59 protein-coding genes and 1 rRNA gene (1 of these 60 running past the window's edge) are annotated in these 55,739 nt (G+C 72.0%); 40 read left to right on the plus strand and 20 right to left on the minus strand.

Going from position 1 to position 55,739, the window contains the following annotated elements:
• The first annotated feature begins 188 nt into the window (after positions 1–188).
• The 14 genes from rrf (at position 189) to GCG21_RS07375 (ending at position 15,982) form a co-directional block, all read left to right on the plus strand.
• Positions 189–305 (plus strand): 5S ribosomal RNA (gene rrf, locus GCG21_RS07310).
• 115 nt (positions 306–420) lie between these two features.
• Positions 421–2,796 (plus strand): hypothetical protein, encoded by a 2,376-nt coding sequence (locus GCG21_RS07315; protein WP_194164986.1) that lies wholly within the window; start codon positions 421–423, stop codon positions 2,794–2,796.
• Complete coding sequence (locus GCG21_RS07320) at positions 2,789–3,874, plus strand: HAD-IIA family hydrolase (protein WP_152818695.1); 1,086 nt, start codon at positions 2,789–2,791, stop codon at positions 3,872–3,874. The genes GCG21_RS07315 and GCG21_RS07320 overlap by 8 nt, the downstream gene beginning before the upstream one ends.
• Positions 3,875–3,986: 112 nt before the next feature.
• Positions 3,987–4,184 carry a hypothetical protein gene (locus GCG21_RS07325; RefSeq protein ID WP_152818697.1) on the plus strand — a complete coding sequence of 66 codons (198 nt, stop codon included), beginning with the start codon at positions 3,987–3,989 and terminating at the stop codon, positions 4,182–4,184.
• Positions 4,184–5,044, plus strand: coding sequence for a TlyA family RNA methyltransferase (locus GCG21_RS07330; protein ID WP_152818699.1), 861 nt, complete (start codon positions 4,184–4,186; stop codon positions 5,042–5,044). Before GCG21_RS07325 ends, GCG21_RS07330 begins: the two co-directional genes overlap by 1 nt.
• A complete protein-coding gene (locus GCG21_RS07335; protein WP_152818701.1) occupies positions 5,041–5,892 on the plus strand; it encodes an NAD kinase in 852 nt (283 codons plus the stop codon). The genes GCG21_RS07330 and GCG21_RS07335 overlap by 4 nt, the downstream gene beginning before the upstream one ends.
• Positions 5,889–7,694 (plus strand): DNA repair protein RecN, encoded by a 1,806-nt coding sequence (locus GCG21_RS07340; RefSeq protein WP_370517375.1) that lies wholly within the window; start codon positions 5,889–5,891, stop codon positions 7,692–7,694. The genes GCG21_RS07335 and GCG21_RS07340 overlap by 4 nt, the downstream gene beginning before the upstream one ends.
• Before the next feature lie 27 nt (positions 7,695–7,721).
• The gene (gene steA, locus GCG21_RS07345; RefSeq protein ID WP_152818703.1) at positions 7,722–8,903 is read left to right on the plus strand and encodes a putative cytokinetic ring protein SteA; all 1,182 of its coding nucleotides are present in this window, start codon (positions 7,722–7,724) and stop codon (positions 8,901–8,903) included.
• Between the two features lie 15 nt (positions 8,904–8,918).
• Positions 8,919–9,965: a copper transporter gene (locus tag GCG21_RS07350; protein ID WP_152818705.1), complete on the plus strand. Its 1,047-nt coding sequence runs from the start codon at positions 8,919–8,921 to the stop codon at positions 9,963–9,965.
• Positions 9,965–10,903: a hypothetical protein gene (locus tag GCG21_RS07355; protein WP_152818707.1), complete on the plus strand. Its 939-nt coding sequence runs from the start codon at positions 9,965–9,967 to the stop codon at positions 10,901–10,903. Before GCG21_RS07350 ends, GCG21_RS07355 begins: the two co-directional genes overlap by 1 nt.
• Complete coding sequence (gene murJ, locus GCG21_RS07360) at positions 10,900–12,606, plus strand: murein biosynthesis integral membrane protein MurJ (protein ID WP_370517376.1); 1,707 nt, start codon at positions 10,900–10,902, stop codon at positions 12,604–12,606. The genes GCG21_RS07355 and murJ overlap by 4 nt, the downstream gene beginning before the upstream one ends.
• Positions 12,581–13,678, plus strand: a complete 1,098-nt coding sequence (locus GCG21_RS07365; protein WP_370517377.1) for a glycosyltransferase family 4 protein — start codon at positions 12,581–12,583, stop codon at positions 13,676–13,678. Before murJ ends, GCG21_RS07365 begins: the two co-directional genes overlap by 26 nt.
• Before the next feature lie 6 nt (positions 13,679–13,684).
• A complete protein-coding gene (locus GCG21_RS07370; RefSeq protein WP_370517378.1) occupies positions 13,685–15,370 on the plus strand; it encodes a CTP synthase in 1,686 nt (561 codons plus the stop codon).
• Positions 15,371–15,982, plus strand: coding sequence for an NUDIX domain-containing protein (locus GCG21_RS07375; RefSeq protein ID WP_370517379.1), 612 nt, complete (start codon positions 15,371–15,373; stop codon positions 15,980–15,982). It begins immediately after the preceding gene.
• Positions 15,983–16,505: 523 nt separating this feature from the next.
• On the opposite strand, the gene GCG21_RS07380 is transcribed toward GCG21_RS07375, so the two are convergent.
• Positions 16,506–17,528, minus strand: coding sequence for a heme A synthase (locus GCG21_RS07380; RefSeq protein ID WP_370517380.1), 1,023 nt, complete (start codon positions 17,526–17,528; stop codon positions 16,506–16,508).
• A gap of 49 nt (positions 17,529–17,577) precedes the next feature.
• On the minus strand, positions 17,578–18,228 hold the full coding sequence (locus tag GCG21_RS07385; protein ID WP_153877735.1) for a response regulator transcription factor: 651 nt from the start codon (positions 18,226–18,228) through the stop codon (positions 17,578–17,580).
• Positions 18,229–18,620: 392 nt separating this feature from the next.
• On the opposite strand from GCG21_RS07385, the gene GCG21_RS07390 reads away from it, so the two are divergent.
• The gene (locus tag GCG21_RS07390; RefSeq protein WP_152818709.1) at positions 18,621–19,679 is read left to right on the plus strand and encodes a histidine kinase; all 1,059 of its coding nucleotides are present in this window, start codon (positions 18,621–18,623) and stop codon (positions 19,677–19,679) included.
• A 36-nt stretch (positions 19,680–19,715) separates the two neighbouring features.
• On the opposite strand, the gene GCG21_RS07395 is transcribed toward GCG21_RS07390, so the two are convergent.
• Positions 19,716–20,495, minus strand: a complete 780-nt coding sequence (locus GCG21_RS07395) for an ABC transporter permease (protein WP_152818711.1) — start codon at positions 20,493–20,495, stop codon at positions 19,716–19,718.
• On the minus strand, positions 20,492–21,334 hold the full coding sequence (locus tag GCG21_RS07400; RefSeq protein WP_370517381.1) for an ABC transporter ATP-binding protein: 843 nt from the start codon (positions 21,332–21,334) through the stop codon (positions 20,492–20,494). Before GCG21_RS07400 ends, GCG21_RS07395 begins: the two co-directional genes overlap by 4 nt.
• Before the next feature lie 168 nt (positions 21,335–21,502).
• On the opposite strand from GCG21_RS07400, the gene GCG21_RS07405 reads away from it, so the two are divergent.
• Genes GCG21_RS07405 through GCG21_RS07455 form a run of 11 tightly spaced genes read left to right on the plus strand, consistent with a single transcriptional unit; the run spans position 21,503 to position 31,305 of the window.
• Positions 21,503–22,228, plus strand: a complete 726-nt coding sequence (locus GCG21_RS07405; RefSeq protein ID WP_152818713.1) for a metalloregulator ArsR/SmtB family transcription factor — start codon at positions 21,503–21,505, stop codon at positions 22,226–22,228.
• Positions 22,225–23,652 (plus strand): Fe-S cluster assembly protein SufB, encoded by a 1,428-nt coding sequence (sufB, locus tag GCG21_RS07410; RefSeq protein ID WP_152818715.1) that lies wholly within the window; start codon positions 22,225–22,227, stop codon positions 23,650–23,652. Before GCG21_RS07405 ends, sufB begins: the two co-directional genes overlap by 4 nt.
• The gene (gene sufD / locus GCG21_RS07415; RefSeq protein WP_152818716.1) at positions 23,652–24,923 is read left to right on the plus strand and encodes a Fe-S cluster assembly protein SufD; all 1,272 of its coding nucleotides are present in this window, start codon (positions 23,652–23,654) and stop codon (positions 24,921–24,923) included. The genes sufB and sufD overlap by 1 nt, the downstream gene beginning before the upstream one ends.
• Positions 24,920–25,273, plus strand: coding sequence for a non-heme iron oxygenase ferredoxin subunit (locus GCG21_RS07420; protein ID WP_152818718.1), 354 nt, complete (start codon positions 24,920–24,922; stop codon positions 25,271–25,273). The genes sufD and GCG21_RS07420 overlap by 4 nt, the downstream gene beginning before the upstream one ends.
• An 18-nt stretch (positions 25,274–25,291) precedes the next feature.
• The gene (gene sufC, locus GCG21_RS07425) at positions 25,292–26,047 is read left to right on the plus strand and encodes a Fe-S cluster assembly ATPase SufC (RefSeq protein WP_152818720.1); all 756 of its coding nucleotides are present in this window, start codon (positions 25,292–25,294) and stop codon (positions 26,045–26,047) included.
• Between the two features lie 2 nt (positions 26,048–26,049).
• The gene (locus GCG21_RS07430) at positions 26,050–27,378 is read left to right on the plus strand and encodes a SufS family cysteine desulfurase (protein WP_370517382.1); all 1,329 of its coding nucleotides are present in this window, start codon (positions 26,050–26,052) and stop codon (positions 27,376–27,378) included.
• The gene (sufU, locus tag GCG21_RS07435) at positions 27,375–27,878 is read left to right on the plus strand and encodes a Fe-S cluster assembly sulfur transfer protein SufU (RefSeq protein ID WP_152818722.1); all 504 of its coding nucleotides are present in this window, start codon (positions 27,375–27,377) and stop codon (positions 27,876–27,878) included. Before GCG21_RS07430 ends, sufU begins: the two co-directional genes overlap by 4 nt.
• On the plus strand, positions 27,871–28,197 hold the full coding sequence (locus tag GCG21_RS07440) for a metal-sulfur cluster assembly factor (RefSeq protein ID WP_194164987.1): 327 nt from the start codon (positions 27,871–27,873) through the stop codon (positions 28,195–28,197). The genes sufU and GCG21_RS07440 overlap by 8 nt, the downstream gene beginning before the upstream one ends.
• A 4-nt stretch (positions 28,198–28,201) precedes the next feature.
• Positions 28,202–28,729, plus strand: coding sequence for a gluconokinase (locus tag GCG21_RS07445; protein WP_370517383.1), 528 nt, complete (start codon positions 28,202–28,204; stop codon positions 28,727–28,729).
• Between the two features lie 43 nt (positions 28,730–28,772).
• On the plus strand, positions 28,773–30,371 hold the full coding sequence (locus GCG21_RS07450; protein WP_370517384.1) for an ABC-F family ATP-binding cassette domain-containing protein: 1,599 nt from the start codon (positions 28,773–28,775) through the stop codon (positions 30,369–30,371).
• A gap of 22 nt (positions 30,372–30,393) precedes the next feature.
• Positions 30,394–31,305: a hypothetical protein gene (locus GCG21_RS07455; protein WP_152818726.1), complete on the plus strand. Its 912-nt coding sequence runs from the start codon at positions 30,394–30,396 to the stop codon at positions 31,303–31,305.
• A 124-nt stretch (positions 31,306–31,429) separates the two neighbouring features.
• On the opposite strand, the gene GCG21_RS07460 is transcribed toward GCG21_RS07455, so the two are convergent.
• The 3 genes from GCG21_RS07460 to GCG21_RS07470 are packed head-to-tail and all read right to left on the minus strand — an operon-like array spanning position 31,430 to position 32,824.
• Positions 31,430–32,317: an SURF1 family protein gene (locus tag GCG21_RS07460; RefSeq protein WP_152818728.1), complete on the minus strand. Its 888-nt coding sequence runs from the start codon at positions 32,315–32,317 to the stop codon at positions 31,430–31,432.
• Positions 32,314–32,517, minus strand: coding sequence for a hypothetical protein (locus GCG21_RS07465; protein WP_152818730.1), 204 nt, complete (start codon positions 32,515–32,517; stop codon positions 32,314–32,316). Before GCG21_RS07465 ends, GCG21_RS07460 begins: the two co-directional genes overlap by 4 nt.
• Positions 32,498–32,824 (minus strand): DUF3099 domain-containing protein, encoded by a 327-nt coding sequence (locus GCG21_RS07470; RefSeq protein ID WP_152818732.1) that lies wholly within the window; start codon positions 32,822–32,824, stop codon positions 32,498–32,500. Before GCG21_RS07470 ends, GCG21_RS07465 begins: the two co-directional genes overlap by 20 nt.
• A 72-nt stretch (positions 32,825–32,896) precedes the next feature.
• Between GCG21_RS07470 and fabG the strand changes: the two genes are divergently transcribed.
• From fabG to GCG21_RS07485, 3 genes are read left to right on the plus strand one after another with little or no spacing between them, the layout of a single operon-like run.
• The gene (fabG, locus tag GCG21_RS07475; RefSeq protein WP_152818734.1) at positions 32,897–33,607 is read left to right on the plus strand and encodes a 3-oxoacyl-ACP reductase FabG; all 711 of its coding nucleotides are present in this window, start codon (positions 32,897–32,899) and stop codon (positions 33,605–33,607) included.
• A 50-nt stretch (positions 33,608–33,657) separates the two neighbouring features.
• Entirely contained in the window at positions 33,658–34,425 is a 768-nt protein-coding gene (fabI, locus tag GCG21_RS07480; RefSeq protein ID WP_152818736.1) for an enoyl-ACP reductase FabI, read from the plus strand.
• A 10-nt stretch (positions 34,426–34,435) separates the two neighbouring features.
• Positions 34,436–34,951: a histidine phosphatase family protein gene (locus GCG21_RS07485; RefSeq protein ID WP_152818737.1), complete on the plus strand. Its 516-nt coding sequence runs from the start codon at positions 34,436–34,438 to the stop codon at positions 34,949–34,951.
• Between the two features lie 24 nt (positions 34,952–34,975).
• On the opposite strand, the gene GCG21_RS07490 is transcribed toward GCG21_RS07485, so the two are convergent.
• The 7 genes from GCG21_RS07490 to glgC all read right to left on the minus strand — a co-directional run bounded on the left by GCG21_RS07490 (position 34,976) and on the right by glgC (position 39,559).
• Positions 34,976–35,653 carry a hypothetical protein gene (locus GCG21_RS07490; protein ID WP_152818739.1) on the minus strand — a complete coding sequence of 226 codons (678 nt, stop codon included), beginning with the start codon at positions 35,651–35,653 and terminating at the stop codon, positions 34,976–34,978.
• Positions 35,650–36,045 carry a YbaB/EbfC family nucleoid-associated protein gene (locus GCG21_RS16210; RefSeq protein ID WP_194164988.1) on the minus strand — a complete coding sequence of 132 codons (396 nt, stop codon included), beginning with the start codon at positions 36,043–36,045 and terminating at the stop codon, positions 35,650–35,652. The genes GCG21_RS07490 and GCG21_RS16210 overlap by 4 nt, the downstream gene beginning before the upstream one ends.
• Positions 36,045–36,863, minus strand: coding sequence for a WXG100 family type VII secretion target (locus GCG21_RS16215; RefSeq protein ID WP_194164989.1), 819 nt, complete (start codon positions 36,861–36,863; stop codon positions 36,045–36,047). Before GCG21_RS16215 ends, GCG21_RS16210 begins: the two co-directional genes overlap by 1 nt.
• Entirely contained in the window at positions 36,860–37,213 is a 354-nt protein-coding gene (locus GCG21_RS07500; RefSeq protein ID WP_152818741.1) for a hypothetical protein, read from the minus strand. The genes GCG21_RS16215 and GCG21_RS07500 overlap by 4 nt, the downstream gene beginning before the upstream one ends.
• Positions 37,210–37,506, minus strand: coding sequence for a YbaB/EbfC family nucleoid-associated protein (locus GCG21_RS07505; RefSeq protein WP_194164990.1), 297 nt, complete (start codon positions 37,504–37,506; stop codon positions 37,210–37,212). Before GCG21_RS07505 ends, GCG21_RS07500 begins: the two co-directional genes overlap by 4 nt.
• A gap of 109 nt (positions 37,507–37,615) precedes the next feature.
• On the minus strand, positions 37,616–38,278 hold the full coding sequence (gene serB, locus GCG21_RS07510; RefSeq protein ID WP_152818745.1) for a phosphoserine phosphatase SerB: 663 nt from the start codon (positions 38,276–38,278) through the stop codon (positions 37,616–37,618).
• 36 nt (positions 38,279–38,314) lie between these two features.
• Complete coding sequence (glgC, locus tag GCG21_RS07515; RefSeq protein ID WP_152818747.1) at positions 38,315–39,559, minus strand: glucose-1-phosphate adenylyltransferase; 1,245 nt, start codon at positions 39,557–39,559, stop codon at positions 38,315–38,317.
• Between the two features lie 151 nt (positions 39,560–39,710).
• On the opposite strand from glgC, the gene glgA reads away from it, so the two are divergent.
• The gene (glgA, locus tag GCG21_RS07520; RefSeq protein ID WP_152818749.1) at positions 39,711–40,931 is read left to right on the plus strand and encodes a glycogen synthase; all 1,221 of its coding nucleotides are present in this window, start codon (positions 39,711–39,713) and stop codon (positions 40,929–40,931) included.
• 114 nt (positions 40,932–41,045) lie between these two features.
• Here glgA and GCG21_RS07525 read toward each other — a convergent pair whose 3' ends face one another.
• Entirely contained in the window at positions 41,046–41,795 is a 750-nt protein-coding gene (locus tag GCG21_RS07525) for a hypothetical protein (protein WP_152818751.1), read from the minus strand.
• A 63-nt stretch (positions 41,796–41,858) separates the two neighbouring features.
• On the opposite strand from GCG21_RS07525, the gene GCG21_RS07530 reads away from it, so the two are divergent.
• From GCG21_RS07530 to GCG21_RS07545, 4 genes are all read left to right on the plus strand, one after another.
• On the plus strand, positions 41,859–42,647 hold the full coding sequence (locus tag GCG21_RS07530; RefSeq protein WP_152818753.1) for an ABC transporter ATP-binding protein: 789 nt from the start codon (positions 41,859–41,861) through the stop codon (positions 42,645–42,647).
• Between the two features lie 120 nt (positions 42,648–42,767).
• Positions 42,768–43,235 (plus strand): NfeD family protein, encoded by a 468-nt coding sequence (locus tag GCG21_RS07535; protein WP_152818755.1) that lies wholly within the window; start codon positions 42,768–42,770, stop codon positions 43,233–43,235.
• A 54-nt stretch (positions 43,236–43,289) separates the two neighbouring features.
• A complete protein-coding gene (locus GCG21_RS07540; RefSeq protein ID WP_152818757.1) occupies positions 43,290–44,444 on the plus strand; it encodes an SPFH domain-containing protein in 1,155 nt (384 codons plus the stop codon).
• 306 nt (positions 44,445–44,750) lie between these two features.
• Positions 44,751–45,182, plus strand: coding sequence for a DUF4234 domain-containing protein (locus tag GCG21_RS07545; RefSeq protein WP_152818759.1), 432 nt, complete (start codon positions 44,751–44,753; stop codon positions 45,180–45,182).
• A 95-nt stretch (positions 45,183–45,277) separates the two neighbouring features.
• On the opposite strand, the gene GCG21_RS07550 is transcribed toward GCG21_RS07545, so the two are convergent.
• Positions 45,278–46,108, minus strand: a complete 831-nt coding sequence (locus GCG21_RS07550) for a TrmH family RNA methyltransferase (RefSeq protein WP_370517385.1) — start codon at positions 46,106–46,108, stop codon at positions 45,278–45,280.
• A 75-nt stretch (positions 46,109–46,183) separates the two neighbouring features.
• Here GCG21_RS07550 and GCG21_RS07555 point away from each other — a divergent pair, with 75 nt between their 5' ends.
• Together GCG21_RS07555 and GCG21_RS07560 are read left to right on the plus strand one after the other, a co-directional pair.
• The gene (locus GCG21_RS07555; RefSeq protein WP_152818761.1) at positions 46,184–47,176 is read left to right on the plus strand and encodes a zinc-binding dehydrogenase; all 993 of its coding nucleotides are present in this window, start codon (positions 46,184–46,186) and stop codon (positions 47,174–47,176) included.
• A 243-nt stretch (positions 47,177–47,419) separates the two neighbouring features.
• Positions 47,420–48,337, plus strand: coding sequence for a formylglycine-generating enzyme family protein (locus GCG21_RS07560; RefSeq protein ID WP_370517386.1), 918 nt, complete (start codon positions 47,420–47,422; stop codon positions 48,335–48,337).
• 26 nt (positions 48,338–48,363) lie between these two features.
• Here GCG21_RS07560 and GCG21_RS07565 read toward each other — a convergent pair whose 3' ends face one another.
• On the minus strand, positions 48,364–48,744 hold the full coding sequence (locus GCG21_RS07565; RefSeq protein ID WP_152818764.1) for a hypothetical protein: 381 nt from the start codon (positions 48,742–48,744) through the stop codon (positions 48,364–48,366).
• 92 nt (positions 48,745–48,836) lie between these two features.
• Between GCG21_RS07565 and GCG21_RS07570 the strand changes: the two genes are divergently transcribed.
• A complete protein-coding gene (locus GCG21_RS07570; protein ID WP_152818947.1) occupies positions 48,837–49,760 on the plus strand; it encodes a 5'-3' exonuclease in 924 nt (307 codons plus the stop codon).
• A 118-nt stretch (positions 49,761–49,878) separates the two neighbouring features.
• Here the strand turns inward: GCG21_RS07570 and GCG21_RS16695 are convergent, their stop codons facing one another.
• The 3 genes from GCG21_RS16695 to GCG21_RS07580 all read right to left on the minus strand — a co-directional run bounded on the left by GCG21_RS16695 (position 49,879) and on the right by GCG21_RS07580 (position 52,494).
• Complete coding sequence (locus tag GCG21_RS16695) at positions 49,879–50,010, minus strand: putative transporter small subunit (RefSeq protein WP_228760137.1); 132 nt, start codon at positions 50,008–50,010, stop codon at positions 49,879–49,881.
• Positions 50,007–51,668: a sodium:solute symporter family protein gene (locus GCG21_RS07575; protein ID WP_228760138.1), complete on the minus strand. Its 1,662-nt coding sequence runs from the start codon at positions 51,666–51,668 to the stop codon at positions 50,007–50,009. Before GCG21_RS07575 ends, GCG21_RS16695 begins: the two co-directional genes overlap by 4 nt.
• A 298-nt stretch (positions 51,669–51,966) precedes the next feature.
• A complete protein-coding gene (locus GCG21_RS07580) occupies positions 51,967–52,494 on the minus strand; it encodes a YbhB/YbcL family Raf kinase inhibitor-like protein (RefSeq protein WP_152818766.1) in 528 nt (175 codons plus the stop codon).
• 170 nt (positions 52,495–52,664) lie between these two features.
• Here GCG21_RS07580 and GCG21_RS07585 point away from each other — a divergent pair, with 170 nt between their 5' ends.
• From GCG21_RS07585 to GCG21_RS07595, 3 genes are all read left to right on the plus strand, one after another.
• Positions 52,665–53,525: a hypothetical protein gene (locus GCG21_RS07585; RefSeq protein WP_152818768.1), complete on the plus strand. Its 861-nt coding sequence runs from the start codon at positions 52,665–52,667 to the stop codon at positions 53,523–53,525.
• Positions 53,525–55,144 (plus strand): DNA polymerase Y family protein, encoded by a 1,620-nt coding sequence (locus GCG21_RS07590; RefSeq protein WP_194164991.1) that lies wholly within the window; start codon positions 53,525–53,527, stop codon positions 55,142–55,144. Before GCG21_RS07585 ends, GCG21_RS07590 begins: the two co-directional genes overlap by 1 nt.
• A gap of 239 nt (positions 55,145–55,383) precedes the next feature.
• Positions 55,384–55,739: the 5' end (the start) of a DHA2 family efflux MFS transporter permease subunit gene (locus GCG21_RS07595; RefSeq protein WP_228760139.1), read on the plus strand. Its footprint extends 1,111 nt past the window's final position; the window shows 356 of its 1,467 coding nt (coding positions 1–356); it begins with the start codon at positions 55,384–55,386; its stop codon lies beyond the right edge, outside the window.

Consider the following 55,739-nt stretch of genomic DNA (forward strand, 5'->3'; position numbering starts at 1 on the left):
ACCACTGGGTTGATAGGCCGGATGTGTAAGCGAGGACTAACGACTCGTTCAGCTGACCGGTACTAATATGCCGATAACTTCACCACACTCGAACCTTGTAGGGTTCGGAAGAATCACAAGTTTAGCGTGCGTCCACTGTATGGTTCCCGAGATACGACCGGGAAACCGAAGCAATATCTCAATAGAGTTACGGCGGTCATAGCGAGGGGGAAACGCCCGGTCCCATTCCGAACCCGGAAGCTAAGCCCCTCTGCGCCGATGGTACTGCGTGGGAGACCACGTGGGAGAGTAGGACACCGCCGGACACAACTTCAAGAAGAGGCCACCCACACGGGTGGCCTCTTCTTCTTTCTCTGGCCACGGCGATCCCGTGCCAAGATGAGGTCTGTCCGATGCCGCTACGTACGAACGAGGAGAATCATGGCTGACGAGAACGATCGGCCCGAACGTCGCAGCGGCAACGAGGAGCACCGGCGCCGCCCCGACCGTAGCGGCTACCAAGGCCGCCGTGACGACCGTGGCGGCTACCAGGGCAAACGCGACGACCGTGGCGGGTACCAGGGCAAGCGCGATGACAGGGGCGGCTACCAGGGCAAGCGTGACGATCGCGGTGGTTACCATGCGCGTCGTCCCGAGGGCGACCGGGGCGGCTACCAGGGGCGTCGCGAGGATCACGGCGGTTTCCAGGGCAAGCGTGACGATCGGGGTGGTTCCCAGGGGCTTCGTCCCGAGGGTGACCGGGGCGGCTACCAGGGGCGTCGCGAGGATCGCGGTGGCTATCAGGGCAATCGTGATGACCGTGGCGGGTACCAGGGCAAGCGTGACGACCGGGGCGGATACCAGGGGCGTCGCGAGGATCGCGGCGGCTACCAGGGCAAGCGCGACGACCGTGGCGGCTACCAGGGCAAGCGCGACGACCGTGGCGGGTACCAGGGGCGTCGTCCCGAGGGCGACCGGGGCGGATACCAGGGGCGTCGCGAGGATCGCGGCGGCTATCAGGGCCGGCGCGACGATCGCGGTGGTTACCAGGGGCGTCGTCCTGAGGGTGACCGGGGCGGCTACCAGGGGCGTCGCGAGGATCGCGGTGGCTATCAGGGCAATCGTGACGACCGTGGCGGTTACCAGGGGCGTCGTCCCGAGGGCGACCGCGGCGGCTACCAGGGGCGTCGCGAGGATCGCGGTAGCTATCAGGGCAATCGTGACGACCGCGGTGGCTATCAGGGCAAGCGCGAAGACCGTGGCGGTTTCCAGGGCCGGCGTGACGATCGCGGTGGTTTCCAGGGCCGGCGTGACGATCGCGGTGGTTACCAGGGCCGTCGTCCTGAGGGTGATCGCAGCGGCTATCAGGGGAACCGTGATGACCGTGGTGGTTACCAAGGCCGGCGCGACGACCGTGGCGGATACCAGGGGCGTCGCGTGGATCGCGGCGGTATCCAGGGCAATCCTGACGGCCGTGGTGGTTACCAGGGCAAGCGTGACGACCGTGGTGGCTACCAGGGCCGGCGCGAGGACCGTGGTGGTTTCCAGGGCGGACGTGACGAGCGCGGTGGTTACCGGGGCGATCGTGACGGCCATGGCGGTTACCAGGGCAAGCGTGACGACCGTGGTGGCTACCAGGGCCGGCGCGAGGACCGTGGCGGTTACCAGGGCAAGCGCGAGGACCGTGGCGGTTACCAAGGCCGACGCGATGATCGCGGTGGTTACCAAGGTCGGCGCGAGGACCGTGGTGGTTACCAGGGCAACCGTGAGGACCGTGGTGGTTACCAGGGCAGGCGTCCTGAGGGTGACCGAGGCGGTTACCAGGGGCGTCGCGACGACCGTGGCGGCCACCAGGGCAGTCATTCCGAGAGCGACCGCGGCTATCAGGGCAGCCGCGAGGATCGCCCACGCGCCCCGTGGATCCCGGAGGAGATCACCTTCCAGCAGCTCGACCGGGAGGCCCGGTCGCGGCTCCGCTCGCTCTCGAAGGAGAACGCGGAACGGGTGGGCCGACACCTCGTCATGGCGGGGACGCTCCTCGAGAGCGATCCCGAGCTCGCCTACGAGCACGCCCAGGCCGCCGTGCAGCGCGCGGGCCGGATCGACGTCGTGCGGGAGGCCGGGGCCCTCACCGCCTATGCCACCGGGCGGTACGCGGAGGCACTCCGGGAACTGCGCACGGTTCGGCGCCTGTCCGGAATCGATGCGCACCGGGCGATCGAGGCCGACTGCGAACGCGGGCTCGGGCGGCCGGAACGCGCCCTCAACGTCATCGCGGAGGCACCCGCGAATCAGTCGGTGAATCAGCGTGCCGAACTGGCGATCGTCGAGGCCGGCGCGCGCCTCGACCTCGACCAGGCCGACGCCGCGCTCGTCGTGATCGAGGACGCCCCGCGCACGCCGGCGACCGAGACCCGCGTCCGGTCGATGCAGGCGGACGTGCTCAGGGCGCTCGGGCGCGAGGCCGAGGCGGATGCACTCGCGGCCACGCTTCCCGAGCCCGAGGCCCTCCTCGACTACGAGGACCTCGCCCCTGACGCCGACGACGAGGACACGTCGTCCGTGCAGGACGATGAGCCGACGGAGCCGACGGAGCCGACGGAGCCGACGGAGCCGACGGAGCCGACGGAGCCGGCTGGGTCCGGTGACGCCGGGGAGGCCGATCATCCCGCAGCGTCCGAAGAGGCCGATGATCCCGCAGGGCGCGACGAGGTCGACGAACCCGCAGCACACGAAGAGGCCGACGAACCCGCAGGGCGCGACGAGGTCGACGGCTCCGACGGGGCCGGCGCGGAGGACGAGGAGTCGAATGACTGAGATCCACCGCTCGAGCCTGACGGGGGAGAGCCCCCTCGATTCGTGTGAGCAGCCGCTCATCGCGTGCACGGATCTGGTGCTCCTCGATCTCGACGGGGTCGTGTACCGCGGCCCCCACGCCGTCGCCCACGCGGCGGAGTCGCTCGCCACGGCACGCGAGCGCGGGGTGAGCCTGCACTACGTGACGAACAACGCCGGGCGCCCGCCTCAGGACGTCGCCGACCACCTGCGCGACCTCGGCATCCCCACGCTCGAGAACGAGGTCACCACCGCGGCCCAGGCCGCCGCCGTGCTCATCGCGGCCGACTATCCGGCGGGCACTAAGGTGCTCGTCGTCGGCGGTCCGGGCCTGTTCCTCGCGCTCGAGGAGGCCGGCATGGTTCCCGTCACGAGCGCCGAGGACGACCCCGCCGTCGTGGTGCAGGGGCTCTCGCGCACCCTCGCGTGGCCCGAGCTGGCCGAGGCCGCGTACGCGATCGGCAACGGTGCGGAGTTCATCGCCTCCAACCTCGACTCCACGCTCCCGACCGAACGCGGCATGGCACCGGGGAACGGCTCTCTCGTGGCCGCGGTCGCGCACGCGACCGGCGTCCGGCCGCGGGCGACGGGCAAGCCCGAGCCCGAGATCTTCCACCAGGCCGCCGAGCGTGCGGGCGGTCGGCGGCCGGTCATGATCGGCGACCGGCTCGACACCGACATCGCCGGCGCCCGCGCCGCGGGGTACCCCTCGATGCACGTGCTCACCGGCGTCGACGGCCCCCGCGAGCTCCTGCGCGCCGGGGCACACGAGCGCCCGACGCTCCTCGCCCACGACCTGCGGGGGCTGCTCGAACCGCACCCGGCCGTCGCCCCGGAGGGGGACTCCTGGCGTTGCCGGGATGCCCGGGCACAGGTGAGGGACTCCCGACTCGAACTCACCGAGAACGGGCTCACCACGGTGATCTCGGGTGCGGACGCGGCCGCCGAGGCGACGATCTCGCTCGACGGCCTGCGGGCGCTCCTGGCCGCCGGCTGGACCGCCGACGGGCTCGACCTCGCCCGGCTCACCGACCTGCACGTCGCCCCCGAGCGGGCCTGACGGTCCGGACGGCGCCGGGTGCGCTGCCCCCGGCCAACCACAGCCGCCCACGGCCGCCCACAGCACCGGCGGCGGTGGGCCCTCACCGGCGGGTGGCGCTAACGTGGAGACCGTGACAGAACGACCGATGCCCGTGCCACGGGATCCCCGGGCCTCGCACGAGGCCGGCGACACCGATCTCGGGCCCGAGCTCGAGGCCGCGCTGGCCGCCGTCGAGGATCTCGGCCAGGCACCCCTGGCCGAGCACGTCTCGGCGTTCGACGCGGTGCACCGGTTGCTGCAGACCCGGCTGGCGGAGGCCGATCGCTGATGGCGCGGGTTCGCCTCGACGCCGAGCTCGTGCGCCGTCACCTCGCCCGCTCGCGCGCGCACGCCGCCGAGCTCATCGCCGCGGGCCGGGTCCGGCTCGACGGCGCCACGGCCACGAAGCCGGCCACGCAACTGCTGCCCTCGCAGGCGGTCCACGTCGTACCGGACGAAGAGGACCCGGGCTATGCGAGCCGCGGCGCCTATAAGCTCGCGGGCGCACTCGACGCGCTCGGGGACGGCGCCCCGCCCCTGACCGGACGGCGGGCCCTCGACGCCGGGGCCTCGACCGGAGGGTTCACCGACGTGCTGCTTCGCCGGGGCGTCGCCGGTGTCGTGGCCGTCGACGTCGGCTACGGCCAGTTGATCTGGCGGCTGCAGAACGATCCGCGCGTCACCGTGCTCGACCGCACGAACGTGCGCACCCTCGACCCGGCCGCGGTCGCCCCGGCGCCCGACCTCGTGGTCTCCGACCTGTCGTTCATCTCCCTGACCCTCGTGCTCGGCGCCCTCGTCGCCGCGGTCACCCCGGACGCCGACTTCCTCCTCATGGTCAAGCCCCAGTTCGAGGTGGGCAAGGGCCGCCTCGGTTCCGGGGGCGTCGTCCGTGATCCCGCGCTCCACGCCGAAGCGGTCCGCGACGTCCTCGCGCACGCGGCCACGCTCGGCCTGCATACTCGTGCTGTGATCGCCTCACCGCTACCCGGCCCGAGCGGCAACGTCGAGTACTTCGTGCACCTGCGCGCCGCCGGCCCCGACGTGCCCGACCCCACCTCCCCGGCGGCCGCCGCCGACCGGGACGACCTCATCGCGACCGCGATCGCCGCCGGCCCCGCGGGCGCAGCAACAGGGAGGAGCTCATGAGCCGCCGCGTCCTGGTCTTCACCCACCCCACCCGGCCGCAGGCGAGCGTGCTCGCCCGCACGGTCGCCCAGGACCTGGCCACCGTGGGCATGGAGCCCGTGCCGGCCGAGGAGATCGACGACGGCGACTACGAACTCGCCATCGTCCTCGGTGGTGACGGCAGTATCCTGCGGGCCGCCGAGGTGACCCGCGGTCGCGGCATCCCGATCATCGGGGTCAATCTCGGCCACGTCGGCTTCCTCGCCGAGAGCGAGGTGGACCATGCGAGCGAGGTCGTCCGCCGGGCCGCCGAACGCGACTACCACGTGGACGAGCGCATGACCCTCGAGGTCACCGTGCAGCGCCCGGGCGAACGGGTCCCCGAGCGCGGCTGGGCGATCAACGAGGCCACCGTGGAGAAGACCGAACGGGACCGCATGATCGAGGTCGCCATCGGAATCGACGGCCGGGGCGTCTCCACGTTCGGATGCGACGCGGTCGTGCTGGCGACCCCGACCGGGTCCACCGCCTACGCCTTCTCCGGAGGCGGCCCGATCGTCTGGCCGAACGTCGAGGCCCTCCTGCTCGTGCCGATCAGCGCCCACGCCCTGTTCACCCGCCCGATCGTGGTCGGACCCGCCTCCGTCATGGCCGTGGAGATCCTCGGCCGCAGCTACACGGACGGCGTGGTCTGGTGCGACGGCCGCCGGGCGATCGCCGCGCCGGCCGGCTCCCACGTCGAGGTCGTCCGCGGCACGGAGCCCGTGCGCCTCGCCCGGTTCGGAACGGGCCCGTTCACCGACCGGCTCGTGAAGAAGTTCGACCTGCCGGTGACCGGCTGGCGAGGGAGCCGGGAGGAGGGGGAGTGATCGAGGACCTCCGGCTTCGCGACCTCGGGGTCATCGTCGAGGCACAGATCGACCTGGCGCCGGGCCTGACCGTGATCACGGGCGAGACCGGGGCGGGCAAGACGATGCTGCTCACCGGCCTGGGCCTCCTCCTCGGCGGCCGGGCCGACCCCGGCACCGTGCGCACCGGCGCCGAGCGCGCGAGCGTCGAGGGGCGCCTCGTGCCGGGGCCGGGTCACCCCGCGCTCACCATCGCCGAGGACGCCGGGGCGGAACTGGACGACGGCGCGCTGCTCGTCCTGCGCACCGTCGCCGCCGCGGGGCGCTCCCGGGCACACCTGGGCGGACGATCCGTGCCGCAGGCGATCCTCGCCGAGGTCGCCTCGCAACTCGTGACCGTGCACGGGCAGTCCGACCAGCTCCGGCTGCGCGCCGGCGCCCAGCAGCGCGCCGCCCTCGACGCCTATGCCGGCCCCGAGCACGCCCGCCTGCTCGCCGAGTTCGAACGGGCCCACGCGCTCCGGGCCGAGCTCGCCGACCGGCTCGACCGCTGGGACGCCGAGTCCGAGGAGCGCCGGGTGGAGGTCGACCGGCTCGAGGCGGCCCTGGCCCGGATCGACGAGGCCGCCCCCGAACCGGGGGAGCAGCGGCTCCTGCGGGAGGAGTCGGAACGCCTCGGCAACGTCGAGGACCTGCGCCGGGCCACCGCCATCGCCCACGCCGCCCTGACCGGCGGGGAGGAGGAGGCCGGCGCCAACGCCCTGATCGAGGCCGCCCGCGCCGCGATCGCCGAGGCCCACTCCCATGACAGCTCACTGGCCGAATGGGATCGCCGGATCGCCGACATCGCTTATCAGCTCGGCGACCTGGCCGTGGAGCTCTCCGCCTACGCGGAGGGACTCGAGGCCGACCCGGCCCGGCTCGACTACGTTCACCAGCGGCGCGCGCAGCTCGCCGACCTCGCCCGCGACCTCCTCGGACGGTCCCCGCTCGTGCGCACGCCGGACGCCGGCACCCCCGGCGAGGAGGACCCCGAGCAGGAGGAGGACGCCGACGCCGCCCTCCTGAGTTTCGCGGAGCGGGCCCGGACCCGCCACGGCGACCTCACCGCCCCGGGGGCCGGGCGGGAGAAGCTCCTCGCCGACCTGGCCGAGGCCGCAGAACAGGAGAACCGGCTGGCCGCGGCGGTGACGGCCGCCCGGAACGCCGCCGCGCTCCAGCTCGAAGAGGCGGTCGCCGCCGAACTCGCCGAGTTGGCGATGCCCGGCGCCCGGCTGCACGTGCGCCTCACCCCCCGCGCCCATCTCGCCGCGCACGGCGCGGAGGACGTCGAATTCGACCTGACCGCCCACCGCGGCGGGCCGCGCCGGCCCCTGGCCAAGGGAGCCTCCGGCGGCGAGCTCTCCCGGGTCATGCTCGCCCTCGAGGTCGCGCTCGCGAGCGACCGGGACGAGGAACTGCCCACGTTCGTCTTCGACGAGGTCGACGCCGGCGTCGGCGGCCGCGCGGCGGTGGCCGTCGGCGCCCGGCTGGCCGAACTCGCCCGGCACACGCAGGTGATCGTGGTCACCCACCTCGCCCAGGTCGCCGCCTTCGCCGACTCCCACGTCGTCGTGCGCAAACACACCCGGGACGGCGCGGACGCCGTGACCAACAGCGACATCCTCCTCGTCGCGGGCGAGGATCGCACGGCCGAACTGGCCCGGATGCTCTCCGGGGACCCCGGCTCGGCGACGGCGCTGGCCCACGCGGCCGAGTTGCTCGAGCGGCCCGTGCGCGCCGGGGCGGCGGCTCCCCGCGACGGGGGTCGCTCCGGGGCGTAGCCCCGTGGATGTGGCACGATGATCCCGATGAGAATGCCCTTCCGTCGCCTCGCGACGACCGCTGAACCCGCCTTCGTCACGCGGGTCGATCCCTCGACCAAGACGCTGACCAAGCGGTTGCGTGCCGGCGAGGTCGCGATCATCGATCACGTCGACCTCGACCGAGTCAGCGCCGAGGCGCTCGTGACCAAGCGGCCCGCCGCCGTGCTCAACGCCGCCAAGTCCACCTCCGGGCGGTACCCGAACCTCGGGCCCGGGATCCTCGTCGACGCGGGCGTCCCGCTGATCGACGACCTGGGTCCCGACATCATGACCGTGACCGAGGGCGCCCGAGTCGCCTTCGACGGCGCGACCGTGACCGACGCCGCGGGCGGCGTCATAGCCGAGGGCGTTCGCCAGAGCGCCGAGAGCGTGGCCGAGAACATGGACGAGGCCCGCGCGGGCCTGTCCGTGCAGCTCGAGGCGTTCGCCGCGAACACGATGGAGTACATGAAGCGGGAGCGCGATCTCCTGCTCGACGGCGTGGGCGTGCCGGACGTGCGCACGAAGATCGCCGGGCGGCACGTGCTCATCGTGGTGCGCGGGTACCACTACAAGGAGGACCTGGCGATGCTGCGGTCCTATATCCGCGAGTACCGGCCCGTGCTCGTCGGAGTGGACGGCGGCGCCGACGCGATCCTCGAGGCCGGGCTGCACCTCGACATGATCGTCGGCGACATGGACTCCGTCTCCGACCGGGCGCTCCGGTGCGGCGCGGAGATCATCGTGCACGCCTACCGCGACGGCCGCGCCCCGGGCCGGGAGCGGGTCGAGCGGCTCGGGGTCGAGCACACGGTCTTCCCCGCCACCGGCACGAGCGAGGACGTGGCGATGCTCCTCGCCGACGACAAGGACGCCGAGCTCATCGTGGCCGTCGGCACTCACGAGACCCTCGTGGAGTTCCTCGACAAGGGCCGCGCCGGCATGGCCTCCACCTTCCTCACCCGCCTGCGGGTGGGCGGCAAGCTCATCGACGCCAAGGGCGTGTCCACCCTGTACCGGCACCGCATCTCCAACTGGTCGATGACCTTCCTCGTCCTGGCGGGCCTCGCCGCACTCCTCGCGGCGATGGCCGCCACCCCCGCCGGGCAGGCGTTCATGCGGATCGTGCTCGCGCGCCTGGACGACGTCACGGACTGGTTCTCGAACCTGTTCTCCGGCCTGTTCTAACGGTAAGGACCCTTCGTGATCGATTTTCGGTATCACATCGTCTCGCTCATCTCCGTCTTCCTCGCGCTCGCCGTGGGGATCGTGCTCGGAGCGGGCCCCCTGCGCGACTACATCGCCGACTCGCTCACCGGCCAGGTGGATCAGCTGCGCCAGGAGAAGGACGACCTGCGTGCGAGCCTCGACGACGCCCAGGCACGCAACGAGGACAGCCAGGCCTTCATCGCCGCGGCCACCGAGCCGCTGCTCGCCGGGATCCTGCCCGAGTACTCCGTGGCCCTGCTCACGCTGCCCGGAGCGAACGAGGACACGGTCGAGGCCGTGAGCGAGGCGCTGAGCCAGGCCGGTGCCACGATCGACGGCCGCCTCGGCGTGACCGGCACGTTCACCTCCCCGGGCGAGCGCTCCTTCCGTTCCGGGATCGCGGGCAACATCACCGCGTACATGAGCCCGGAGCCCGCCGCGGACGCGAGCGTGGAATCCGTGCTCGGCTCCGCGATCGGCCAGGCGCTCACCGGCTACGACCCCTACGACCCGGCCGAGTTCTCGCCGGAGGCCACCTCGATGTACGAGCTGCTGCTCAGCAGCGAACTGGTGGCCGAGGAGACCGCCCCGTCGGCACCGGTCGACGCGATCGTGCTCGTCGCTCCGGCCGAACCCGGCGGCGAGGAGGTGCTCACGGCCTCCCTCGCGCTCACCCGCTCGCTGGCGCAGGTGCCCGGCGGCTTCACCCTGCTCGGACCCGACACCGCCGACGGCGACCTCGTGCGCGTCGTCCGCGGCGACAACGAGGCGGCCGACTCGGTCACCACCGTCGACTCCCCGGGGCAGCAGACGGCCCTGATCATCACCCCCCGCGCGCTCGCCGTCGACCTGTCCGGAACCGTGGCCTCCTACGGCTTCGCCGACGGCGTGGACGCCGTGCTCCCCGCCGACCCGGGGCTGGAGCCGCCGGTGCTGCCCGAGGCCGAGGATCGGCCCGAGGCGACCGACACGTCCGACACGGCCGATCCAGCCGACACAGCGGATCCAGCCACGGCCGACGCCGACGCGGACGCGGCCTGATGCGTCCCGTGCCGGCCCGGCTCCTCGCCGCGGCCGCCGGCGCCGGCGCGACCCTCGCGGCGGGGGCGGTCCTGCGGGCCCGGCCGCCGCGGGGCGCCGACACCTGGCGGCGCACGAACTTCCGCGGCCGGTCGGTCAGCCTGCTCGGGGGCGTGGCCGCCGGGGCCGGCGCCGTGGCCGTTGCGGCCGGCGTGCCGAGGTCGACCCCGAGCCCGGCCCACTCCGGCCCGAGCGCCGCCCGGATCCGCACCGGGGCGCTGCTGGCCACGGTCACCGCCGCCGCGATCGGCGCGGCCGACGACCTCGCCCCGGACGCGGGCGCCTCGAAGGGGCTGCGCGGCCACCTCGGCGCGCTGGCCCGGGGCGAGGTGACCACCGGCGCCGTCAAGCTGCTCGGGATCTCCGGCGCGGCGCTGCTCGCGGCCGCGATCACGGCGGGGGGCGGGCGCCCGCCCGGCCCCACGCCGCCGCTGCCGGCCCGGCTCGCCGACGTGCTCGTCTCCGGCGGCCTCATCGCCGGCAGCGCCAACCTGGTCAACCTGTTCGACCTGCGCCCCGGCCGGGGCCTCAAGGCGGTCGCCGTGCTCGCCGCGCCGCTCGCGTGCGCCGGTGGGCGGTGGCGGATCGGCGCGCCGCTGGCGGCCGGCGCGCTCGGTGTGGTCGCGGCCGCGGCGCCGGGGGACCTCGCCGAGGAGACGATGCTCGGCGACGTGGGTGCCAACGCGCTCGGCGCCCTCGTCGGCACGGCCCTCGCGCTCCAGCCGAGCACGCGGCTGCGGGTCGCGGCCCTCGCCGGCATCGCCGCGCTCACCGTCGCGAGCGAGAAGGTGAGCTTCTCCGCCGTCATCGCGGCCACGCCCGCGCTGCGCCGGATCGACGACTGGGGCCGGGAACCGGCCGACCCGGGCCCGGAGGATCCCCCGGTGAGCGGGGAGTGAGCAGGGCGCGGCTCCTCGGGGGGGTCGCGGGCGCGGCCACGCTCATCGCGGCCCTGACGATCGTCTCCCGGATACTCGGATTCGGCCGCTGGTTCACCCAGGCCGGCGTGCTCGGGGCGAGCGCCGTCGGGAACGCCTACGCCTCGGCGAACACGATCCCCAACGTCCTCTACGAGGTGGTCGCCGGGGGAGCGCTCGCCGGGGCCGTCATCCCGCTGCTCGCCGGGCCGCTCGCCAAGCGGCTCACCGGTGACGTCCAGGCGATCGCCTCGGCCCTGCTCACGTGGGCCCTCGCCGGACTCGTGCCCGTGGGGATCGCGCTCGCCGTGTTCGCGCGGCCGATCGCCGAACTCATGCCGATGTCGAAGGGGTCGGATCCGGCCGCCGACCTCGCCCAGGTCGAGCTGGCCACGACCTTCCTCATCGTGTTCTCCCCACAGGTCGTGCTCTACGGCATCGGGGTCGTGCTCACCGGGCTGCTGCAGGCGCACAAGCGCTTCCTGGCCCCCGTGCTCGCCCCGATCGCCTCGACCGCGGTCGTGGTCACGAGCTACCTCGTGTTCGGCGCGCTGGCGGACGGCCTCCAGGACGAGCCGGGCCGGCTCTCCGACGCCTCCCTCGCCTGGCTCGCCTGGGGCACGACCGCCGGGGTCGCGGCGATGAGCCTGCCGCTGCTCGTGCCCGTGTTCCGGCTCGGGATCCGGTTCCGCCCCACCCTCCGGTTCCCGCCCGGGGTGGCGCGCCGCGCCCGCTCCCTGGCCTTCGCCGGGATCGGCTCCCTCATCGCGCAGCAGGCGAGCGTGCTCGCCGTGGTCTGGCTCGCCCGCGGATACGGGCTCGTGGGCACGATCAACGTGTTCCAGTACTCCCAGGCCGTCTACTTCCTGCCCTACGCGGTGCTCGCGGTGCCGTTCGCGACCGCCGTGTTCCCCCGTATCGCCGAGCTCGCCGAACTGTCCGGCCGCACCGACCGCACCGCCCGCTCCACCGCCATCGATGGGGGCGGCTCCGGCCCGGACGAGGGCGACCACGACCGGGACTTCGCCGCCGCCATCGCCTCCTCCACCCGGACCGTCGTCGTGGCGGCCCTCATCGGGGTCGCCGCCCTCATCGCCGTGGCGCCGGCCGTGCAGTCGGTCTTCGAACTCATGGATCCGATGCCCGGGATGAGTGCGGGGCTTGCCTGGATGGCGCCGGGCCTCGTGGGCTACAGCCTCATCTTCCATATCTCCCGCGTGCTCTACTCGGCCGACCGGAACCGCCTGGCGGTCGGAGCCACCGCGCTCGGCTGGGCCGCCGTCGTGGCCGGCTGCATCGTGTTCGTGCGCCTGATCGCCGGCGATCGCGGGGATCAGGAGGGCACGCTCATCGCCCTGGGCCTCGGCCACAGCGTGGGCATGTCCGTCGCGGCCGCCGCGCTGCTGTGGGCGCTCACGCGGATCGGGGACGGCGTCCGGCTCGCAGGCATCCTGCGCACCCTGGTCACGGGGCTGGCCGCCGCCGCGGCGGCGGCCGTGGCCGGCCGCTGGATCGTCGACGCCCTGCTCGCGGCCCTCGGCACGAGCGTCGCCCCGGCGCTGCTGAGCGGGCTGCTCGGGGGTACGGTGTGCATCATCGTCGTCGTGGGGGTCGTCTTTCTCACCGACCGAGAACTCCTCAACGTGATCCGGAGGCCCCGTGGCTCAGCCCGCCCGCAGCAGTGACCGGCCCGTGCGCATCCTCCAGGTCACCGGCTCCAGCGCCGGCGGAGTGCGCAGGCACGTGCACCAGCTGAGCGCCGTCCTCGCCGGCCCGGGCGGCCACCGAGTGCTGCTCGCGGGCCCCGCCGACGTGATCGAGGGCTCCCCGGTGCCCGCGACGCGGGTCGAGATCACCGACCGGCCCCGGGCCGGCGACCTCGCGGTGGTCCGCCGGCTGCGCGCCCTCGCGCGCGCGCAGCCCGTGGGTGCCGACCTCGTGCACGCCCACGGGCTGCGCGCGGGCGCACTGGCCGCGCTCGCACTCACCGGGCTGCGGACCCGCCTCGTGGTCACGCTTCACAACAAGCCCGTCGGCGGCCGCGCCATCCAGGCGGTCTCGGCGATCCTCGCCCGGATCATCGCCCGCCGGGCCGGGGCCGTGCTCGGCGTGAGCGGCGACCTGGTCGACTGGGCCCGGGGCTGGGGCGTGCCGATCGTCGAGCGGGCCCTCGTGCCCGCGCCGCCGCCGACCCGCCCGGGCACCTCGATCCCGGCCGCCGACCTCGGCGTGCCCCCCGGCGAGCCCATCCTGCTCACCGTGGCCCGCCTGGCCCCGCAGAAGGGCATGGGTCTGCTGCTCGAGGCCGCGACCGCCGTCGCCGCCGCATACCCGCACGCGCGCTGGCTCGTGGCCGGCGACGGCCCCCTGCGCGAGGAGCTGACGCGGGCCGCCGCCGGGGGGCCGGTCACGTTCCTCGGCGCCCGCTCCGACATCGCCGATCTGCTCGCCACCGCGACCGTCGTGGTGAGCACGAGCGAGTGGGAGGGACAGCCGCTCAACCTGCAGGAGGCACTCCGGGCAGGCGCGGCGATCGTCACGACCGACGTCGGCGGCAGCGGCGAGGTCACCGGGGAGGCCGCGCTGCGCGTGCGGTGCGATGCGGGAGAGGTGGCGGGCGCCGTCCTCGAGCTGTTGAACGACCCGGCCCGGCTGGAACGCCTGCGCGCCGCGGCGACCGAACGCGCGAATGAGTTGCCCACCACATCGGAAATGCTCGATCAGGCTGACCAGATCTACCTGCGGCTGCTAGGGTAAAAATCCGTGGTCACCTCCTCCTCCCGGATCTCGGGTCAACATGTTCCGCGGCACATCTTCGTCACCGGCGGGGTCGCATCCTCGCTCGGCAAGGGCCTGACGGCCTCCTCCCTCGGGCATCTGCTCCGGGCGCGCGGCATGCGCGTGACGATGCAGAAGCTCGACCCCTATCTCAACGTCGACCCGGGCACGATGAACCCGTTCCAGCACGGGGAGGTCTTCGTCACCGAGGACGGCGCCGAGACCGACCTGGACATCGGGCACTACGAACGGTTCCTCGACGTCGACCTGTCCGCCGACGCGAACGTGACCACCGGGGTGGTCTACTCCTCGGTCATCGCCAAGGAGCGACGCGGCGAGTACCTCGGGGACACCGTGCAGGTGATCCCGCACATCACCGACGAGATCAAGGAACGCATGCGCGCCCAGGCGCACGTCGCGGATCCGCCGGACGTGATCATCACCGAGATCGGCGGCACGGTCGGCGACATCGAATCGCAGCCGTTCCTCGAGGCCGCCCGGCAGGTGCGCCAGGACGTGGGCCGCGACAACGTGTTCTTCGTGCACGTGTCGCTCGTGCCCTACCTCAAGCCCTCCGGCGAGCTCAAGACGAAGCCCACGCAGCACTCGGTGGCCATGCTGCGCAGCATCGGCATCCAGCCCGACGCGATCGTGGTCCGCTCGGACCGCGAGCTGCCCGAGGGGGTGCGGCGCAAGATCGGCAACATGTGCGACGTCGACTACGAGGCCGTGATCAGTTGCGTCGACGCTCCCTCGATCTACGACATCCCCAAGGTCATCCACTCCGAGGGGCTCGACGCGTACGTGATCCGGCGCCTCGACCTGCCCTTCCGCGACGTGACCTGGGACGAGTGGCACATCCTGCTCGAGCGCGTGCACTCGCCCGCGGACGAGGTGACGGTCGCGCTCGTGGGCAAGTACGTCGAGCTCCCCGACGCCTACCTGTCGGTGACCGAGGCGCTGCGGGCCGGCGGGTTCGCCAACGACTGCCGGGTGACGATCCGCTGGGTGGCGGCCGACGACTGCGCGAGCGCGGCCGGGGCCCGGGCGGAGCTGAGCGGCGCGGACGCGGTGCTCGTGCCCGGCGGGTTCGGGATCCGCGGCATCGACGGCAAGCTCGGCGCCCTGCGGTGGGCCCGTGAGAACCAGGTGCCCACGCTCGGGATCTGCCTCGGGATGCAGGCGATGGTGGTCGAATACGCCCGGACCGTGCTCGGACTGACCGACGCCTCCTCCACCGAGTTCGACGTCGCCACCCCCGATCCCGTGATCGCGACGATGGCCGAACAGGCCGCCTTCGTCGACGGCGCGGGCGACCTCGGCGGCACGATGCGCCTGGGCGCCTACGACGCCGTGCTCACGGCCGGATCCGTCGCCGCCGAGACCTACGGAGCCCTGAGTGTGAGCGAGCGGCACCGGCACCGCTACGAGGTGAACAACTCCTACCGGGACCGGCTCGAGGCCGCCGGTCTGCGGATCTCGGGGACCTCCCCGGACGGCACCCTCGTGGAGTTCGTGGAGCTGCCGCGCGAGGTGCACCCGTTCTACGTCGCCACCCAGGCACACCCGGAGTTCAAGTCGCGCCCGACCCGCGCGCATCCCCTGTTCACCGGGCTCGTCGGGGCCGCGCTCGCGGCCCAGCGCGCGACCCGGCTGCTCGAGGTGCGCTGAGTGGCCTCCGACCTGGCCGATGCCGCCACCGAGCTGCCGATCACGGCCTCGGAGCGGGTGTTCACGGGCCGGATCTGGAACGTCGCCCGCGAGAGCGTCGACCTGGGCGAGGCCGGCGAGGTGACCCGGGAGTTCGTGCAGCACACCGGCGCCGTGGCGATCCTCGCGCTCGACGAGGCCGATCGGGTCGTGCTGGTCAACCAGTACCGCCACCCGGTGCGCCGGATGCTGTGGGAACTGCCCGCCGGCCTGCTCGACGTGCCGGGGGAGGCGCTCGTCGAGGCCGCGCGGCGCGAACTGGCCGAGGAGGCCGACCTCGTGGCCGCCGACTGGCACACGCTCGGGGACTTCTATACGACGCCCGGTGGCTCGGACGAGTTCATCCGGATCTTCCTCGCCCGCGGCCTCAGCGCCGTGCCCGAGGCGGAGCGGCACGAACGCGAGGACGAGGAGCTGGGCATGCAGGTCCGGCGGGCACCGCTGGACGAGGTCGTGGCCGGCGTGCTCGCCGGACGCATCCACAACCCGTCGACAGGGTTCGGGGTGCTCGCCGCGGCCGCCGCCCGGGACCGGGACTGGTCGACCCTGCGGGCCGCCGACGCGCCGTTCTGAACGGTTCGGCGCCCCCGGCCACACGCCGGTTCGTGAGTGGGCCGGCCGGTCGGCGCGCGGGCCGGCCGATGCGATGGCCGGCGCGCCGGTCGTGGGGAAACTCTTGCGTGCACGGCAACGGGAAAGTGCCCCACTTCGGGTGCTCCGCTGTGAGCGGGGAACTTCCCTGGTCGGTGGCAACGGGAGAGTGCCCCGCTTCGGGTGCTGCGCTGTGAGCGGGGAACTTCCCTGTTCGGTGGGAACGGGAACGTGCCCCACTTCGGGTGCTGCGCTGTGTGCGGGGAACTTCCCTGGTCGGTGGGAACGGGAGAGTGCCCCACTTCGGGCGCTGCGCCGTGAGCGGGGAACTTCCTCGGTCGGTGGCAACGGGAAAGTGCCCCGCTTCGGGTGCTGTGTCGTGAGCGGGGAGCTTCCTTGGTCGGTGGCAACGGGAGAGTGCCCCACTTCGGGTGCTGCGCTGTGAGCGGGGAACTTCCTCGGTCGGTGGGAACGGGAAAGTGCCCCACTCCGAGGGACCGGTGCGTCAGGCAGGACGGCGCGCGGCGTTGCGGTGTTCTGTGGGGCGCCGGAGCCGCAGCACGGCGTTCGTGACCGCGGCGATGACCAGGCCCGATCCCAGCAGGTGCAGGCCCACGAGGATCTCCGGCAGGCCCGTGAAGTACTGCCAATAGCCGATCCCGCCCTGCACCAGCACGGCCAACGCGACCCAGCGCAGGGCCCGGTACGCCTCGGCGAGGTCGGGATCCGCCCGGCGCTGCCGGCGCAGCGCGGAGGCGTAGAGGATCGCCACGCCGACGAACAGCCAGACCGAACCGGAATGGGCGCGGGTGACGAGCAGCGGGTCGAGCGCGAAGCGATAGCCGACGTCGGCGTCGCCCGAATGCGGCCCGGCACCGGTGACCACGACGCCGAGGGTGACGATGATCGCCGTCAACAGGCTCATGGCCCCGGCGAGGACGGGCACGGGCGAGGCGGCGACGGAGCGCATCGGCCCGTCGCCGCGGCGCCAGCGCACGAGCGCCCACGTGCTCACCCACACGAGCATCGCCGAGAAGAAGAAGTGGAAGCCGACGATCGCCGGGTTCAGATTCGCGATCACGGTGATCGCGCCCATGCCGGCCTGCACGAGCACGAGGAGCACGGGCACGAACGCGAGCCACACCATGCCGCGGGAGCGGGTGCGCCGGTGGGTCCACACCGCCAGGAACGCCGCGATCGCCACGAGCACGACGACGACCGAGACGACCCGATTACCGAACTCGACATAGGGGTGGAACGTGGCCTCGCCGTGGAACACCGGCGTCATGCGCCCGGGCTCACACTGGGGCCAGGTGGAGCAGCCGAGGCCGGAGCCGGTGAGACGGACCGCGCCGCCCGTGACGATGATCGCCAGCTGCATCACCAGGTTCGCGATGAGCAGGCCCGTGATCAGGCGGACGCCCGGAACCCAGCCGCGCGGTGCGGGATCCAGTGGACCGGCAGAGCCGGCAGGGCCGGTGGGGCCGGTGAGACGGCCGGCGGGGGCTGGGGGCAAGGACTCGGACACAGTCAGTGATTATCCCATGTGGGGTCGCGGGGCAGCGCCCGCGGGCAGGTCAGAGCGTGACCAGACCAGAGCGCACGGCGTGGATGAGTACCTGGACCCGGTCGCGGACCGACCACTTGTTCATGATCCGGCTCATGTTCGCCTTGATCGTGGCCTCGGACAGGGACAGCTCCTGGGCGATCTCCGAATTCGACATGCCCTGCGAGAGCAGGGTGACGATCTCCTGCTCCCGGTCGGTCAGCCGCTCCGCCGAGGACTCGCCGTGCTGCTCGCCGCTGTCGAGGATGACGCTGATGAGGTCCCGGGTGATCTGGGGGGAGAGCACCGACCGGCCCTCGTGCACGTCGACGATCGCCTTGATGATCTCGTCGGGTGCGGTGTCCTTGACGAGGAAGCCCGACGCGCCGGCCCGCAGCGCCGCGACCACGTGACTGTCGGAGGAGAACGTGGTGATCGCGAGCACCCGTGAGTCGGGGCAGCGCTCACTCAGCTGCGCGGTGGCCTCGATGCCGTTGAGCTGGGGCATCTGAATGTCCATGAGTACGACGTCCGGCTGCAACCGAACGCATTCCTCGATCGCATCGGCGCCGTTCGTCGCCTCCCCGACCACCGCGGTCGCCTCCGCGCGATCGACGAAGATTCTCAGCGCGTGACGGACCAGGGCTTCGTTGTCGACGATGAGTACGCGAATCTTCTCCACCCGAGCAGCGTAGTGGACCGGCGGGCCGCCCGGTTCGCGACGATCGTCTATGTCGATCGGGTGGAGTCCGCGCCGTCGCGCTGCTAGCTTTGGGGCGATGAGTGGAATATCGCTGCTCACAGTCGTCTAATGAAGGGCTGATCGAAATGTTTGGTGTCGTGCCGATGGGTTTCTGGACGTGGATCTGCCAGACCGCGGGCATCTGCAAGTGAAGTGAAGTATTGGCTGTGGCGTCACGCCGGCTCGTCCCGATTGTCGGCGTGCGCTAGGTCGTGCTGACACGACTCTCGCGGGGTGAGGCCTCGATCGCTTCCCGCGGCTTCGGCCGGGGTGTGTGGGGCTTTACGCCGCTCAACAAGTTCGGGCGAATCGGACTCGTCTGTATTGCCGCGGTGGCGCTGGTATCCAACGCGCTCATCATGCTCACCACCGATGGTGAGACATCGCGAGCGCTCACCGAGATCGGCCTCATCGTTGCCGTCGGCTGCTTCGCCTGGCATCCACCGGTCGCCGCATGCGCGTTGGCGCTGGGCGGCAGCTTCGTGCTGGGCGCTGACATCGTCGGGCCCTACGTGCTGGCGATGGCCGCGGTATCCGGGCTCGTCGTCGTCACGTGCACTCAGCTGTTGGCGACCCTCTACCTGGTGTTCTTGGGGACGTGGGCGCTCGTGGCAGAGTTTGCAACGGACTCCCTGAACGAGGGTGGCTCTGTCGCGGTCCTCGCCGTGGGGCTGGCCTCTGCGGGGGTCGGCTGGGCGCTGCGGAGCAGCAAGCACCGCGAGGAGGCCCTCGCCGCCGACGTCGACCGGCTGACCATCGAGGCGGCCCGAGCGATCCGGGAGGAGCGGGACCGGATCGCGGACGAACTGCACAACATCATCGCCCACGACATCACGATCGTGGTCATGCACGCCCGCACGCTCGAGCTCCTCGACGACTCGGCGGAGCGGAAGCACTCGACCGAGGTGATCATCACCGCCGCCTCGCAGGCGCTGACCGATATCCGCCGGATGCTGCACATCGCCCACGGAACCACGAGCTCCTCTCCCGACGCGGACGCGGGCGACGAGGCGATCGTCGACACGCTCCGGTCGATTCGGCAGGAACTGACCGACCTCGGGGCGCGGGTCGAGTTCTCCGTGCCCGAGCAGCTGACCGTCTCGAACGCGATCAACGCCACCCTGCGGCACGTGGCCCGCGAATGCGCCACGAACATCATGAAGCACGCCCCGGGGTCGCCGGCGGTGCGGGTGTCCCTGGTCGAGGCGACCGGCACGGTGTCGCTGACGATCGCCAACGCCCCGGATCACGGCCGGGGACGACGCTCCGGCGCCGCGACCGGGTACGGGCTCGATCGGATGGCGCACCGGGTCACGCTCCTGGGCGGCACGTTCAAGACCGGGATGAAGGGCACGTACTGGGTCGTCAGCGCGACCGTGCCGGTCTCCTGACGGCGGCCGGGCGGCAGCGGGCCACCGGGGAGCGGCTCACGACCAGCGGAACAGCCGCACGCATGCCCAGGTGAGCAGCGCCGTCCAGGCGGACAGCACGAGGATCGGCCACACCGACCAGTCCCCGTGACCCAGCGCGAGGCGCAGCCCGTCGCCGAGCGCGCCCGAGGGCAGGGCCGAGGTCCAGGCGCCGCCGGGCAGGAGGATGCCGCCGCCCGCCAGCAGCAGCACCCACAGCAGATTCGCCCCGGCGAGCACCGCCTCCGCGCGGAGCGTGCCGGCGAGCAGCAGCGCGAGGGCCGTGAACGCGGCGGTGCCGAGCACCATCGACACGAGCGCCGCCGGGATGCCGGCGAGCGCGGGCCGCCAACCGAGCGCGAGCGAGATCCCGCCGAGCACGACCAACTGGACCACCTGGACCGCGACGACCGCGACGATCTTCCCGCCGAGCAGCCCACCGCGCCCGAGCGGGGTGGTGGCGAACATCCGCAGGGCACCGGCGCGCCGGTCGAAGCCCGTGGCGATCGCCTGGCCGGTGAACGCACTCGACATGACCGCCAGTGCCAGCACGCCGGGCGCGACGACGTCGATGCGGGCGAGTCCGCCGTCCGTGGGCACGTCGACGACCGTCGCCTCGGCGAGGAACACGAGCAGCAGCGCGGGCAGGACGAGCGAGAGCAGGAGCTGCTCACCGTTGCGCAGCGTGGTGCGCGCCTCGTAGCCCGCGTGGCTGAGCACGCGCCGCAGCGGATTCGCGGCCCGGCCCGCCGGGGGGAGGGGATGGTCGAGTCCCGGTGCCGCGGGGGAGGTGGTCATCGCAGGGTCCGTCCGGTCAGGTCGAGGAAGACGTCCTCGAGCGTGCGTTCGGAGACGGCCAGGCCGCGATCGGCCGCCCACTCGAGCAGGGAGCGCTGATCCGCCGGGGTGATGTGGCCGTTCACGCGCAGGCTGCGCACGGCCTGCCCGATCCGGGGCCCCTCGAGGGCCGTGAGTTCGCCGATCGTGCCCGTGGCGACCACGTGGCCGCCGTCGATCACGACGACCTGGTCGGCGAGGTGCTCGACCTCGTCCATGAGGTGGGAGGTGAGCACGATCGTGGTGCCCTCGTCGCGCAGGCCGGCGACGATCTCCCAGACGGCGCGCCGGGCGGCCGGGTCGAGGCCGGCGCTCGGCTCGTCGAGGAAGAGCAGTTCGGGTCGGCCCACGAGCGCGATCGCCAGGGCCAGGCGCTGGCGCTGGCCTCCCGAGAGGCGGCGCACCGGGGTGCGGGCGAACGCGTCGATCCCGAGGCCCGCGGCCAGATCGTGCACCGGCCGGGGGTGGGCGTAGAGGGCGGCGACGTGGCGCAGCAGCTCCATCGGGCGGGCCTGGCCGGGCAGGCCGCCGTCCTGGATCATCACCCCCACCCGGGGGCGCAGCAGATGGGCGTCGCGGGCGGGATCGAGGCCGAGCACGCGAACCCGCCCGGAGTCCGCCCGCTGTAGCCCCTCGCAGATCTCCATGAGCGTGGTCTTGCCCGCGCCGTTGGGGCCGAGGACCGCCGTGATCCGGCCGGGTGCCGCCTCGAAGGATACGCCGGCCAGTGCGGTCACCGAGGAGAACCTGCGGACGACGTCGCGCACCTGCACGCTCGGGTCCGGGGGAGAGGTGGTCACCGCCTCAGCTTAGGTGCGCGCGCGGGCGGCCGACGCCGCCGCCCGTGTGCCCCAGGGCACACCGGCTTAGGGTGACCTTGCTTGCGTAAACCCATTAGGGAAACAAGAATGTTGACTAATTCGCCCCGGTCACCGGCTCCGGGACGAGCAGCGTGAGTGGAGGTGCGTATGACTGCGGAACCGACCGCCCCGGCCGGGGGCGACGTGGAGCTGGTCGACACCGACGCGGGCACGCGCGATCGGGTGCTGCGACTCATCGTCGAGCGGGGGCCGATCACCGCCGCCGATCTCGCCGAGCTCCTCGATCTGACCTCGGCCGCGATCCGGCGTCACCTGAGCGGTCTCGAGGCGGCCCGCGAGGTGCGGGTGCAGGACGAGGTCGCCGGCGCCAAGCGCGGCCGCGGGCGACCGGCGAAGCGCTACGTCGCGGCCCCGGACGCCAAGGTCGGCGGCCTCGGCACCGAGTACGCCGAATCGGCGCTCGCCGCCCTCGAACAACTGAACGACGCCCTCGGCCCGGAGGCGATCACGACGTTCGCCCGCGGCCGGGCCGATCGCATGGGCGAGCGCTACGCCGCCGCGATCGAGGCCGCCGGCGACGACCTGACCGCCAAGGCCCGGGCGCTCGCCGACGCACTCTCCGAGGACGGCTACGCGGCCACGGTGCGGCCCATCGGCGACGGCATCGCCGTGCAGGTGTGCCAGGGCCACTGCCCCGTGCTGCGCATCGCCACCGCCCACCCCGAACTCTGCGAAGAAGAGACCCGCATGTTCTCCGAGTTGTTGGGCGTGCACGTCCAGCGCCTGGCCACCCTGGCCGGCGGGGAGCACGTCTGCACGACCCATATACCGGTGATGTTCCCGACGCACAAGGACACGAAGGACGACGCATGAGCACCAACACTCAGCCCATGACCCAGGATGAGATCCTGGCGTCGATCGGGCAGTACAGCTACGGCTGGCACGACGACGACACCCACGGCGCGAACGCCGAGAAGGGGCTGTCCGAAGCGGTCGTGCGCAACATCTCCGCCAAGAAGGACGAGCCCGAGTGGATGCTCAAGCGGCGGCTGCGGGCCCTGCGGCTCTTCGATCGCAAGCCCGTGCCCACGTGGGGAAGCGACCTGAGCGAGCTCGACTTCGACAGCTTCAAGTACTTCGTGCGCAGCACGGAGAAGCAGGCCACCTCCTGGGAGGATCTGCCCGAGGACATCAAGAACACCTACGACAAGCTCGGCATCCCGGACGCGGAGAAGCAGCGTCTCGTCGCCGGGGTGGCCGCCCAGTACGAGTCCGAGGTGGTCTATCACCAGATCAACGAGGAGCTCGAACGTCAGGGCGTCATCTTCCTCGACACCGACACCGCGCTCAAGGAGCACCCGGAGCTCTTCGAGGAGTACTTCGGCACGGTCATCCCCGCCGGTGACAACAAGTTCGCCGCGCTCAACACCGCCACCTGGTCCGGTGGATCGTTCGTGTACGTGCCGCCGGGCGTCCACGTCGAGATCCCGCTGCAGGCCTACTTCCGGATCAACACCGAGAACATGGGCCAGTTCGAGCGCACGCTCATCATCGCCGACGAAGGCTCCTACGTTCACTACGTCGAGGGCTGCACCGCCCCGATCTACAACACGGACTCGCTCCACTCGGCGGTCGTGGAGATCGTCGTCAAGAAGAACGCCCGGGTGCGCTACACGACCATCCAGAACTGGTCGAACAACGTGCTCAACCTCGTGACCCAGCGCTCGACCGTGGCCGAGGGGGCGACCATGGAGTGGATCGATGCGAACATCGGCTCCAAGGTCACGATGAAGTACCCCGCCTGCTACCTCACCGGGGCGCACGCCAAGGGCGAGACCCTCTCGATCGCGTTCGCCGGCGCCGGCCAGCACCAGGACACGGGCGCGAAGATGGTCCACATGGCCCCGCACACCTCCTCGACCATCGTGTCGAAGTCGGTGGCGCGCGGCGGCGGACGCGCCTCCTACCGCGGCCTCGTGCAGGTCCTCGACGGGGCGGACTCGTCCAAGTCGACCGTGCTGTGCGACGCCCTGCTCGTCGATCAGGTCTCCCGCTCGGACACGTACCCGTACGTGGACGTGCGTGTGGACGACGTCGAGATGGGTCACGAGGCGACCGTCTCCAAGGTGAGCGCCGACCAGCTGTTCTACCTCATGTCGCGCGGACTCGACGAGGCCGAGGCCTACGCGATGATCGTGCGCGGCTTCGTGGAGCCGATCGCCCGCGAACTCCCGATGGAGTACGCCCTCGAACTCAACCGCCTTATCGAACTGCAGATGGAAGGGGCCGTCGGCTGATGTCGACCGTTACTCAACAGAACCTCAGTACCGACCACTCCCGCCAGCAGGAGGACGGCGCGCACAGCCACGTCGGCGGCGAGACCGTCTCCTCCACCTCCCGCGCGGATCGGCTCAGCTCGTTCGAACTCGCGGACTTCGCGCTGCCCACAGGCCGCGAGGAGGAGTGGCGCTTCTCCCCCGTGCGGGCCCTGCAGGGCATGTTCGCCGCCGAATTCGGCGGCACCGCACCCGAGGTCGAGGTCACCGCGGCCGACGGCATCCAGGTCGAGCGCGTCGGCGCCGACGACCCGCGCCTGGGCCGGGCCGGCGTGCCGTCCGACCGGATCGCCGCCGCCGCCTGGGAGGGCCGCGGCGAGGCCTGGGTCGTCACCGTGCCCAAGTCGCACGTGGCCACCTCCGAGACGACGGTCGCGGTCCGCGGCCGGGGCAAGGGCGCGAGCGTCGAACACGTGACGATCATCGCCGAGGAGCTCTCCGAGGCGACCGTCGTGATCGACCACACCGGCACCGCCGAACTCGCCCAGACGGTCGAGATCGTGCTCGGTGACGGCGCCCAGCTCAACGTCATCTCCGTGCAGGACTGGGACGCCGGCGCGGTCCACGCCTCCGCGCAGCGCGCGGTCGTGGGGCGCGACGCCCGCCTCCACCACATGGTCATCACCCTCGGCGGCGACGTCGTGCGGCTCACCCCGGAGGCCTCGTTCTCGGGCCCCGGCGGCGAGGTGCAGCTCGACGGCATCTACTTCTCCGACGCCGGACAGCACCAGGAGCACCGCCTCTTCGTGGACCACGGCGTTCCCAACTGCCTCTCCCGGGTCGCCTACAAGGGCGCCCTGCAGGGCAAGGACGCGCGTTCGGTCTGGATCGGCGACGTGCTCATCCGCAAGGAGGCCGAGGGGACCGACACCTACGAGCTCAACCGCAACCTCGTGCTCACCGAGGGCGCGCGGGCGGACTCGGTGCCGAACCTCGAGATCGAGACCGGCGAGATCGAGGGGGCCGGTCACGCCTCGGCGACGGGGCGCTTCGACGAGGAGCAGCTGTTCTACCTGCGGGCCCGGGGCATCCCCGAGGACGCCGCACGCCGCCTCGTGGTCCGCGGCTTCTTCGCGGAAATGATCGCCAAGATCGGGGTCGCCTCCGTGGAGGAGCGCATCCTCGCCGCGATCGAGGAGGAGCTCAACACGGCGATGGGCCGGGTGGCCGACCTGTCCAGCGAGCTCGACGACGAGATCGGTCGAGCGATCGAGGAGGGCCTCGAGAAATGACCGCCCAGGTGGTCGCCCTCCGGGAGGACCTGGAACCGGGGGAGACCCTCAAGCTGGAACTCGATTCCGATACCGGCGACCTCGTCGAGGTGGCGCTCGCGCGCGCCGACAGCGGCGAATACTTCGCCATCGGCGACGTGTGCTCCCACGGTCAGGTCTCCCTCTCCGAGGGGGAGATCGACGGCTACACCCTCGAGTGCTGGTTGCACGGTTCCGTGTTCGACCTGCGCAACGGATGGCCGCTCGTGCTGCCCGCCACCCGCCCCGTACCGACCTACCCGGTGAGCTTCGACGGCGACAAGGTCCTCGTCGACATCGACAATCCCGTCATCGCCCCCAAGCCTGCCTGAACCACGAGAAAGTCAGATATGTCTACTCTTGAAATCCGTGACCTGCGCGTCGCAGTCGAGACCCCCGAAGGCACCAAGGAGATCCTCCGCGGTGTCGACCTGACCATCAACAGCGGCGAGACCCACGCCATCATGGGCCCGAACGGCTCGGGCAAGTCGACCCTCGCCTACGCCATCGCCGGGCACCCGAAGTACGAGGTCACCGGCGGGTCGATCACGTTCGACGGCGAGGACGTGCTCGCGATGACCGTCGACGAGCGCGCCCGCGCCGGCGTCTTCCTCGCCATGCAGTACCCGGTCGAGGTGCCCGGGGTGAGCGTGTCGAACTTCCTGCGCACCGCGAAGACCGCGATCGACGGCAAGTCCCCGGCGCTGCGCACGTGGGTCGGCGATGTCCGGGAGGCGATGGCGAACCTGCGCATGGACCCGGTCTTCGCCGAGCGCAACGTGAACGAGGGCTTCTCCGGCGGCGAGAAGAAGCGCCACGAGATCCTCCAGATGGAGCTGCTCCAGCCGAAGATCGCGGTGCTCGACGAGACCGACTCCGGCCTCGACGTCGACGCGCTGCGCGTCGTCTCCGAGGGTGTCAACCGCATCAAGGGCAAGACCGACATCGGGATCATGCTCATCACGCACTACACGCGCATCCTCAACTACATCAAGCCCGACTTCGTGCACGTGTTCGTCGAGGGCCGCATCGCCGAGCAGGGCGGGGCCGAGCTCGCCGAACGTCTCGAGAACGAGGGCTACGACCGGTACCTGGCGAAGGCCTGACCGTGCTGCCCACCGCGCACCGACCCGACCGGCTCACGGTCGCCGAACTGGCGGCCGTCCGGGCGGACTTCCCCGTGCTGGAACGGGCGGTGCGCGGCGGCCGGCCGCTCGTCTACCTCGACTCCGGGGCCACCTCCCAGAAGCCGCGCTGCGTGCTCGAGGCGGAGGAGGACTTCTACCTCCAGCGAAACGCCGCGGTGCACCGCGGCGCCCACCAGCTCGCGGAGGAGGCGACCGAGGCGTACGAGGACGCCCGGGCCCGGCTCGCGGGCTTCGTCGGCGCCGCGCCCGGCGAGGTCGTCTGGACCAAGAACGCCACCGAGGCGATCAACCTCGTGGCGAACGCCTTCATCACCACCTCGGCCCTACCGGGTGGTGACGCGGATCCGCTCTTCCGGCTGCGCGCGGGCGACGAGATCTGCGTGACCCGGGCGGAGCACCACGCCAACCTCGTGCCCTGGCAGCACGTCGCGGCCCGCACCGGCGCGACCCTGCGCTGGCTCGACGTGCGCGCGGACGGGCGCATCGACCTCGACACCCTGTCGGCGGTCAACGAGCGCACCCGGGTCGTGGCCTTCACCCACGTGTCCAACGTGACCGGGGCGATCACCCCGGTCGCCCCGATCGTCGCGGCCGCCCGGGCCGTCGGCGCCCTCACGGTGCTCGACGCCTGCCAGTCCGTGCCCCATCTGCCGGTGGACGTGCGCGCGCTCGGCGTGGACTTCGCCGCCTTCTCGGGCCACAAGATGCTCGGCCCCACGGGCATCGGCGCCCTCGTCGGCCGCGCCGACCTGCTCGAGGCCATGCCGCCCTTCCTGCTCGGCGGATCGATGGTCGAGGTGGTCACGATGGAGACCACGACCTTCGCCGCCCCGCCGGCCCGGTTCGAGGCCGGCACCCAGATGATCGCCCAGGCCGTCGGCCTCGCCGCCGCGGCCGAGTATCTCGACGAACTCGGCATGGCGGCCGTCGCCGCCCACGAGCACGAGCTCGCCACTCACCTGCTGGACGGCATCGCGGAGATCCCCGGCGTGCGGGTGCTCGGCCCGGTCGATCCGGTCGAGCGCATCGGCACGGTCGCGTTCACCGTCGAGGGGGTCCACCCCCACGACGTCGGTCAGCTCCTGGACGACGCGGGCGTCGCCGTGCGCGTCGGTCACCACTGCGCCCAACCACTGCACCGCGCCCTCGGCGCCCCGGTCTCGACCCGCGCCTCGACCTCGATCTACAACACGGCGGCCGAGATCGACGTGTTCCTCGAGCAGCTCGCGCGGGTGCGACCGTTCTTCTCCGGGCGCGTGAACTCCGTGGGATCGGCGGGTGCGCGATGACCACGATGGACCAGCTCTACCAGCAGGTCATCCTCGACCACTCACGCGAACGGCACGGCGAGGGTCTCGAGCCCGCGAGTTCGGGGGAGTCCTTCCAGGTCAACCCCACGTGCGGCGACGAGGTGCGGCTGCAGGTGCACCTGACGGCGGCGGGCGACCGGATCGACCGCGTCACCTGGGAGGGGCAGGGGTGCGCGATCTCGCAGGCGTCGACCTCCGTGCTGGTCGACCTCGTGGACGGGGCGGAGCTCGCCACGGCCGACCGCCTCGGCGAACTCTTCCGCGACATGATGCACACCCGCTCCGGGCCGCCGGCGGCTACCGTGGAACACCTGGGCGACGGCGCCGCCTTCGCCGGCGTGGCCAAGTACCCTGCTCGGGTCAAATGCGCGATGCTCGGATGGGTCGCCCTGCGCGATGCCACGGCCCGCGCGCTGGCAGCGGCCGACCCCTCATCGACACCCGAAAACAGCACCGACACAGGAGAACCTCATGAGTGAAGTAGTGGACGCGGTCCCCACCGCGGCTGATGTCGAGGAGGCCCTCCACGACGTGATCGACCCGGAACTGGGGATCAACGTGGTCGATCTGGGCCTCATCTACGGCGTGACGATGGAGAACAACGTCGCCGTCATCGACATGACCCTCACCTCCGCCGCCTGCCCGCTCACCGACGTGATCGAGGACCAGACCGCCCAGTCCCTCGAGGGCATCGTCGCCGGGCACCGCATCAACTGGGTCTGGATGCCGCCGTGGGGCCCGGAGAAGATCACCGACGACGGGCGTCAGCAGCTGCGTGCGCTCGGCTTCAACGTCTGATCCGGTGAGCGATCCCACGAAAGCGCCGACCGCCATCGTGGTCCTCGGCGTGAGCGGCTCCGGCAAGACGACCATCGCGAGCGCGCTCGCCGACTCCCTCGACCTCGACTTCCGGGACGCGGACGACCTGCACTCACCGGCGAACCGCGCGAAGATGGCCGCCGGGCAGCCGCTGACCGATTCCGATCGCCGGCCCTGGCTCGATGCCGTGGGCGAGGCCCTGGCCCGAAGCGAACGCGGAGTCGTCATCGCCTGCTCGGCCCTGCGGCGCGTCTACCGCGACCGGTTGCGCGAGGCCTGCCCGCGCGTGCGGTTCGTGCACCTGGACGGCGATCAGGGCCTGCTGCTGGAGCGCCTGAACGCCCGCGCGGACCACTTCATGCCGCCCGAGCTGCTGCAGTCCCAATTCGACACGCTCGAGCCGCTCGAGCCGGACGAGTCGGGCTTCGTGGTCGACGTCACGCCGCGGCCCGAGGAGATCCTCGCGACGATCCGCGCTCGCCTCGGCGCCGTCCGGGTGGGGAACGCCTGAGCACGGCACGAGGCCGCGGCGGCGGGCCGGTAGGATCGCAACAGTGATCATCGCCAGCAACGTCCAGATGCGCATCGGCGCCCGCGAACTCCTTCGGGAGGCAACCTTTCGGATCAATGCCGGTGACCGGATCGGTCTGGTCGGGCGCAACGGCGCCGGCAAGACCACGCTGACCAAGATCCTCGCCGGCCAGGGGCAGGCGACCGGGGGCGAGGTCCACGTGACCGGCGACGTCGGGTACCTGCCCCAGGATCCCCGCACCGGCGACCTCGAGGTGCTCGCCCGCGACCGGGTGCTCTCGGCCCGGGACCTGGACCAGGTGATCCGGCGGATCCGGCGCGCCGAGGAGGAGATGGCGACCACGACCGGCGCGGCCCGCGACAAGGCGATGAACCGCTACGTCCGCCTCGACGCCGAGTTCACGGCTCAGGGCGGCTGGGCGGCCGAATCCGAGGCCGCCCGCATCACCTCGAACCTGGGACTGCCGACCCGGGTGCTCGAGCAGCCCCTCGGAACACTCTCGGGCGGGCAACGTCGCCGGGTCGAACTGGCCCGGATCCTCTTCTCCGACGCGGGCACGCTGCTCCTCGACGAGCCCACGAACCACCTCGACGCCGATTCGATCGACTGGCTGCGCGGCTTCCTCACGAGCTACTCCGGCGGCTTCATCGTCATCTCCCACGACACCGGCCTGCTGCGCGCGACCGTGAACAAGGTCTTCCACCTCGACGCGAACCGCGCCGAGCTCGACGTCTACAGCCTCGGCTGGGACGCCTACCTCGCCCAGCGCGAGACCGACGAGCGCCGGCGGAAGCGGGAGCGGGCGAACGCGGAGAAGAAGGCGGCGACCCTGCTCGCCCAGGCCGACAAGATGCGGGCCAAGGCCACGAAGGCGGTGGCCGCTCAGAACATGGCCCGCCGGGCCGAACGGATGCTCGCCGGCACCGAATCGACCCGCACGGCCGACCGGGTGGCCAAGCTCCGCTTCCCCGACCCGGCCCCGTGCGGGCGCACGCCGCTCCAGGCCGCCGGGCTGTCGAAGACCTACGGCTCACAGGAGATCTTCACCGACGTCGACCTGGCGATCGACCGCGGTTCCAAGGTCGTCGTGCTCGGGCTCAACGGCGCCGGCAAGACCACGCTGCTGCGACTCCTCGGCGGGGTCGAGGAGCCCGACACCGGCGAACTCCTGCCCGGCCACGGGCTCAAGATCGGCTACTACGCCCAGGAGCACGACACCCTCGACATGTCGAGGACCGTGGTGGAGAACCTGCGCACGGCGGCCCCCGACCTGACCGACACGCAGGTGCGCAGCGTGCTCGGGTCGTTCCTGTTCTCCGGTGACGACGCCGACAAGCCGGCCCGGGTGCTCTCCGGCGGCGAGAAGACCCGGCTGGCGCTCGCCACCCTCGTCGTCTCGGCCGCGAACGTGCTGCTGCTGGACGAGCCCACGAACAACCTCGACCCCGCCAGCCGGGAGGAGATCCTCGCGGCGCTGCGCTCGTTCACCGGGGCGGTCGTACTCGTGACCCACGACGAGGGAGCCGTGCGCGCCCTCGAGCCCGAGCGGGTGCTCCTGCTCCCCGACGGCGACGAGGACCTCTGGAACGAGGGGTACCTCGAACTCGTCTCGCTCGCTTGACCCGATCGAAGGGACAGCCCGCATGAGCGAGGCGATCACCCCGCTGCAGGGCAACGCCCGGGGTGAGGGCTGGCACCTGGGGAGCCGGCGCATGCTCCTGCTGCGGATCCTCGCCCCGACGGTCGGCGCTCTGCTCGCCGGATCCGCCGTCGTGGGATTCCTCGACGGCGACACCGGGGTCGGCGCACTGGGGGCCGTGGCCGCGTTCGGGGCCGTCTTCGCGGCGATCCCGTTCGTCATCACGCCCGCACCCGCCGGTCCGCCCCGGCGGGTGCGCCGGGACGACGCGGAGGGGCTGCTCCTGCCCGCCCCCGCCCTCGGGCCCGGTGCCGTCCTCGTCTTCGGCGTCCTGGGCACGCTCTTCCTCGTGGCGGCGGTCGCCGCGATCGTCATGGCCGCCGGTGGCGGGCTGATCGTGCGCTCGAGCATCGGGCGGCCGATGGCCACCCCCGTCGGTGCCGTCGTCTGTGGCGTGTTCGCCGTCCTCTTCCTCGCGGCCACCGTCGCCATCGTCCGCTCCCGGCGGCGGGACCGCGGCCTCGTGCTCACGGCCGAGCGGATCCACCTCCCCGGGGGAGTGGCGATCCCGTGGGCGGCCGTCACCGAGATCTCCCCGCGCTGGGCACGGGCGGGGGCCGGGCCCGCGGGCGGCGGGCCGGTGACGAACTGGATCGTCTTCCACGTCCCGGTCGGCACGGTGCCCGCCGACTCCCGGCTCGTGCGACAGGCGGCGAGGATCACGGGCCTCGAGCTGCCGATCGTCGACGTCGCGCTCGTGCCCACGCCGCCCGCCGCCGTCCTGGGGACCCTGCGCCACTACGTCGATCACCCCCGTGACCGGGCGGAGCTGGCGACATCCGGCACCGCCGGCACTGCCGGCACCGACGCCGCCATCGCGCGGTACGAGCGCGAGGTCCGGCGCTGCCGCGCCTAGACCCGCGCCGCGGGGCTGTCGAGCTGCGGGTCCCAGGGCCGGAGCTATCCGGCCGGAGCGGGAGCGGTTCGAGCCGCGGGCGGCGCGGGCGGGCGAGGGCCCCGATCGCCCCCGGCCTCGATCCTCACCGGCGGGCCGGGTCCTCGCCGAGCTGGGCGTCGATGAGGGCGTCCTCCTCGTCGATGTCGCGGGAGCGACGCCGCGTCGGTGGTGCCTCCCCGGCCTCCATCGCCGACTCCCGCCGCGCGAGGATGACCAGCCCCACGAGCGCGCCGAGCGAGAACGTCCACCACTGGAACGCGTACGACAGGTGTGAGCCGAGGTCCTCCTCCGGCTCCGGGAAGGACTCGAGCCCCGCCTGCGCGGGACCGGGCATCGCCATGAGGTAGCCCGCGGTCTCGAGGCGGCCGGCCGTGCCCGCGTCGCCGTCCGCCTGTTCCAGTCCGGCCGCCGCGAGCACCTGGTGCGGGTTGATCACGAACACCTGCTCGTCGCGGATCCCGCGGTCCGAGGCCTCCTCGGCCGGTCGTAGCCGCCCCGTGACGGTGACCTGCCCGCTCGGTGGGGCGGGGTCGGCACCGTCGGAGGACCAGTCGATGGGGTGCCAGCCGCGGTCGACGACGACGTACGCGCCGCTGCCCGCGACCTCGAGCACGCCGAGCAGGTGGTCGCCGGCCGAGCCGAGCACGCCGCGTTGCGGAAGCACGACGGTCTCACCGACGAACTCACCGGACATCTCGACGGGGCTCCATTCCCGGTCCGGATCGAACGGCTCGTCCAGCTCGTCGGTGAGCCCGACCGGCGCCGAGTCGTAGTTGGCCGCCACGAGCTCGAGCGCACGCGCCTTGCCCTCGTACCGGTGGAACTGCCACCGTCCGAGGAGCAGGCACGTGAGGCTCACGACCAGGGCGAGCGCGATGATCCCGAGCCATCTGCTCGAGCGCAGGAAGGCGTAGGAGCGCCCGGTCGAGGTCGCGTTCGAACGGGGATCGGGGAGCCGGGCGTCACTCATTCACGCGGAAGCTCCGAGGCGGGGATCACTTCCACGAGGAAGCTTCGGGCGCTGAGGAAGGAGGCGAGGGTGTCGCGGTGGTCCTCGCACGCGAGCCAGGTCTTGCGGCGCTCGGGGGTGTGCAGCTTCGGGTTGTTCCACAGCACCGCCCAGGTCGCCGCGGTGCGGCACCCCTTGCGGCTACAGATCAGGGCTTCCATCGTCGTCCTCCGGTCGGCTCTCGGGTCCCGGCCGGTTGTCCGCGGGGCCGCTCTCGATCGTGTGGTTGTCCAGGTATGTGCTCGGTACGACCCGCCGCTCTGCTCCGGAGTTCGCATAGACGACGGCGATCCAGGGGAGGAGGATCGACCCGATCAGGAAGACGATCGACCACCAGTTGTGCACGAGGATCGCGAGGAAGAAGAACACCATCCGGATGCCCATCGTCCACAGGTAGCGCACGACGCGATCGTGTTGCTGCTCGGCCTGGCTGCGCCCGGCCGAGGTGATCGCATGTACGTGCCGCACTCTTGTAGGTTACGCCAGTAGCCTGGGACCTCAGGACGGCAGAACCAGAAGAAATGGGCGGATCGAGAAGACATGACAGCACCCCGTAGCGTGGTCATCACCGGTGCGAACCGTGGCATCGGCCGCGCCATCGCCGAACGCTTCGTGGCCGCCGGCGACTCGGTGGCGACGATCTACCGCAGCGGCGACCTGCCGGACGGCGTGTTCGGGGCCGTGGCGGACATGCGCGACACCGCCGCGATCGACGCCGCGTTCACCGCGATCGAGGAGCATCAGGGCGCACCGACCGTGCTCGTCGCCAACGCGGGCATGAACCGGGACACACTCCTCATGCGGATGAGCGACGAGGACTTCACCGACGTGCTCGACGTCAACCTCACCGGCACGTTCCGCTGCGTGCGCCGCGCCAGCAAGGGGATGATCCGTGCGCGGGCCGGGCGGATCGTGCTCATCTCCTCGGTCGTGGGTCTGTACGGCTCCCCGGGGCAGGTGAACTACGCGGCCTCGAAGGCGGCGCTGGTGGGAATGGCCCGATCGATCACCCGCGAGCTCGGCGGCCGTGGCATCACCGCGAACGTCGTCGCGCCCGGTTTCATCGAGACCGCGATGACCGGCGAGCTTCCGGAGGCCACCCAGAAGACCTACCTGGCCGCCATCCCGGCCGGCCGCTTCGCACAGCCCACCGAGGTCGCCGCCGCCGTCGAGTTCCTCGCCTCGACCGAGGCCGGCTACATCTCCGGCGCCGTGATCCCGGTCGACGGGGGCCTGGGCATGGGGCACTGACCACCACTCGAACACAGCTCGAACACCACTCGAATCAAGGAGAGGCAGACATGGGTCTACTCGAGGGCAAGACGCTCCTCATCACCGGGGTGCTCATGGATTCGTCCATCGGCTTCCACGCCGCCCGCCTGGCCCAGACGGAGGGGGCCCGGGTCGTGCTCACGGGATTCGGCCGCTCGCTGCGGCTGACCCAGGCGATCTCCCGGCGCCTGCCCGAGGCCGCGCCCGTGGTGGAACTCGACGTGACCAGCGCCGAGGATCTCGCCGCCCTTCCCGACCGGGTGCGGGAGCACGCCGACTCGCTCGACGGCGTCGTGCACTCGATCGGGTTCGCGCCCCAGAGCGTCATGGGCGGCAACTTCCTCGCCGGCGAATGGGCCGACGTGGCCACGGCGCTGGAGATCTCCGCCTACTCGCTCAAGTCGCTCGCCGTGGCGGCCAAGCCCCTCATGCCGGCCGGCTCGGCGCTCGTGGGGCTCACGTTCGACGCCCGCTACGCCTGGCCGGTCTACGACTGGATGGGCGTGGCCAAGGCGGCCTTCGAGGCCACGAACCGGTACCTCGCCCGCGACCTGGGGCCGGACGGCATCCGCTGCAACCTCGTCTCCGCCGGACCGATCCGCACGACCGCGGCCAAGTCCATCCCCGGATTCGCCCAGATGGAGGGCGTCTGGCCCGAGCGCGCGCCGCTGGGCTGGGACGTCGAGGATCCCGAGCCCGCCGCGCGGGCCGTGGCGGCGCTGCTCTCGGACTGGTTCCCGGCCACGACCGGGGAGATCGTGCACGTCGACGGCGGCGTCCACGCGATGGGGCAATAGGAGGCCGGTCATGGCCACGCTGCTGCTCCTGCGCCACGCGAAGGCCGAGCCGCGCTCGGGCCCCGACGAACGTCGCCCCCTCAGTGCCACCGGCCGCGACCAGGCGGGCCGCGTGGCCGAGCACCTGCGCAATCGCCGGCCCGACGTCGTGCTCTGCTCGGCCGCCGTGCGCACCCAGCAGACCTGGCAGCGCCTCGCCTACGGGCTCGCCGATCACGGGATCGAGGTGGCCGGCATCGAGGTCGTGGTGCTCGAATCCCTCTACCGGGCGAGCCCGCGCGCGGTGCTCGCGGCGGTGAGCGAGTACGGCGGTGACGCCGGCGTCGTCCTCGTCGTGGGTCACGAGCCGATCATGTCGATGACCGCCGCGGCGCTCGCCGGGCCGGGCTCGCACGAGGCCGGCACGCACGTGGTCGCCGCCGGATTATCGACGGCGTCGCTCGCCGTCATCGAGGTCGACTCGCCCTGGCGCGAGGTCGACTCGGGTCACGCCCGCCTGGTCGAGGTGCTGCACACGCCCGCCTGATCGCCCCGGCGCCGGGAGCACGCGTCAGGCTCTGTCGGGGGAGAGCGTCGCGCGCGCCAGTTGCAGGAGCCGAATCATCTCGTCCGGCGGCGTGTGCGGGAGGTCGATACTCAGGCTCGCGTGATCCACGAGCAGGATGCCGGACGTCGCATCGAGGCCCGCGGCGAGCTCGGCGAGACGGGCCGCGTCCGACGGCAGGCCCGCCGCCGGCCAGAGCGCGGCCCGGCCGTGGCCCCAGGGGAACACCGCCGATCTGGCCGCCACGATGCGCGGGGGACCCACGGTCGCCCCACCGGAGGCCAGGCGTCCCAGCGCGAGGACTCCGGCACCGGGCAGACGGGGCCGGGTCGGGCTCGAGACGACCCAGGTGACGGTCCGGAACTCGACCGGTGATCCCAGCTTCGACGTCGTCCGCCGCCAGACCGAGATCATCGCCGGTCGGCCGTCCACCTCGCCGCCGACCGTCAGCAGCGGCTCGAGCCGCCGCACGGTCACGCGTTGGGCCACCGCCGGCGCGGGCGGTCCCGGGACGCGCTGCCAGCCGTGCGCACGGGCCCAGGACGCGAGGGTGGCCACCTCCTGCTCCGCATCGGCCTCGGCCCGCCTCCGGCTGCGGCCGAGGAGCAGCCGCAGTCCGATCAGCGCCACCGCGACGACGACGATGAGCACGCCGACGCCCCAGCCGATGGCGCCGGGGGTCACGCGTACTCGGTGTCGATCTGCGTGGGCAGTTGCGTGCGCGCCGCCGCCTTCGTCAGCTCGCGAAGCTGCGGCAGCCCGGCGTACTCCTCGTCGCTGATCGCGTCGATCGCCTCCCGGTACTTCCGCAGCGCGTCGTTCTGGGCGGCGAGGAATGCTCGGGCGAGGGCCGCGGGACGGTCGAGCGCCGACTCGTTGAACTCGACGTCGTCGATGAGCCCGCCGGCGTCGAGCACGATCCTCACCTCCTGCCGAGGTGAACGCCCCTCGACGCGCAGTGCCTGCATGCGGCTCGTCGCCCGCTGCGCCGCCCGCTGGGTGGCGAGGGCCTGCGCCCGAGCCGCCTCGGTGTCGATGGCTTCGGCCTCGCCGAACGCCGATTCCGCATCGTTCATCAGTTGCCCTCCAATGCCCCGGCGCCCTGCTCGACACCGCTGCGCAGGGCCTCGACGGCGGCCTTGATCTGTGCGATCGCCTCGATGACCCGCTCGGCCACGGTCTGACCGGTTCTCGCGGCCGCCGCCAGGTCGTCGATCTTTCTGGTGACCTGCAGCGTCGTGGTGCCGATCGCCGTGATCGCCTGACCGATGACGACCGGCAGGGCCACGCCGAGGGTGGCGCCGACCTCGATCATGTAGGCGATGAGGCGCCCGACGAGGTCCGCGATGAGTTCCTTGACGATGGTGCGCACGACCGTCACGATGGCGCTCGCCACGGCGAAGCCGCCGGCGAGGCCCGACGCCCCGGCGCCCAACCCCTGGATGAGGGCGACGAGCAGCTGCACTCGCTCCGCGTAGGCATCCGCCGCGGCGCCGCTCCAGTCGGCGAGCACGGTCTGCAGGGCCGTCAGCAGCTCGTCCGCCTCCTGGAACAGCCGCTCGGAGATATTCGACCATGTCTGCGCGATCCCCTCGACGAGGGCGGGATTGCCCGCGACCGAATCGAGCAGCTGCGGCAGCGGCGGCATGTAGTCCATGAGCATCGCCGCCGCCGAGGACAACAGCGTGCCGAACGGGTCGACCATCCACTCCGCCACGCCGACACCGGCGAGGGCCAGGTAGGCCAGGCCTTCCGCCCAGTCGCCCGCGCCGAACTCCTGGCCGGCCGAAAAGGCGTCGCCCACCATCGGGACGTTCCCGAGGGCCAGGTCCAGGTCGGTCCAGTTCGAGAAGTGGGTGAAGTCATCGGACTCGATTGCGACCAGATCGTTCACTGGACACCTCCACCGGGAGCCGCGGAGCGGGAATCGACCTGCATGAGGAGCTTCTGCATCGTCGCGGTCATGTCGTTATCGCTTCGCTGAGTGTCGTCCCGGCAGGCGCCCACGTCCGTGCTCAGCCCGTCGACCGCGTACCGGACCGCCGTGATGCCGGCCAGCATCCCGCCCTGGGCGGCGGCCGCGACCGGGAGGAAGAACGGCGAGCAGAGCAATCCGAACGCCAGGTTCGACGTGATCACACAGGTCTGGGTGGCACCGCGGATCTCGTCGAAGGACGACGTTCTCGCGTCGAGGGTTCCGCAGTGCCCGGTCAGTGCCGCGTAGTCGACCTCCACCCCGATCATCGTCCGGCTCCCGACAGGAGCGCGTCGTAGGCGCGGGCGACCGTGTCGTCGTGCAGCGCGGTGAGCGCGTCCCCGCCGGCCGTGGTGGACGTACCGGTGGGCCGCAGCGCCTCGCGCGCCGACCGGATCGCCCCGAGCGTCAGGTCGCGCAACTCGGCCCCCGTCACCTCGGTCAGGTCGTCGTCGAACCGGATGTCCGTGACGAAGCCGCGGCCGTCGACCGTGACCTCGACCTCCTCGTCCGGGCTCGCCCCGTGCGACTGCGTCGGAAGCGACTCCTGCTGCAGTGCCACGGCGGCATTGAAGCGCTCTTGTACGAACGCGCGAATCTCATCGAAAGTCGAGGGTGACGGCATGATCGAAAAGCTATCGGGGTCGGTCCGGCCGGTGCAATGGGGTGAACTACCCGTCTCCCGGCAGCGGGGCGAGCGTGCCCGCCAGGTGGGTGAGCACGTCGTCCAGACGCGGGCCGGGGAGCACGAGGTCGGCCGCCGCCACGAGCACGGGCTTGGCGGCGAAGGCGACCCCGAGCCCGGCGGCGCGCACCATGTCGAGGTCGTTGGCGCCGTCCCCGATCGCGATCGTGTGGGCCAGGTCGATGCCCTCGGCCGCGGCGAATGCGCGCAGATGCCGCTCCTTGGCGGCCTGGTCGATGATCGGGCCGGTCACCTCCCCGGTGAGCATGCCGCCGGAGACCACGAGCGTGTTGGCGCGCACGTAGGCGATCGGCAGGTCCGCGACGAACTCGTCGATGATGTTGTGGAAACCGCCGGAGACGAGCGCGACCGGCCAGCCGGCGCCGGCGCACCGGCGCACGACCTCGAGGGCCCCCGGGGTGAACTCGAGCTCGGAGCGCACGGCCGCGATCGCGCCCTCCTCCAGGCCCGCCAGCGCCGCCACGCGGGCGCGGAGCGAGGCCGTGAAGTCGAGTTCGCCGGCCATGGCGCGCTCGGTGACGGCCGCGACCTCGGCCTCCCGGCCGGCGCGGCGGGCGAGCAGGTCGATCTGTTCGGAGGTGATGAACGTGGAGTCCACGTCCATGACGAGGAGATGGCGAGCAGTCATGCCTGTGATCGTAGAGGGCGGGCGCGCGCCGGCGACTCAGCGCTTCGCGATCCGGGCACCCTTCGGCACGACGGTCACGCCCTCGGCGGTCGTGGTGAACCCGCGCTCGGCGTCCAGTTCCGCGTCGATGCCCACGCTCGCGCCCTCCTCGACCGTGACGTTCTTGTCGAGGATCGCGTTCTGGACCTGGGCGTGCCGGGCCACCTTGACGCCGTCGAGGAGCACGGAGCCCCCCACGGTCGCCCACGAGTTGATGCGCACGCCGGGGGACAGGACCGACCCGGCGACCTCCCCGCCGGAGACGACGACCCCGGGGGAGATGATCGAGTCGGTCGCCCGCCCCACCCGGTCGCCGGTCGCGTGCACGAACTTCGCCGGCGGGAGGCCGACGTAGCCGGTGTACAGCGGCCAGTCGTCGTTGTAGAGGTTGAACACGGGCTCGACCGCGATGAGGTCCATGTTCGCCTCGTAGTAGGAGTCGAGGGTTCCCACGTCGCGCCAGTAGTCCTGGTCGCGGGGCTTGGACCCGGGCACCTCGTTGCGGATGAAGTCGTACAGGCCGGCCTCGCCGCGCTCGACGAAATAGGGCACGATGTCACCGCCCATGTCGTGGCGGGAGTCCGGGTTCGCGGCGTCCTTCGTGACGGAGTCGAAGAGGGCGTCGGCGTTGAACACGTAGTTGCCCATCGAGGCGAGCACCTCGCCGGGGGAGTCGGCCAGGCCCGTGGGCTCGGTCGGCTTCTCCAGGAACGCCGCGATCCGGGCGGGATCGTCGGCGTCGGCGTCGACCACGCCGAACTGGTCGGCGAGCGCGATCGGCTGGCGGATCCCGGCGACCGTCAGCTCCGCACCCGAGTCGATGTGATCGGCGACCATCTGCGAGAAGTCCATGCGGTACACGTGGTCGGCGCCGACGACCACCACGATGTCCGGGCGCTCGTCGTCGAGCAGGTTGAGGGACTGGTAGATCGCGTCCGCGCTGCCGAGGAACCAGTTCTTGCCCACCCGCTGCTGGGCCGGCACGGGGGCGACGTAGTTGCCCAGCAGGGAGGACATCCGCCAGGTCTTCGCGATGTGCCGGTCGAGCGAATGCGACTTGTACTGCGTGAGCACGACGACGCGCAGGTAGCCGGAATTGACGACATTCGACAGGGCGAAGTCGATGAGGCGGTAGATGCCGCCGAACGGTACGGCGGGCTTGGCTCGTTCCGTGGTGAGGGGCATGAGGCGTTTGCCCTCGCCGCCGGCGAGCACGATTGCGAGAACTCGGGGTGCGACCATGCCTCGACCCTAAGGCTTTTCCCGCCCGGATGCGGGCGATTCCCGCGCCGACGGCCGATTCCCGATCACGTGCCCAGCATTCGGACGCGGCGGGCGGTGGGACGGGACGAATCGAGCCCCTCGCCTCGGCAGTCATGGCACCATGAGGGGCATGCGCGTCGAACTGCTCACCCGGGAGTATCCGCCCCATATCTATGGCGGCGCCGGCGTCCACGTGTCCGAACTAGCGCGGGAGTTGCGCGCCCTGATCGACGTGGGGGTGCGGTGCTTCGACGGCCCCCGCGACGTCGCCGACATCGACGGGGCCCGCGACGTGTACGGCTACGACGTGCCGGCCGGGCTCACCGGTGCCAATCCGGCGCTGGCGACCCTCGGCGTGGACGTGCAGATGGCCGCCGACGTCGACGCCGACCTCGTGCACTCCCACACGTGGTACGCGAACCTCGCGGGCCACCTCGGCGGCCTCATCAACGACATCCCGCACCTGCTCAGCGCCCACAGCCTCGAACCGCTGCGGCCGTGGAAGGCCGAGCAGCTCGCCGGGGGTTACGCCGTCTCCTCGTGGGCCGAGCGCACCGCCTACGAGGGCGCGGCCCGCGTCATCGCCGTGAGCGACGGCATGCGCGAGGACATCCTGCGCGCCTACCCCCAGATCGACCCGGCGAAGGTGGTCGTCATCCACAACGGGGTCGACCTCGACCTGTGGCGGCGCCCCACAGACGGGGAGATCGACGCCATCGCGGCCCGGCACGGCGTGGACCGATCCCGCCCGACCGTCAGCTTCGTCGGCCGGATCACCCACCAGAAGGGCGTGCCCTACCTGCTGCGGGCGATCGCCCAACTGCCGGCGGAGGCGCAGGTCATCCTGTGCGCCGGCGCCCCCGACACCCCCGAGCTGGCCGCCGAGATCAGGGCCGCCGTGGAGGAGCTGCAGCGCGAGCGCACCGGGGTCGTCTGGATCTCCGAGATGCTGCCGCGGGCCGAACTGCTCGGCCTGCTCGGCGCCTCGACCGTGTTCGCCTGCCCCTCGATCTACGAGCCGCTCGGCATCGTCAACCTCGAGGCGATGGCCGTGGGCGTGCCGGTGGTCGCCTCGGCCACCGGCGGCATCCCCGAGGTCGTGGCCGACGGACAGACCGGCACGCTCGTCTCCCTCGGCGACGTCGACCCGGTCACCGGCGCCCCGCTCGACGCGGAGGCGTTCGTGTCCGACTTCGCCCGCGAATTGACGACGCTGCTCACCGACCGCGACCGGGCGGCGGCCATGGGCCTCGCCAGCCGCGATCGGGTCGAGGAGCACTTCACCTGGACCCGGATCGCCCGGGAGACCGTGGCCGTCTACGAGGACGTGCTCGCCTCCTGGCGGTCCTGACCGCCCGAGGCGCCGATCCCGCCGAACGCGGGATTTTGTCGAGGTCGTCAGTCGCCTGCTGCACGAAATCCCGCGTTCGGCGCGGGCCCGCCGTTGCGTGACGGGCGACCGGCGTCAGGACTCGCGCGGGCCGAACGTGCTCGCGGCGACCATCGCGGTGCGGGCGGCGGTCACGACGTGCCGCAGCGCCGCGCCCCGCTGATCGGCCTGCCACACGTTCACGGCGGCGCCGTCGTCGGCCAGGGCCAGGTCGGCGATCGCCTCGAGCCGGGCGGCCCGGCCGAGCAGCTCCCGGCGGCGCCGATCCAGCTGCCCGGGCAGGACCGCCTCGATCGAGGCCGGCACCTCGTTCGTGGCGAGCGCCGCGATGTCCTCGGCGGCCTCGGGGCGCCAGCGGGCCACGTCGACCGACTCGAGCGCGTCGACGGCGACGACGAGCGCCTCGGCGACCATGCGTCGTCCATCCGCGGGGGTGGCGAGCGGGGGATTGCTCGGCTGCTCGAACACCTCCCAGGTGACGATCGCCCCGGGCTCGAGCGCCGACCCGAACGCGAGCACCTCGGGCACGGCCACGAGCGCGGCCGGGCACACGAGGCACTCCCCGGCGTCCACGGCTGCGATCCCGGCCGGGCCGCCGATCCCCGCCGGGTCGTGCGGCACGGGCAGCGGGGCGAGCACGGGCGAGCGCACGTGCGCGGCCGCGAACCGGGAGAGCAGGGCCGCGAGCGGTTCGGAGCCGGTCGTGCGGTGCGGCTCGTCGTCGCCGCTGATCGCCTCGACGGCGGGGGCGAGCCAGTCTCCGCGGGGGTCGCTGTGGGCGATCCACGTGGCGGCCACGACACTGCGGGGCAGGGACAGATGCACGGATCAACGGTACCGGAGCATGGCGCGGCGAGAACGGCCGGGTCGTCCATTAGGGTTTGGCCCATGGGCGATGTACTGCAGTTCGACGATGTGACCGTGCGCCGCGGCGCGAAGAACATCCTGGACCACGTGGACTGGTCGGTCTCGGCGGGGGAGCGATGGGTGGTGCTCGGCCCGAACGGGGCGGGGAAGACCACGCTCATGGAGCTGGCCTCCACGCACCTGCACCCCACGAGTGGTGCCGTCGAGATCCTCGAGGAACGGCTCGGCCGGGTCGACGTGTTCGAGCTGCGTCCCCGGATCGGGCTCGCGAGCGCCGCGCTCGCCGGCCGCTTCCCCGGCGGCGAGCGGGTGATCGACATCGTGCTCACCGCCTCCTACGGCGTGACCGGCCGGTGGCGCGAGAGCTACGAGGAGCTGGACCTCGCGCGCGCCCGGGACCTGCTCGCGGCCTTCGGCGTCGGCGCGCTCGCGGACCGCTACTACGGCACCCTCTCGGAGGGGGAACGCAAGCGCGTCCAGCTCGCCCGCGCCCTCATGACCGACCCCGAACTCCTCATCCTCGACGAGCCCGGCGCCGGACTCGACCTCGGCGGCCGGGAGGACCTCGTGGCCGCGCTGACCGAGCTCGCCGGCGACCCGAACTCCCCCGTGCTCGTGCTCATCACCCACCACGTGGAGGAGATCCCGCCGGGATTCACCCACGCGCTCCTACTGCGGGAGGGCGGGGCGGTCGCGTCCGGGCCCCTCGCCGAGGTGCTCACGCCCCAGAACCTCTCGACCACCTTCGGCCTCGAGCTCATGGTCACCCGCTCGCAGGGCCGCTACGCCGCGCGGGCCCTGCACTCGTGAGCGGGTCGAGCGCGGCCGGGGATTGCGTGAGATCCTTGCGCTGTGGGCACCATGTGTGGCGTGCCTGCTGTGTGTGCCGTGCCCGCTGTGGGTGCCGGATGTTGTCGGAAGGACACTGAGATGGGCTGGCTCTGGTGGGTGGGTCTCGCGCTCGTGCTGGGCGTCATCGAGATGCTCACCGTGGACCTGCTGTTCCTCATGCTCGCCGGGGGAGCGCTCGCCGGCGCGCTCTCCGGGGCGCTCGGCGCCCCGATCTACGCCCAGGTGATCATCGCGCTCGTGGTCGCGGGGCTGCTGCTGTTCATCGTGCGCCCCATCGCCCAGCGCAGGCTCGCCTCCCACACCCCCGACTCGGCCACCGGCACGATGGCCCACGTGGGCCGGATCGCCACGGTCGTGGCCGACGTGAGCGACCACTCGGGGCGCGTCAAGCTGGAGGGCGAGGTGTGGACCGCGCGCACCGAACAGCCCGGGGTGCTCCCGGTCGGCACGACCGTCGAGGTGGTGCGCATCGACGGCGCCACCGCCGTCGTGATCGCGCGGCAGAGCGCCGACCCGCAGAACCCGTACGGGGCCTACGGCGCCTGACCGGGCGCCGTCCACAGGCTCATCACCCGCGCGAACAACCCGGAGGGGACCCCCATGGACGATCCGTTCAAAGTTTTCCTGCTCATCCTGCTCATCGCGGCGGCGCTGTTCATCATCGTCGCGCTCAAGAAGTCGATCCGGATCGTGCCGCAGGCCGTGGCGCTCATCATCGAGCGGCTCGGTCGCTATCAGACGACCTACTACGCCGGCCTGCACTTCCTCGTGCCGTTCGTGGACAAGGTGCGCGCGGGCGTGGACCTGCGCGAGCAGGTGGTCACGTTCGACCCGCAGCCGGTCATCACCTCGGACAACCTCGTGGTCTCGATCGACACGGTCATCTACTTCACCGTGACGAACCCGAAGGACGCGACCTACGAGATCGCCAACTACATCATGGGCATCGAGCAGCTGACCGTGACCACGCTGCGCAACGTCATCGGCTCGATGGACCTCGAGCAGACCCTCACCTCGCGCGATCAGATCAACGGGCAGCTGCGCGGCGTGCTCGACGAGGCGACCGGCCGCTGGGGAATCCGCGTCAACCGGGTCGAGCTCAAGGCGATCGACCCGCCCGCCTCCGTGCAGGGCTCGATGGAGCAGCAGATGCGCGCCGAGCGGGACCGGCGCGCCGCGATCCTCACGGCGGAGGGGGTCAAGCAGTCCGCGATCCTCACGGCGGAGGGCGAGAAGCAGTCGGCGATCCTGCGGGCCGAGGGGCAGGCGCAGTCGGCGATCCTGCGGGCACAGGGTGAGTCGCGGGCGATCCTGCAGGTGTTCGACGCCATCCACACCGGCGACGCCGATCCGAAGCTGCTCGCCTACCAGTACCTGCAGATGCTGCCCCAGATCGCGAACGGGACCGCCTCGAAGCTGTGGGTCGTTCCCACGGAGTTCACCGCCGCGCTCGGCTCGATCGCCGGCGCCTTCGGCGGCCAGACCCCGCCGGCCGGATTCGAGCCTTCCGAGGCGCGGGGGAAGCCGACGGAGGGCTTCGGGGTGGACCTGCCGGAGCCGTCGCTGCAGGATCCGGCCGAGGCGCTCGCCGAGGCCCGCGGCCAGGTGAACGAGGCCTCCGCCGAGGCGACCTCGGCCGGCATCACCTCGGGCAGGCGGTTCGAGAAGGCGGCCGAGGCGGGCCAGCTGCCCGCAGACCAGCCGCCGGCGCCGTCCTCGACCCAGCAGTTCCCCTCCACCCCGGCCTCGCAGTAGCCGAGTGGACGCGGGAACCCGGCGCACCCGGGTCCTCTCGACCCTGCTGGAGAGGGACGAGAGGACCCGGGTCGGGGCCATGGGGCAGCTGGGTATGCGGGACTCTCCTGGAGCGTGTTGAGAATACCCAGGTCGCCGGCTCGCGCGGGTGGTGCTCGAGAAGGACAATTCGGGCTCTTCTGAAACCGCAAGCCATGATGAGGGATCACATCGCCTGACCCGACCTGCTATGGTCCGATCCATCATCGGACGTCGTCGTCGACGTCACTCATTGTGAGATTCTTACCCACACAGGAGCAGCCGACCATGTCCCAGTATCCTGCTGTCGTCGCCCCGCCCCGTGGCAACTTCGATACCAATCGCTCGCTCGTGAAATTTATTCTCCTCGGCCTACTGACGTTGGGAATCTATGCGCTCTGGGTGACTGCGCGCGCGGGCGAGGATCTGAACTCGGTGGCTGGGCGATGGGACAACAAGCGCTCGATGAACTACTGGCTGCTCGCCCTTCTTGTCGGTCCGATCACGCTCGGGATCGCGCAGATGGTGTGGTGGCACAAGACGTCGGGTCGAATCAGAAACGAACTCCGACGCCGGGGGCTCCAGCCCACTGTGACGCCCGCGGACTTCTGGCTCTGGGGGACGCTGGGCATCCTGATCGTCATCGGCCCATATGTTTTTATGCACAGGTGGCTCAAGGCCATGAACCAGTTGTGTGCCGACTATAATTTTCGAGGCTGACGCAACGTCTGATAGAAACGATGGGCCATTCGCCGGCATGGAGTGATGCGGATGCCGTTGTCGAAGGCCGGGGCCACCCGCGTCCCGGAGGCGGCCTATCGCGTGGCCCAGAACGCCACCGCGGCCGCGGCCGCCACGTTGAGGGAGTCGACCCCGTGGCTCATCGGGATCCGTACGGCGAGGTCGGCGGCCGCGATCGTGGCCTCGGACAGGCCAGGGCCCTCGGTTCCGAGGATGAGGGCGAGCCGTTCGGGCGGATCGGCGGCGAGCTCGTCGAGGGTGAGGGCATCCTCGCGCAGCGCCAGGGCCGCGGTGGTGAAGCCGGCGGCACGCAGCTGCCCGAGGCCGCCGGGCCACGGATCGATCCTCGTCCACGGCACCTGGAACACCGTGCCCATCGAGACCCGGATGCTGCGCCGGTACAGCGGATCGGCACACGTGGGGGTCACGAGCACCGCATCGACCGCCAGGCCCGCGGCGCTGCGGAGCGCGGCGCCCACGTTCGCGTGGTCGGTGATCCCCTCGAGCACGGCCACGCGGCGCGCCCCGCGGAGCACGTCGGCCACGGCGGGCAGCTCGGGCCGGTGCATCGCCGCGATCGCGCTGCGGTGCAGGTGGAAGCCCGTGATCTTCTCGAGCACCTCCTCCGGCGCCACGTACACCGGCACGTGCCCGTACTCGCCCGCGCCGGTGCGCCGCAACAGCGGGTCCAGGTCGGGCAGCCAGCGCGGGGCGGTGAGGAACGAGATCGGCTCGTGCCCGGCCTCGACCGCGCGGGCGATGACGTTCGTGGACTCGGCCAGGTAGAGGCCGCGCTCGGGTTCGAGGCGGCGCCGCAGGGCCACATCGGTCAGCCGGGTGTACTCGGGCAGCGGGAGCGCGGCATGGGCGGGAACGGACGGGTCGCTCAGATCGACGATCGGCACGGGAGCACACGATAGCCCCTGGCGGGCGGGCGTAGCCTCGAGGAGGAGTCCGGACCGACGGGAGGGAGCGAGCCGATGCCCGCGACGATCGAGGTGACGGCGGCCTATGTGAGCGAACTCGGGCCGGTCGAGAACATCCGCTACGGCCCGCTCGAGGTCGCGGCCCCCGGCGGGAACGACGTGCTCGTCGACGTCGAGGCCGTCGCGCTCGACCCGGTCGACACCCTCGTGCGCTCCGGCCGCTACCCCACGGCCGTGCCGCTGCCGCTCGTGCTCGGCCGGGACCTCGTGGGCCGGGTCGCGTTCGCCCCGGCGCACACCCCCTTCCGGACGGGCCAGTGGGTGTGGGCGAACAGCATCGGCCACGACGGCCTCCAGGGGGCCTTCGCCGACCGGGCCGTGGTTCCCGCCGAGCGGTGCTATCCGCTTGCGGACGGCGCCGACCCGGCCCGGGCGGTCGCGCTCGCCCATCCGGGGAGCACTGCCGCGCTCGGCTGGTTCTCCCACGGCGGGCTGCGCGCCGGGCAGACCGTACTCGTGGGCGGGGGCGGCGGGAACGTCGGCACGGCCGCGGTGGTGCTCGCCGCCGGGGCGGGGGCGCGGATCGTCGCCACCGCCTCCCCGCGGGATGCCGGCCGGGTACTCGCGGCCGGTGCCGACGTGGTGCTCGACCACCATGAGCCCGACCTGGGGGCCCGGCTCGCCGGGGTGGTGCCGACCGGGGTCGACATCGCCTGGGACACCTCGGGCCGGATGGACTACGGAACCCTCGCGGACGTGACCGCCCCCGGGGGCCGCATCCTCGTCTCGGCGGCCGGGCCGGAGCCCGCGCCCGTGCCGTGGGCCCGGATCTACACCCGGGACATCGACGTGGTCGGGTTCGTGAACTCCCGCGCCCGGGTGGATCAGCTCGCCCGCGCCGCCGCCCGGCTCAATGCGGGCCTTGCCGCCGGCACGCTCACGGCCGACGTCACCGAGGTGCTGCCGCTGTCCGAGGCCGCCGATGCCCACCGGCGCATGGAGGCGGGGCAGGTGCGCGGGCGGATCGTGCTCCGGCCGGGGCAATAGGCCTCATTCGATGTACTCGAACCGACAGCGTGGCCCGTGCGCGGTCGTCATCCGATGATCCCCGGTGATGAGCGGAGCTCCGGGCAGTCGGGCCCGGCGTGGCACCATGGCGGGATGAATCACGATGCGCCGGCGGCGTGCTGCGCGCCGGGCCGACCAGGCGACCGGCCCGGCGGCCCCGGCGGCACTGTCGGACCCGGCGGCTCTGTCGGCACTGTCGCCTCTGTCGGCCCAGTCGAGACGGTGACGCCGCTACGAGGGGCGGGCGGCGTCGTCCATGCGCGGGAGCGGCGCCCGGCGGGCGTGCCCGATCCGGTGCACCTGCCCGGTGGCACGTTCCGCATGGGCGGGAACGATCCCGACGCGAACCCCCTCGACGGGGAGGGGCCGATCCGCGAGGCCACGTTGAGCCCGTTCGCGATCGGGGCGACCACCGTGACGAACAGCGAATTCGCCGCCTTCGTCGAACAGACCGGGTATGTGACGGAGGCCGAGGAGCTCGGCTGGTCGTTCACTTTCGTCGCCTTCCTGCCCGGCCACCTACGCCGGCGGGAGATGCGGGTCGCGCAGGCGCCGTGGTGGTCGGCCGTGCCCCGCGCCGCCTGGAACCACCCCGAGGGCCCCGACTCGGACGTGTCCGACCGCGGCGACCATCCGGTGGTGCACGTCTCCTGGCGCGACGCCGAGACCTACGCGGCCTGGGCCGGCGGACGCCTCCCGAGCGAGGCCGAATGGGAGTACGCCGCCCGGGGCGGGCTCGTGGGCGCCCGGTACCCGTGGGGAGACGACCTCACCCCGGTCGGGGAGCACCGGTGCAATATCTGGCAAGGCACCTTCCCCACGAAGAACACCGCCGCGGACGGCTACCGCGGCACGGCGCCTGCGCGCAGCTTTCCGCCGAACGGATACGGCCTGTACAACGTCGCCGGGAACGTGTGGGAGATGTGCGCCGACCGGTGGCGCGTGCGCCACCCGGCCGGCCCTGTGACCGATCCGCTCGTCGCCTCGGACGGGGGAGACGGCATGCTGCGGGTCATGCGCGGCGGCTCCTACCTGTGCCACGACTCCTACTGCAACCGCTACCGGGTGGCGGCGCGCACGCAGAACAGTGCCGATTCGGCCTCCGGGAACCAGGGGTTCCGGATCGCCTTCGACGCTTGAGGGGTGGCGGTCGCCTTCGCGCCCCGTCAGCTCTTCGAGGCGTCGCGGTTGGCCGTGACTGCGCGTCGCCATGCCGGCCGTAGGCGTCGGGCCTGTCGCTCGGTGAACCAGAGGCCGGCCAGGAATCCGAGCGCGACCAGAACGGTGAGCAGCACCAGTTGCCACCATGGCCCGGTGAGGGCGACAAGGAGCGCCGCCGCCGCGTACACGCCCGCGGCGAAGACGAACCGGTCCCGATATCGCAGCGCCGAGAGCCCCCAGCCCGCCAGGTGGCCCTCGGCCATCATCGCGGCGATCGGACGAAGGTCGTCGTCGGGCATCCGTTCGCCTCGGTCGATGGCCCGGATCACCCGGATGCGATCGCGCGCGGGGAGCCGGAACCAATCGGCCGTGGACGCCCCGTTCATGTCTTCTGTCTATCACGGTGGGTCGACGGCGATCATCGGATCGGCCGACGGGCTCGGCGGAACGTCTGCCAGACTCTTCTCGCATGAGGACCATGCTGCTCGACACCGCATCGCTCTACTTCCGAGCCTTCTTCGGGATGCCCGATTCGCTGCGTGCGCCCGATGGCACACCGGTCAACGCGGTGCGCGGGCTGCTCGACTTCATCGCGCGGCTCGTGTCCGACTACGCCCCGAGCCACCTCGTGTGCTGCTGGGACAACGACTGGCGCCCGACCTGGCGGGTCGAACTCCTGCCCAGCTACAAGGAGCACCGGCTCGCGCGCGCGGCCGGCGGCGGTGGCGTCGACGCCGAGGAGGTGCCCGATGCCCTCGCGGTTCAGGTGCCGGTGATCGCCGAGGTGCTCGCGGCGATGGGCATCGCCGTCCGTGGGGTCGACGGATACGAGGCGGACGACGTGATCGGCACGCTCGCGACGACGGCCGGAATGCCCGCCGACGTGGTCACCGGCGACCGGGACCTCTTCCAACTCGTGGACGACGAGCGCGAGATCCGGGTGCTCTACACGGCCCGCGGCGTGGGCAGGCACGAACAGGTCACGGGCGAGGTCGTGCGGGCGAAGTACGGGGTGCGCGCCGATCAGTACGCGGACTTCGCGACCCTGCGCGGGGACGCCTCCGACGGGCTCCCGGGCGTCAAGGGCGTGGGGGACAAGACGGCGGCCCGGCTCCTGGCCGAGTTCGGCACCCTCGCCGGGATCCGGGCGGCGGCCGCCGACCCGTCGACGGCGCTCGCGGCCGGCGTGCGCGCCAACCTGCTCGCCGCGGCGGGCTACCTCGACGTGGCCCCACGGGTGGTCGAGGTGACCCGGACCCTGCCGATCCCGGCGGACTGGGGCGAGCTGCGTCGTCCGCACGCCTTCGACGACGAGGCCGCCGTGACCCGCCTCGCCGACACCTGGGGCCTGGGCGGCTCGGTCGCGCGGGTGCGGGCGGCCCTGGCGGCCGACCATGATTGAGCCCGGCTGAACACGGCTGAGCCCGGCTGAACACGGCTGAGCCCGGCTGAACACGGCGAACGCAGGCCCGCCGGGTGCGGGCCTGCGTTCGGGTGGATCGATCCGGGTGGGCGAGCGGTCAGATGATGTCGCGGCCCTCGCGCCGGGCCTCGAGCCATTCCTTCATGAACCCGCGGCAGAGCACGAACAGCACACCGGCGACGATCACCGGCCACATGAGGATGTACACGGTCAGCAGAAACGTCGTCACGCCATCACCTCCGCCCGGTTGCTGTCGTCATCGCGGTCGTCGAAGTCGCCGACGCTCTTCTGGATCTGGGAGAAGTCGAAGTTGACCTTCGAACGCCACGACATCGCGGCACACACGATCGTGCTCACCGAATAGGCCACGAGCGAGCCACTGAGGGTTGCGTACGTGTGCAGCGTCCCGAACGCGAACGGGGCGACCCCGAGGGTGGCGACCGCGGCGATGATGAGCGCCGGCTTGAGGCCGAAGAAGCCGAAGGCCATGAGCCCGAGCACGACCCCGACGCCGACGATCGCGAGGACGTCGACGATCAGGCCGACCCCGCCGTCCATCGAGACGAGCGAGAACCGCACGGGGAGGAACACCACGAGGGCGGCGATGACCGCGACCGTGAACGCCGCGTTCGTGACCTTCTTCCAGTAGAAGCTCGCGATGACCGGGAACACGAGCGCGCCCCACAGGGCCCCGACGAATACCAGGAGATCCAAAATATTCAGTTGCATGCTGGCAAAGACGACGGCGATCGCGGAGGCCGCGACCATGGTGAGCCGGCCGATGGTCAGCATGAGCTTCGGGTCGGCCTTGTCCTTGCCGACGCTCTGGCCGTACATGTCGGTCATGACGATCGAGCTGAGCGCCGCCAGGTCGGAGTCGGCGGTCGAGCTCAGCGCCCCGATGATCATGATGAAGAACACCGCGAGCAGCACGGGGGAGAGGTACTCCGCGGCCATCTGCGGCACGAGGTTGTTCGGGTCGCCGCCCAGGGGGTCGACGCCCAGGTACAGGGCCATGACGCCGAGCATTCCCACGCCGATGACCATCGCGCCGTAGCCGACGGTCGCCGTGATGAAGGTCGGCTTGATCAGATCCTTGCGCACCGCGAAGAGCCGCTGGGCGATCGTCTGATTACCGATGGCGTAGGCGAGGACCGCCGCGATATAGGGCGCACCCTGGTTCATGAATGCGTCGGAGGAGAAGAAGTTCGACTGCTGCGGGGTGAGGTTCGCGGCGCCGGACTCGAACATCGTGGGAAAGTCCGCGGCGAAGAAGATGACCGGGATGAGCACGGCGACCGCCCCGAGCATCGCGATCACCTGGATGAAGTCGGTGAGCACGGAGGCGCGGAAGCCGGACCACAGCGTGTACAGCAGCACGCCCGAGGCCACGATGATCACGCCCTGGATGAAGTTGAACGGGGAGAGGAGGCTGATGAGCACGCCGCCCGCGATGAAGTTCGACATGAGCGAGATGACGCTGCCCACGACGTTCGACCCCGCCAGCATGAGCTGACTCGAGCGGCCGTGCCGGGCGAACATCACCTCGGCCAGCGTGTGGGCGCGGGGGGCGACCTTGCGGATCCGCTTTCCGAACGGGTAGATGAAGAGAATCATCAGGGCGCCCCAGAGACCGTAGTGGATCGGTCCGGAGATGCCGTAGGTGTAGCCGGAGGTGGCCGAGGCGTACATCGATGATGCCCAGATCCACGTCGCGGTCATGCTCGCCGCGGAGATGCCGAAACCGACCTTGTTTCCGGCGGTCATGTATCCATCGGCGTTCTCTTGCTTCTTCCCGATCCGGGTGGAGATCCAGAAGGTTCCCCCGTAGAAGAAGAGCAATAATGCGATAATGGTGAGTGTGTTGAACTGGAACAGCTCGTTCACGCACCCCTCCTCACGTGTTCAATTATTCGTCGAGTTTCGTATGGTGTCGGTGGACATGCGGTGCCCGCCGAGGTCTCGGCTGTGGTGATCACTCTCCTCGTTCGCGCACGCTGACGTGCCGACTCGACCTCTCGAGCCGGGCGGCGATCACCGCGGCGGCCGCAGGAGCACTCGTAGGTCCACGCGGCCGGGGCCGATCGCCAGCATCTGACCATAGCCCATGGACGGCACTGCCCGGCACCAAGCGGGTCCCTCGATGCGGCAAAGCCCGGACGTGTCGGCGGGGGAGGCGGGTGGGTCAGCTGCTGAAGGTCACCGTGAGGGTGGCCCGGGCCAGCGTGTGGAACAGGGAGAGGAAGGCGAGCTTGGTGGGGGAGGTGGCGGCGGTGACCTCGAGTGCGTCCACGTCGAGGGCGTGCACCGCGAACACGTACCGGTGGGCGCGGTCGCCCGGAGGCGGCCCGGCGCCCTCGTAGGCGAGGGCCCCGCCGTCCGTGCGCACGTGGAGGGCGCCGCCGGGGAGGGTGTCGTCGCCGCTGCCGGCGTCCTCGGCGAGCGCGGTCACGCCGACGGGCAGGTTCGCCACGCCCCAGTGCCAGTACCCGGCGGGGGTGGGGGCGTCCGGGTCGAAGCAGTTGATCGTGAAGCTGCGGGTCCGGTCCGGGAAGCCGGACCAGGCCAGCGGTGGGGAGACGTTCGCCCCGCCGATGCTGAACCGATCGGGCAGGCGCGCACCGGCGTCGAGCACCGTGGAGGTGAGTGCGAACGAGGGCACCGCGGGCAGCAGGCCGTAGGGATCCGGGGCGTTCGGGCGATCGAGATCCATGATGTTCCTCACGTCGATGGGCTGTGCGTCCACCGTACCCATGCCCGCCGACACGTGGGCCCGGAGCGGTGCGGTGGATGCGGTTGACAGGCGGGGACGGGCGACGTTCACTAGAACACGCGTTCGACTGTCGGCGGGTGGTCCTACGGTCGCGGCAGGAGGTGATCGCCATGGCACGAAGCATGCTGGAGGACGACGCAGCTCGCCCGGGGAGTCGTCTCGCCGGGGCGGATGCTCGGGAGGGGTGGGAGGCGCGGCGTGAGCGTGCGCTCGAGGTGCTGCGGCGGGCCGAGGACCGGGTCGGGGTGCGCGCCCCCGGACCCCGGGGGCTGTCGCCGGCGCGAACGGGAGTCGCCGAGCAGGTCGATCGGGTCGATCGGAGCGAGCGTGCCGAACGGGTCGATCAGGTGCCGACCTGGGGGGCGGGACCCGCGGACGGCTGGGTTCCGGTGCCGGCCCCGTTCGCGCCGGTCGTCGCGGGCCTGCCGCGCGGGGGCGCCGTCCGAATCGAGGGGTCGACGTCGTTGCTGCTGGCCTTCGCCGCCGCGGCCACGACCGGTCCCGGCCGCGGGGAGGGGTGGATCGCCGTGGTGGGGATGCCCGACCTGTGCCTGGCCGCGGCCGCGGGAGCGGGACTCGATCTGGACCGGGTCGTGGTCGTGCCCGACCCGGGGGAACGGGGTGCGGGGGTCGCGGCGGCGGCGGTGGACGGGTTCGAGACGGTCCTCCTCGGGCCCGCGGTGGGGCTGCGGGAACGGGAGCTGCGTTCCCTGCTCCACCGGGTGCGTCACCGTTCGGGGGTGCTGCTCACGAGCGAGCCGTGCCCGGGAGCGGCGCTGACGGTGCGGGTGACCGGTCGCAGCTGGCAGGGCGTCGAGCGCGGATTCGGCCTTCTGAGCGGCCAGGAGATCCGGGTGCGCCTCACCGGCCGGGGGGTCGACCGGTCGATGCAGGTCCGGCTGGACGGCGACGGGCTCACCGGGCTCGAGGGGCCGGCGGAGATGCCGGCCTCCCTGGCGCGGGTGGGATGATGGCCGCCGAACCGGTCGGGCGGCGGATCGCGGTGCTCTGGGTGCCGGACTGGCCGGTCGTCGCGGCCATCGCCGACGGACTCCTCACCGCCGGGGACGTCTCGGCGGTGCACGACGGCCGGTGTCTGACCGCGGTCTCCGCCGCCGCCCGTCGCCAGGGGCTGCGGGTGGGGATGACCGGCCGGAGCGCCCGGAGCCTGTGCCCGCAGGTGGTGTTCGCGCCCGCCGATCCCGGTCGGGACCTGCGCGCGTTCGACCCGATCGTGCAGGCGGCCCAGGGGGTCGTCTCCGAGGTGGCCCTTCTGCGCCCGGGACTCCTCCAGCTCGGGATCGCCGGGGCGGCCCGCTATCAGGGCAGCGAGCACGCGGTGATCGACTCCCTCATCGGCGCGGTGGCCGAGGCGGGAAGCGAGGCGCAGGCCGGGGTCGCCGACGGGCTGCTGGCGGCGATCCTCGCGGCCCGGGGCCATGCGCTCGTGCCGGCCGGGGAGTCGCCCACCTTCCTCGCCCCGCACCCGAGTCGCACCCTGCTCCTCGCGGCCGGTACACGGGCGATGCGTGCCCAGTACGAGGACCTGATCGGGCTCTGGCGGCGCCTCGGGCTCGCCACTCTCGGAGACGTCGCCCGGCTGCGCCCGGCCCATGTCGGGCCGCGGTTCGGGGACGTGGGCCTCCAGGCCCACCGGCTCGCCCGCGGGGGCGACGTGCAGGAGGCCCGGCCCTACCGCCCCGAACCGGACCTCGCCGTGCACGTCGAACTGGAGCCGCCCGCGGCCCGGATCGACGCGGCCGCCTTCGCCGCTCGCAGGCTGGCCGAGGATCTGCACCGGCAGCTGCAGCGCCGAGGAATGGTCTGCGCCTATCTGCGGGTGAACGCCCGCGCGCAGAACGGCGTCACCCTGAGCCGCAGCTGGCGTATCGACGGCGCGCTGACCGCGAATGAACTGACCGACCGGGTGCGCTGGCAGCTGGAGGGGTGGCTCGCCGGGCGCAGCGGCCTCGCCCCCAGCGCCCCGCTCGTCTTCCTCGAGCTCGGCGCCGAGGATCTCAGCCCCGCCGCGATCGCCACCGACGGGCTCTGGGGGCGGGTCGGACGCGGCCAGGCCCAGGCTCATCGGGCGGCGTTGCGCATGCAGTCCCTCCTCGGCCCGGAGGGAGTGCTCACCCCCGTGGCCGAGGGCGGGCGGTCGCCGCGCGACCGGATCCGGATGGTGGCCTGGGGCGACGACCCCACCGCCGACCGGGAGCCCGCGGCCCCCTGGCCCGGACAGATCCCGCCGCCGCTGCCGGCGAGGCTCCCGGCCGGTCGCCATCCCGTGACCCTGCTCGATGCGCGCGGCCACAGCGTCCATCTGAGCGACCGGGGGATGCTCACCGCCGATCCCGCGACCCTGGCCGGGGTGCCGGAGGCCCGGCGGATCACGGGCTGGGCGGGTCCCTGGCCACTCCACGAACGGTGGTGGGAGGACGATCCGGCCGGGCCCGCGCCACCGGTGCGCGCGCACCTGCAGGTGCTCTGCGGCGACCAGGGGGCCTTCCTGCTCGCCGTGGGCGGTGGGCAGGCGGGAGCGGCCGGCGGCGGCGCGGGCGAATGGTGGATCGAGGGAATCTACGATTGACGCCGCTGCCCGCGCCCGCCCACCTACCGCCGATCTCCCGTCGATGGGGCGGAGACGCTCGTCACCGATCGAGGAAATCAGCTGGGACTCCGGTGACGGATGGCGGTATCGTGCTCTGGGGCATTCGCCACCCACCGGCTCGAGTCCGGATCGCATGGGGCGGCGCCGGGAGATCCGGCCCCGGCACAGACACGAATGGTCACGGGCATCACCGGCTCGGCCACGGAAGGAGCACGCGAGTGCCCGAGCAACACACACCGGCCGCCGTCACCCGTGACGACCCGCAGGCCCCGAGCACCGGCTCGGGCCTCATCATCGGGGTCATGGTCGTCGCGGCGTTCGTGATGATCCTCAACGAGACGATCGTCTCCATCGCGCTGCCCGATCTCGCCGTGGTCATGTCGGTCACGACCACGACCGTGCAGTGGCTCATCAGCGGCTTCCTGCTGACCATGGCCGTCGTCATCCCGACCACCGGATACCTCCTCCAGCGGTTCAGCCCGCGCCGGATCTTCCTCATGGCGATCGGCTCCTTCGCCGCCGGCACGCTCCTGTGCGCCGTGGCGCCCACCTTCCCCGCGCTGCTCATCGGGCG

Source organism: Pseudactinotalea sp. HY160, from assembly GCF_009372055.1.
Lineage (GTDB): Bacteria > Actinomycetota > Actinomycetes > Actinomycetales > Beutenbergiaceae > HY158.

What these genes read in the sequence shown, in the direction of transcription:
- GCG21_RS07315 (WP_194164986.1), top strand. Translation starts at nt 421, where the DNA reads ATGGCTGACGAGAACGATCGGCCCGAACGTCGCAGCGGCAACGAGGAG.
- GCG21_RS07320 (WP_152818695.1), top strand. Translation starts at nt 2,789, where the DNA reads ATGACTGAGATCCACCGCTCGAGCCTGACGGGGGAGAGCCCCCTCGAT.
- GCG21_RS07330 (WP_152818699.1), top strand. Translation starts at nt 4,184, where the DNA reads ATGGCGCGGGTTCGCCTCGACGCCGAGCTCGTGCGCCGTCACCTCGCC.
- GCG21_RS07335 (WP_152818701.1), top strand. Translation starts at nt 5,041, where the DNA reads ATGAGCCGCCGCGTCCTGGTCTTCACCCACCCCACCCGGCCGCAGGCG.
- steA (WP_152818703.1), top strand. Translation starts at nt 7,722, where the DNA reads ATGAGAATGCCCTTCCGTCGCCTCGCGACGACCGCTGAACCCGCCTTC.
- GCG21_RS07355 (WP_152818707.1), top strand. Translation starts at nt 9,965, where the DNA reads ATGCGTCCCGTGCCGGCCCGGCTCCTCGCCGCGGCCGCCGGCGCCGGC.
- GCG21_RS07395 (WP_152818711.1), bottom strand. Translation starts at nt 20,495, where the DNA reads ATGACCACCTCCCCCGCGGCACCGGGACTCGACCATCCCCTCCCCCCG.
- GCG21_RS07405 (WP_152818713.1), top strand. Translation starts at nt 21,503, where the DNA reads ATGACTGCGGAACCGACCGCCCCGGCCGGGGGCGACGTGGAGCTGGTC.
- sufB (WP_152818715.1), top strand. Translation starts at nt 22,225, where the DNA reads ATGAGCACCAACACTCAGCCCATGACCCAGGATGAGATCCTGGCGTCG.
- sufD (WP_152818716.1), top strand. Translation starts at nt 23,652, where the DNA reads ATGTCGACCGTTACTCAACAGAACCTCAGTACCGACCACTCCCGCCAG.
- GCG21_RS07420 (WP_152818718.1), top strand. Translation starts at nt 24,920, where the DNA reads ATGACCGCCCAGGTGGTCGCCCTCCGGGAGGACCTGGAACCGGGGGAG.
- sufC (WP_152818720.1), top strand. Translation starts at nt 25,292, where the DNA reads ATGTCTACTCTTGAAATCCGTGACCTGCGCGTCGCAGTCGAGACCCCC.
- sufU (WP_152818722.1), top strand. Translation starts at nt 27,375, where the DNA reads ATGACCACGATGGACCAGCTCTACCAGCAGGTCATCCTCGACCACTCA.
- GCG21_RS07440 (WP_194164987.1), top strand. Translation starts at nt 27,871, where the DNA reads ATGAGTGAAGTAGTGGACGCGGTCCCCACCGCGGCTGATGTCGAGGAG.
- GCG21_RS07455 (WP_152818726.1), top strand. Translation starts at nt 30,394, where the DNA reads ATGAGCGAGGCGATCACCCCGCTGCAGGGCAACGCCCGGGGTGAGGGC.
- GCG21_RS07460 (WP_152818728.1), bottom strand. Translation starts at nt 32,317, where the DNA reads ATGAGTGACGCCCGGCTCCCCGATCCCCGTTCGAACGCGACCTCGACC.
- GCG21_RS07465 (WP_152818730.1), bottom strand. Translation starts at nt 32,517, where the DNA reads ATGGAAGCCCTGATCTGTAGCCGCAAGGGGTGCCGCACCGCGGCGACC.
- fabG (WP_152818734.1), top strand. Translation starts at nt 32,897, where the DNA reads ATGACAGCACCCCGTAGCGTGGTCATCACCGGTGCGAACCGTGGCATC.
- fabI (WP_152818736.1), top strand. Translation starts at nt 33,658, where the DNA reads ATGGGTCTACTCGAGGGCAAGACGCTCCTCATCACCGGGGTGCTCATG.
- GCG21_RS07485 (WP_152818737.1), top strand. Translation starts at nt 34,436, where the DNA reads ATGGCCACGCTGCTGCTCCTGCGCCACGCGAAGGCCGAGCCGCGCTCG.
- GCG21_RS16210 (WP_194164988.1), bottom strand. Translation starts at nt 36,045, where the DNA reads ATGAACGATGCGGAATCGGCGTTCGGCGAGGCCGAAGCCATCGACACC.
- GCG21_RS07500 (WP_152818741.1), bottom strand. Translation starts at nt 37,213, where the DNA reads ATGATCGGGGTGGAGGTCGACTACGCGGCACTGACCGGGCACTGCGGA.
- serB (WP_152818745.1), bottom strand. Translation starts at nt 38,278, where the DNA reads ATGACTGCTCGCCATCTCCTCGTCATGGACGTGGACTCCACGTTCATC.
- glgC (WP_152818747.1), bottom strand. Translation starts at nt 39,559, where the DNA reads ATGGTCGCACCCCGAGTTCTCGCAATCGTGCTCGCCGGCGGCGAGGGC.
- glgA (WP_152818749.1), top strand. Translation starts at nt 39,711, where the DNA reads ATGCGCGTCGAACTGCTCACCCGGGAGTATCCGCCCCATATCTATGGC.
- GCG21_RS07530 (WP_152818753.1), top strand. Translation starts at nt 41,859, where the DNA reads ATGGGCGATGTACTGCAGTTCGACGATGTGACCGTGCGCCGCGGCGCG.
- GCG21_RS07535 (WP_152818755.1), top strand. Translation starts at nt 42,768, where the DNA reads ATGGGCTGGCTCTGGTGGGTGGGTCTCGCGCTCGTGCTGGGCGTCATC.
- GCG21_RS07540 (WP_152818757.1), top strand. Translation starts at nt 43,290, where the DNA reads ATGGACGATCCGTTCAAAGTTTTCCTGCTCATCCTGCTCATCGCGGCG.
- GCG21_RS07545 (WP_152818759.1), top strand. Translation starts at nt 44,751, where the DNA reads ATGTCCCAGTATCCTGCTGTCGTCGCCCCGCCCCGTGGCAACTTCGAT.
- GCG21_RS07555 (WP_152818761.1), top strand. Translation starts at nt 46,184, where the DNA reads ATGCCCGCGACGATCGAGGTGACGGCGGCCTATGTGAGCGAACTCGGG.
- GCG21_RS07565 (WP_152818764.1), bottom strand. Translation starts at nt 48,744, where the DNA reads ATGAACGGGGCGTCCACGGCCGATTGGTTCCGGCTCCCCGCGCGCGAT.
- GCG21_RS07570 (WP_152818947.1), top strand. Translation starts at nt 48,837, where the DNA reads ATGCTGCTCGACACCGCATCGCTCTACTTCCGAGCCTTCTTCGGGATG.
- GCG21_RS07580 (WP_152818766.1), bottom strand. Translation starts at nt 52,494, where the DNA reads ATGGATCTCGATCGCCCGAACGCCCCGGATCCCTACGGCCTGCTGCCC.
- GCG21_RS07585 (WP_152818768.1), top strand. Translation starts at nt 52,665, where the DNA reads ATGGCACGAAGCATGCTGGAGGACGACGCAGCTCGCCCGGGGAGTCGT.
- GCG21_RS07590 (WP_194164991.1), top strand. Translation starts at nt 53,525, where the DNA reads ATGGCCGCCGAACCGGTCGGGCGGCGGATCGCGGTGCTCTGGGTGCCG.